This is a genomic window from Duganella sp. GW821-FHT07G03 (assembly GCF_059418605.1).
In genome coordinates, this window is record NZ_JBWKQE010000020.1 from 1 (window position 1) to 56,642 (window position 56,642).

Below are 56,642 nucleotides of genomic sequence, written 5' to 3' on the forward strand. Positions count from 1 at the left end.
ACAACGGTCATTAAATCTCCTTGATGGCGGCAGTGTCCTGCCAAATGACCGTTTACACAATATTATTTACACCCTCGACGCGCCTGGCATTTTGTAGGTAAATGACCGTGCTCGGCCAGCAGCAGACGTTCACTTAGAAGAGACTCGAATATGAAAATCATTTTGCTTTTCTTTGCCGTCGTCTTCCTTGCCGCCTGCGCTACGTCCAAACAAATTAATGGCCCAAATGGTACACTCTCTTATGCGATTAGATGCGGTGCGGCTGTACTGAACGTTTGCTATGAGAAGGCTGGAGTGCGTCTACCGCTGCAATCGGCCAACAATCTGCCATTGCTGACAGCTCTTATTGAGAAGCGATTATTGTGGTCAATCAAATGAAAATACTACCAATCGTAATGCTTGCGCTTATGCCATTAGGTGGTTTTGCCCAAGCTGAGTCCGAGGAAGTCATCTTGCTTCGTATGTTGCAGACAGTTCGGTTCGCCGATATCAATCGCGCCGCCCTCTACTCAAAATGCTCTTCCTCAAAATCCGATCCTCTCCCGTTGATGCAGTCGTTGTGCAAGCGCCAAAACTCCATTCCGGATTCGGTTATCGAGTCTGCAGCAATGCCATACCTAACTAAGTATGTGAGCAAAGAATTAGCGGAGAAAGCGATTAATTTTTGGTCTTCGAAGCCAGCCCGCACCTTGAAGGATCAATTGATTCTCGAAGTAAGCCTGGGCGAGAACGTTTTGCTTACCAATGAACAGTCCACCCTATTCCATCTCGAGGAAGGGTCCGATTTTGGCATTGCACTTCGTAGATTTGCTGCAGACCGAGAACAAGGTCTAGCTGTGGCGAAGGCCATGTTCTTATACTCATCAACCAAAGATGCTTTGGAAATGGAACGGTCGCACTGACCTCGGTTCCAAAGATAGATGTCAAAGCATTTGTGAGGGATTGTGCTTTCAAACTTCCTTTTGAGCGAGCAGCCACCTCGCCGGTACGAACCTGACCTTGAATTGTAATGTCGGCTTCGGGGCGGTTACTGCCGGTCGCCTGATGTGACGTGCGAACTCACATTTGAGCCCCGCGCTTCAGCGGCAACCTGAATGCTAGCTAGGATATTTGCACCGCTGAGTGATTGCGCGGTGTGGCGTCTTCATGAAACAGATCGGCCAGGTACTCGCACAGCTCATGCTCCGCAACCTCGCCTGGCACAATGAAATCCGCAGGCCGCCGTTTGCCCTCGGCGCCGAAGTAGAACGCCCGCCACGCGCCCTGCCCGCCGCTGATGGCGATCAGCCGCCCGAACACATTGAAGCGCAACTCCTTCACAGCGTCAGCGGCAGGCTGCGCAGGCGCTTGCCGGTCAGCTTGAACACCGCGTTGGCCACCGCCGGCGCGATCGGCGGCGTGGCCGGTTCGCCCATGCCCTCGGGATGCTCGGTGCTCGGCATGATGATGCTCTCCACCTCGGGCGCCTGGTTCATGCGCACCACCGGATAGTCATGGAAGTTGGTCTGTTCGACCTTGCCGTCCTTGATCGTCACCGCGCCGAACAAGGCCGCCGACAGCCCGAACACCACCGCCGATTCCACCTGCTGCGCAATGATGTTGGGATTGATGGCGATGCCGCAATCGACCGCGCACACCACCCGGTGCACGCGGATCTCGGTGCCCTCGACCGACACCTCCGCCACCTGCGCGACGATGGTGCCGAACGACTGGTGCAGCGCCACGCCATGCGCGCGCCCCGCCGGCGCAACGCCGGCCTTGGCCACCGCCGCATCCAGCACTGCCAGATGGCGCGGGTGCCGTTTCAGCAGGCCGCGCCGGAATTCCACGCCGTCCTTGCCCGCCGCATGCGCCAGCTCGTCGATGAAGCTCTCTTTGAAAAACGCGTTGTGCGAATGCCCGACCGACCGCCAATACCCCAACGGCACCGGACTGTCGACGATCACATGTCGAATGCGCTGGTTAGCGAATTCGTACTGCATATCGAACTCGCCTTCGACCGTGGTCTTGTCCGGCCCACCGGGCGGCAAGCCCAGGTTGCGCTTGAAGAACTGGTGCGACACCGAACCGCTGGCCGACTTGTTATCGTAGCCCAGCACATTGCCCGCCGCATCCAGGCTGGCGCTGAAGCGCGCCAGCGCCGCCGGGCGGTACACGTCGTGCGTGGTGTCGTCCTCGCGCGACCAGATCATCTGCACCGGCAGGCCGCGCGTCTCCTTGGCCAGCGCCACCACCTGCGCCACCATGTCCACATCCAGCCGCCGGCCGAAGCCGCCGCCCAGCAGGGTCACCACCAGCACCACCTTGTCCTCCGGGACACCGGCCACCTTGGCCGCCGTCGCCACCGCAAAACCGGGCGACTGCGTCGGCGCCCACAGGTACACATAGCCGTCCTTGACCTGCGCCGTGCAGTTGATTGGCTCCATCGCCGCATGCGCCAGATAGGGCGCGCGATATTCCGCCGCCACGGTTTTGGCGACGCCGGCAACCTTGCCCTCCACCGCGTCCATGTCGCCGTCCTTGTGGTAGGCGTGGCCCGATTCCGAATCCAGTTTGGCTGCGAACTCCGCGTAGATGGCGGCGCTCGACATCTTGGCCCGCTCGTCGGTCGACCACTGCACCGGCAAGGCTAGCGCGGCTTGTTTGGCTTGCCACCAGGTCTTGGCCACCACCGCCACGCCGGCGCCGGCGCCGGTCCTGGCCGGCAGCGCGCTGGAAAAGTCGACCACGCGCATCACGCCCGGCATCTTCAACACCGCATCCTTGTCGACGCTGGCGACCGTGCCGCCGATCACCGGCGACATGCGCACCGCCGCATAGACCATGCTCTCGGGACGCACGTCGAGGCCAAACACCGCCGTTCCGTTCACCTTGGACGGCGTGTCGCGGCGCGGCTGCGCACGGCCGATCAGCTTGAAATCCTTGGGCGACTTCAGTCGGATCTCGCCCGGTGACGCGGTGGCGGCGGCAATCGCCAGCGCGCCGTAGGCCAGGCGCCGGCCATCGGCATGGATGACGGAACCGTCTTCGGTGCGGCACTCTTCCACGCGCGCATTCCACTGTTTGGCGGCGGCGGCGACCAGCATCGCGCGCGCGGCGGCACCGGCTTCGCGCATCGGCTGCCACGCGTCCTTGACGCTGGACGAGCCGCCGGTGATGACCAAGCCCAGCTCGCGCGCCACCTTGCCGACGGTCCAGCTGACCACCGCTTTCAGGTTGCCGTTGTCGTCCGGGTGGAAGGGCAGGCCGTCCTTGAGCATCGCGATATTGCCGTAGATTTTATCGGCCGGCGCCTGCACCAGCCGCACTGCCGACAGCGGCACGTCCATCTCTTCGGCCACCAGCATCGGCAAGGCGGTGTGCACGCCCTGCCCCATCTCGCTGCGCGCCATGGCCACGCTCACGGTGCCGTCGGGCGCCACCGCGACCCAGCCATTGAGCGCGATCGAGGCGCCGCCCAGCAGCATCGGATGCGAAGCATGCAGGCGCTGCCTCGGCGGCATCGCGCCCCAGCCCACGATCAGCGCGCCGACTGCGGCCACGCCGCCGAAAATAAAGCGCCTGCGCGTTCTCTTTGATGGCTGCACTGGAGGTCTCCGATCGTTTATGGTTGATGCCAGCGTGTCAGCAGGTCTTGCGCTGCCACCGGCTTGCTGTAGAAGTAGCCCTGCGCCAGGCGGCAACCGTGACGCAGCAGGAAGGCCGCCTGTTCTTCGGTCTCCACGCCCTCCGCGATCACCGACAGGTTCATGCTCTTGCCCAGCTGGATAATGGCGATGGCGATCGCCTCGTCGTTGACGTCGGTCGAGATGTCCTTGATGAAGGAACGGTCGATCTTCAAGGTCTGCACCGGCAGCTGCTTCAGGTAGGCCAGCGACGAGTAGCCGGTGCCGAAATCGTCGATCGCCAGGCCCACGCCGATCGAGTGCAAATCGTTGATGAAGACCATGGCGTCGCCGGTGTTCATGATCACCGACTCCGTCACCTCCAGTTGCAGGCGATCCGGCTCCAGCCCCGTCTCGCGCAGGATGTCGGCCACCATGTTGACGATGCTGCCACGCTCGAACTGCTTGGCCGACAGGTTGACCGCCATCTTCGGCACGTGCAGGCCGGCCGCCTGCCAGCGCATCATCTGGCGGCAGGCTTCTTCCAGCACCCACTTGCCCAACTGGTTGATGAAGCCCGTATCCTCGGCCAGCGGGATGAAGCGGATCGGCGGGATCAGGCCCAGTTCGGGGTGGTTCCAGCGCACCAGCGCCTCCACGCCGATCAGGCGGCCGGTATCGATTTCCACCTGCGGCTGATAGTTGAGGAAGATCTCGTCCTTCTCGATCGAGCGGCGCAGGAAGGTCTCCAGCCGCAGGCGCTCGACGCCCTCGCCCGTCATCGACGGCGTGTAGAAGCTGTAGCCGTTGCGGCCGCGCGCCTTGGCCTGGTACATCGCCACGTCGGCGTTCCGTATCAGCATATTCAGGTCGATCGCGTCTTCCGGGAACACGCTGATGCCGACGCTGCAGGTGACGAACAGCTCGTGGCCGGCCACCATGAACGGCTGCTCGAACATCTGCACCAGCTTCTCGGCGACCTGGCTGGCGCCGAACTGGTTCTCGATATTCTCCAGCAGCACAATGAACTCGTCGCCGCCCAGGCGCGCCAGCGTGTCGCCCTCGCGCAGGCGCTCGAGCAGGGCCTTGGCGACCTGCTTGAGCAGCTCGTCGCCGATGTGGTGGCCCAGCGTGTCGTTGACGTTCTTGAAGCGATCCAGGTCGATGAACAACAGCGCCAGCTGCTCGCCGTCGCGCGCGGCGCGCAGCAGGGCGTGCTGCAGGCGGTCGTGGAACAGCAGGCGGTTCGGCAGCGCGGTCAGCGGATCGTGGTGCGCCAGGTGGTCCAGTTTCTCCTGCGATTCCTTGGCCTTGGTGATGTCGCTGAACACGCCGACGTAATGCGTGGTCTGGCCGCGGGTGTCGCGCACCGCGCTCACCGTCAGCCATTCCAGATACAGTTCGCCGTTCTTGCGGCGGTTCCAGATCTCGCCGCGCCAGAAACCGGTTTCCACCTGCTCGGTCCACATGTCGGCGTAGAAGTCGGGGTCGTGGCGGCCGGAGCGCGTCAGCGTGTGGTCGTGGCCCAGCGCCTCCTGCTCGGTGTAGCCGGTGATCTGCGTGAAGGCCGGATTGACGGCGACGATGATGCCGTGGGCGTCGAGCACCACCACGCCGTCGGCGATGTGTTCGATCACGGTGGCCGACAGGCGCAGCTTCTCTTCGGCCTCCTTGCGCGCGGTGATGTCGGCGTACACCCAGATGCTGCCTTCGTTGGCGCGCTTGTTGTCCAGCGCGTAGCCGCTGACCATGCACCAGAACAGGCTGCCGTCCTTGCGGCGGTAGTGACGCTCTTCGTTGAAGTAGTCGCCTTCCGACAGCGACGGATACTGGCGCGCGCCGGCCGATTCGAAATCGAAGGAGTTGGGGAACACGATGGCGGTCGAGGCGCCGGTCATGGCGCCCGGCTCGTAGCCGAACAGTTCTTCGCAGCGGCGGTTGACCGAGACGATCTGGCGGTTACGCACGAACATCACGCCGAACATCACGTTGTCCAGGATCGCGCTCTGCTCGGCCAACAGCGCCTCGATGCGCATCTCGTTGTGCTTGCGCTGGCTGATGTCGGAGATGATGCCGTCCACCCAGGGCGCGTTGCCGTCGCCGTCGTGCGGCTGCGGCTGGCCGTTCTCGGCCACCCAGCGCTCGGTGCCGGCGGCGTCCAGGATGCGGTATTCGACCTCATAGGGCTGGGCGCCGCGGATCGCCTCGGACACCGCGCGGCGCTGCTTCTTGCGGTCTTCCGGCGCGATCAGGTTGGTCCACGAATGGGTGGTGCTGCGCATGAACTGCGCGGCCGAGTAGCCGGAGATCTCCTCGATGGCGTCGGAGACGAAATCGATCGGGCCGTCGGGACGGAAGCGGAACACCGCGCCCGGCACCTGCGTGACGATGGTGCGGAAACGCTCCTCGCGCTGGCCGATGTCTTCGAACAGGCGCTTGATCGCCACCCGCATCTGCTCCAGCTGGCCGGCCAGGCGGCCCAGCTCGTCGTTGCCGACCAGGTCCAGCCGGGTTTCGAAATCGCCGTGCGACAGGCGGTCGGAGAAGCGCATCAGCTTGCGCAGCGGCTTGATCAGGCGGGAATTGAGGAATAGCACGATCAGCAGCAGCGACACCATCAGCTGCCCGGCCAGCACAAACACATAGGACAGCTGCTTCTCGCGCAGCTCCTGCTGGCTGCGGGCGTCGTCCATCTCGACCGTGATGCGGCCGATGCGCTCGCCACGCACCAGGATCTCGCGCTCGGCGCGGAACACATTGCCGGCAGCCTGGCGCGGCGAATGCACGCTCATGAACTGGGTGTCGGCCTGGCCGACCACTTCCACCTGCAGCACCGACTGGTCGCGCATCACCGACTCGACCAGCGAATGGGCCGACTCGGCATTCATATTCCACAGCGATTCCTGCATGCCCAGCGCCAGGATGTCGGCGTTGCGCTGCAACGACTCCTTCAGCGTGGCGCGCGCCGACTGCTGCTCGTGCACGCCGATCAGCAGATAGCTGCCGATGATGGCCGGGATCACCAGGCCGCCAAACACCACCAATAACAGCGCACCATAGATCGATAGACCGTACAGGGCGCTGAGCCGGGTACGCATCCGCTGGTAGAAGGCGCTAATCATGCACCGGTACGTTGTAGTGATAAGTTTGCATCATCTGTTTAAAATTGGTTAGTCGCGCAAACTTGAAGGTTACTAACTGGAATTATGCACGGAAAAGCATCGAAAAGTCATCGTGCAAGCAAAAAACCCACAGGCAGGCTATCATCGCGGCTCAATTCAACAGAGGGCCTTGCCATGACCACTTTCTCCATGTATTCCGCCTCCATTCCCGTGTTCAAGCAAATTCTGAACAGCCTGCTGGTCATCCTCGACAAGGCTGAAACCCACGCCGCCGAGAAAAAGATCGAGCCTAACGCGCTGCTGCAGTTCCGCCTGTTCCCGGACATGCTGCCGTTCACCCGCCAGATCCAGATCGCCTGCGACTTCTCGAAAGGCGCCGCAGCCCGCCTGGGCGGCCTGGAAGTGCCGTCGTACGAAGACACCGAAACCAGCTTCGCCGAGCTGAAAGAGCGCATCGTCAAGACCCTGGCCTACATCGACAGCGTGCCGGCCAGCGCCATCGAAGGCAGCGAAACGCGCGAAATCACCACCGGCAGCGGCGAGAAGACCAAGCACTTCACCGGCCAGAGCTATCTGTTCCACTATGCGCTGCCGCATTTCTTCTTCCACGCCACCACGGCTTACGACATCCTGCGCCACAACGGCCTGGACATCGGCAAGAAGAACTTCATCGGCACGTATTGATCAGCTACTGAATCAAGTATTCCGGCGCGGGTAGCCCTGCGCCAGGATGCGTTGCCACACCAGCTCCTTCTGCGCGTCGTTCATCGACACCCAGTGCGCCACCTCGACCACCGACCTGCCGCAACCGCGGCAGATCTCGTCGAAGGTGGTGGAGCACACCGCCACGCAGGGCGTATCCGGACGCACCGGCAGGTCGGCCATCATTTCACCTGCATCAGCTTGTCCCAGCCGTCATGGCCCAGGGCGCGCAGCGTCTCGATGTTCTTTTCAAAGATGTCGCCCGCTTCCGGGAAAGCCTCGACCGCGCGTTCCACGCTCTCCTCGCGCAGCAGGTGCAGCGTCGGGTACGGCGCGCGGTTGGTGTAGTTTTCGATATCGTTCTTGTGCGTGTCGGCGAACTGGTAGTCCGGATGGAAGCTGGCCACCTGCAGGATGCCGTCCAGCTCCAGGTCTTCCAGCGCGGCGTCGGCCACGTCCAGGAACTCGTTGTAGTCCTCGAAGTCGGCCAGCACGTTCGGATGGATGATCATCGTCGTGTCGACCTTTTCCGGCGAGGTCTCGGCCAGGTATTCCAGCTCTTCGATCAGCTTTTCCAGCAATTCCTCGGGCGTGGCGGCCTCGCAGACCACGTAGCGGATCTGCTTCTTCACATGCACGGCCTTGGCAAACGGACACAGGTTCAGGCCGATGACGGCCTTCTCCACCCAGTTGACGGTCTCGGCGATGACGGCGTCGTGATCGATGGCGGGGTTACTCATAGTTCAATTCCTTGGTGACTGCTCAAAAGCAGAATTGTACGCACTCTTTGCGGGAACTCATACTTCAGCCATTTTGCAGCGATCTCCGGCTTATTTACATAGAATTATTGCGTAAAAGAATTAGTCATCCACCTGACATATTTCTTGACTCGCTAACCCGACCTTCGTACACTCCACGTTTATTCATAGTCCGCTCGATGTTGCTCGTCGATAACAATGGAAAACTATGCAAGCACGTATTTCTAAATCCGCCGCCTTGGCGACCCTGCTGGCCCTGATGGCGCCGGCGATCAGCCAGGCCTACGATGAAGCACCGGGCCTGCCGCCGGCGGCGTCCCTGCCGCTGTCCGCCCTGCCCAACGCCCTCTCCAAGTCGTCCGCTCCCCTCGATGTCTCCTCCCTGAAAGCCAGCAAGCCGGCCAAAGCAGCCGAGGATGATGCTTTCCGCGAAAAAGACGTCTGGGGCCGCATCCGCAGCGGCTACGCCATTCCGGACATCAGCAACGAGCTGGTGGCCAAGCACGTCAACTGGTACGCCGCCCGTCCCGAGTACATCAGCCGCACCACGGCGCGCGCCTCGCGCTACCTGTTCCACGTCGTCACCGAGCTGGAAAAGCGCGGCATGCCGACCGAACTGGCGCTGCTGCCCTTCATCGAATCCGCGTTCAACCCGCAAGCGCTGTCGAGCGCCAACGCCGCCGGCATGTGGCAGTTCGTGCCGGGCACCGGCCGCGACTACAACCTCAAGCAGGACGCCTTCAAGGACGAGCGCCGCGGCGTGCTGGCCTCGACCGACGCCGCGCTGAGCTACCTGCAGCGCCTGTACGACATGTTCGGCGACTGGCAACTGGCGCTGGCCGCCTACAACTGGGGCGAAGGCTCGGTGCAGAAAGCCATCAAACGCAACCAGGCCGCCGGCAAGCCGACCGACTTCGAAAGCCTGGCCGAACTGATGCCGGCCGAAACCCGTAACTACGTGCCCAAGCTGCAGGCGGTGAAGAACATCATCGCCAATCCGGCCCAGTACGGCCTGAACCTGCCGGCCATCGACAACACGCCCTACTTCACCGCCGTCGACAAGACCAGCGACATCGACCTGACCATCGCCGCCCACCTGGCCGAGCTGTCGGTCGACGAGTTCAAGGCGCTGAACCCGCAGTTCAAGCGCCCGGTCATCACCGGCGACGAACAGACCAAGATCCTGCTGCCCAAGGAAAACGCCGACAAGTTCCACCTGAACCTGGCGCAATGGGGCAAGGACCTGTCGACCTGGACCACGCACAAGATCACCACCGCCCGCGAAAGCATCGGCACGCTGGCCTCGCGCTTCCACACCACGCCGGAAGTGATCCGCCAGGCCAACAACATCCCGCAGAAATCGATGTTAAAAGCCGGCTCCACCATCCTGGTGCCGAAGATTTCGACCTCGGCCAGCGTCGACATCTCGCCCGAAGTGGAGCGCAACGCCACCGTCGCCTTCGAGGCCGAACGCGAACGCACCACCAGCAAGTCCGGCTACAAACTGGCCAAAGGCGGCAAGGCCGCCAAGTCCAGCCCGGTGACGCTGGTCAAGGCGCGCGTCTCGCGCGACGCCGTCAAGGGCAAACACCGTAAAAACCACGACTGACGACGGTCCGCCCCCGGTGAGCACGCATGCCGCCGGGGTTGCGACTGCGATCAAAGGTTGCAGTCGCGGCCCACTCGCCCTACAATCTTGGTCTTGCAGCGGCCGGCAACGCGCCTCTCACACAAACAACAACCCCACTGACGTCGCCAGCCAGCCCACCAGGGCAAGCCACGGCGCGCAGTTGCAATCGGAGTCACTATGGCGTTCTTGCAAGGCAAAAAAATCCTCATCACTGGTTTGCTGTCGAACCGTTCCATCGCTTACGGTATCGCCAAGGCCTGCCATCGCGAAGGCGCCGAACTGGCGTTCACCTACGTCGGCGAACGCTTCAAGGACCGCATCACCGAATTCGCCGCAGAGTTCGACAGCAAGCTGGTCTACGACTGCGACGTCGGCAGCGACGAGCAGATCGCCGCGCTGTTCGCCGACCTGGGCCAGAGCTGGTCGCAGCTGGACGGCCTGGTGCACGCGATCGGCTTCGCGCCGCGCGAAGCGATCGCCGGCGAGTTCCTGGACGGCCTGACCCGCGAGAACTTCCGCATCGCCCACGACATCTCGGCCTACAGCTTCCCGGCGATGGCCAAGGCCGCGCTGCCGCTGCTCAAAGATGGCTCGTCGCTGCTGACCTTGTCGTACCTGGGTGCGGTGCGCGCCATCCCTTACTACAACACCATGGGCCTGGCCAAGGCTTCGCTGGAAGCGTCGGTACGCTACCTGGCGGAAAACCTGGGCAAGCTGGGCATCCGCGCCAACGGCATCTCGGCCGGTCCGATCAAGACGTTGGCCGCGTCCGGCATCAAGGACTTCGGCAAGCTGCTGGGCTTTGCCTCGTCGCACGCGCCGCTGCGCCGCAACGTCACGATTGAAGAAGTGGGCAACACCGCCGCCTTCATGCTGTCCGACCTGGCCTCCGGCATCACCGGCGAGATCACCTACGTCGACGGCGGCTTCTCGCACGTCATGGGCCTGAACGCGGAAGACTACACCTAAGCCGCTCGCGCCTCGCCCAAGCAAAACGCCCTGCATGCAGGGCGTTTTTCATGCGGGGGCGATTTTCAGGCGCGGCGGCGACGCAGCCAGGCGGCCATGCCCAGCAGGCCGGCGCCCAGCATCAGCGCCGACGACGGTTCCGGCACGGCAGCCGTGACGCTGACATTGTCCAGGCCGATGTAATACACCGCCTGGCCGCCGGCGAACGAGACCTCGGTGCTCGCGCCACTGGCCACGAAGGACATCGTCACATGGTCCCAGGAACTCGCCAGGTTGGAGGTCGAGGTCCAGACCTGCTGCCCCACCACGTTGCCGGCCGTGACAAACAGGCTGTCGTTGCTGCCGAAGTTGTAATTGACGGAATTGCCGATATCGAAGCTCAGCGTATAAGTCGCCCCCGCCGTGGTGGCGATGCTCTGCTTGACGCCGCCGCCGGTGGCGCTCTGGTCATGCCAGCCCGTCAGGTCGAGGAAGTTATTGCCCTGCGACGCGTTGATTGAATACGGATTGCCCAGGCCGATCCAGGCGATGTCGTTGCCGCCGATGACGGTCCAGCCGGCCAGCGTGCCGCCATCGCCGCTCAACAACTGCTGCGACCCAGGGTCGCTGTGATTGGCGACGATGGCGCCGGCTTCAAAGCTGCCGTTGGTGATCAATTCGGCTGCGCCCGCGTGCGCAGCCAGCGCCAGCGCAGCGGCCAGCAAGGTCGATTTCAGTTTCATGGTTTCCCCTGGTGCGATGAGTTTCTTTGTATCCTGCAATGGCCAAGCGACTTTCAACTTGATTAGTATAAATTGTATTTTTCACATCATCAAGCACTGCCTGCGGCCTTGTGCAAGCGCACACACACGGCCATTTTTCAAGCCGGACCCGACAATTTCGGGCCGCCGCCGCACGTCCACCATCAACGTCCCAGTCCGTCGAAATTGCATCGCGCAACACAGCGAAATACACAAAGTTGACACACAAGTAACTGCGGCACTGCACAATAGCCGGGGATTGACCTATACAGACCAGCCTAACTGCTGTATAGTGTCGCCTGTGCGCTGCAGTGAGCGCGCTGCGACAAACGCAGCGCCGATTGATCAGCCAGGTATTACTAGCAGCTTCGCAAGCCTTAGCGCATCACCCTGATGTCGCTATTAAAGCCCTCCCGCCTTTGGTGTCGCACCTGACATCGTCCCGGCGCAAAGCTTTTGTGCCGAAATTTCTTTCGATTTTGATTGAGTCATTTCGTTTTGGTAGGCGTAGCTATTTCGCGTTCGGCTTTTGCACGAACGCCGGTTTTTTACGAAAGAACAGCATGACATTTGAAGCACTTGGTCTCAACACGTCCCTCATTAAAGCCCTGACCGACGCCGGCTACACCGCGCCGACTCCAGTACAGCAGCAGGCCATCCCTGCCGCTATCGCAGGCAAGGACTTGTTGGTTTCCTCGCAAACCGGTTCCGGCAAGACTGCAGCGTTCATGCTGCCGTCGCTGCACCGTTTGTCCGAGATCGACCCGGCCGCTGCCGGCAAGACTCCGAATCAAGAAATGCAAGCCGCCCGTGCCCGTGGCGAGCGCCCACGTTTTAAAGCTGCACAGCCAAAAATGCTGGTGTTGACCCCAACCCGCGAACTGGCCCTGCAAGTGACCTCCAATACCGACAAATACAGCGTCAACCTGCGTCGTTTGAAAGCAGTGTCGATCCTGGGCGGTATGCCTTACCCAAAACAGATGCAACTGCTGGCCAAGAATCCTGAGATTCTGGTGGCAACCCCAGGCCGTCTGATCGACCACATGGAATCGGGCAAGATCGACTTCTCGCAGCTGGAAATCCTGGTGCTGGACGAAGCCGACCGCATGCTGGACATGGGCTTCATCGACGACATCGAAAAAATCGTCGACGCTACCCCGTCGACCCGCCAGACCATGCTGTTCTCGGCCACGCTGGACGGCGTGGTCGGCAACATGGCGCGCCGCATCACCAAGGATCCGCAAGTGATCCAGATCGTCAGCGCCGCCAACAAGCACGAAAACATCACCCAGCGCGTGCACTTCGTCGACGACCTGTCGCACAAGAATCGCCTGCTGGACCACCTGCTGCGCGACGACTCGCTGGACCAGGCCGTGGTCTTCACCGCCACCAAGCGTGACGCCGACACCATCGCCGACCGTCTGAACATCGCCGGTTTCTCGGCCGCCGCACTGCATGGCGACATGCACCAGGGCGCCCGTAACCGCACGCTGGACAGCCTGCGCCGCGGCCAGGTGAAGATCCTGATCGCCACCGACGTCGCCGCCCGCGGTATCGACGTGCCGACCATCACCCACGTGTTCAACTACGACCTGCCGAAGTTCCCGGAAGACTACGTGCACCGCATCGGCCGTACCGGCCGTGCTGGCCGCAATGGCCTGGCGATCTCGCTGGTGAACCACGCTGAAGGCATGAACGTCAAGCGCATCGAACGCTTCACCAAGCAGCTGATTCCGGTCAACGTCATCGAAGGCTACGAGCCTAAGAAGACCGCGTCGGCATCGCGTTCGTCCCCGCGTCCAGGCGGCTGGAAACCAGGCGACAACCGTGGCGGCGCCAAGCCATCCGGCCAGCGCACGTTCAGCAAGCCAGGCGCACCGCGCAAAGAAGGCAGCACCACCGGCGGCGGCTACAAGGGCAGCAACCCACGCAGCACCGACGGCGCACGCCGCAGCTACGGCGACCGTTAATCGCTAGTCCGCTGAATTAAAAAGCCCCCGTTGGCCTGATCCCGATCAGTGCCAACGGGGGCTTTTTGCATTGGGCTTAGCGCTGGCGCCGCACCAGTTCGACGATGACACGTTCAAGCGTCGTCGTTCCCGCCCACTCAATCGCGGTGGCGTCGCTCTTGATGTCGATATGCGAGCCATTGAGGCCACAGGTCATTTCGGTGAAGCCAGCCAGTGCGGCGGGTGAGAAACCGGCATCCGCCAGCGCCTTGGGCCACGCCGTTTCCGGCAGCTCCACCACCTCGACAGGCTTCCCGAGCGCGGCTGAAATAATGGCGGCGACGTCATTCGCTGCGTAGTCCTTGGGGCCCGAGAGCGTGACGACGCTGCTCCCCTTCCTCGCCTCCTGCAGCAAAGCCGCTGCGGCGCAGCCAACATCAACAGTCGCCACCATTGGAATAGTCCGCTGCGCCGGCGCCAGAAACGTCGGCAGTGCGCCGCTGTGTATCGCATGCCCGACCATCGGCATCCAGTTCTCCATGAAATAGGCAGCGCGCAGAAACGTGATGGGCACACCGCTTGCGCCCAGACGCTGCTCGAACATGCGGTTCATCCCTATCCATCCCGTTCCGCTTTCACGATCGGCGCCCACCGAGGATAGCGCCACCAGTCTGGGCACCTCCGCCGCAACCGCAGCGCGCGCCGTGATAGTAGCGATCAAGTCCGCCCGCTCGAACAGGTCTACACGTTGGTAATGCTGCGGATTGACGACATAGGCGCCCTGAGCCTGACTGAGCGCCGTGACCATCGAGGCCAGGTCGGTCAGGTCGGCCACGACGACTTCTGCGCCGCGTTCGGCCCACGGTCGGCCTTGGGCCGGGTCGCGCACGACGACGCGCACCGGCAGGCCGGCGCGCAAAAGTGCATCGGCGGCAGCGCCGCCGGTACGGCCGGTCACGCCGAACACTACGTAAGGATGGGGGAAGCAAGCAGTCATACGGAAATCTCCTGTTCAGTTGAACCCGAATGGTGCATGATGGCCCGACATTCACCAATGACATAGAAGTCATAGCCAACATGCACCAAGTGGATTTATCGACACTCGACCTCAACCTGCTGAAACTGTTCGAAGCCCTCGTTCGGGAGCGCAGCGTCACCCAGGCGGGCCTCCGCCTGGGCCTGAGCCAGCCGGCCGCCAGCCGCGCGCTGGCGCGACTGCGCACGATGCTGGGCGACCGCCTGCTGGTGCGCGGCAAGCTCGGCCTGGAACTGACGCCGCGCGGCGAGGCGCTGGCAGGTCCGGTGGCCAAGCTGCTGGACGATGCCCGTGGCATCATCTCGCCTGCCGTCTTCGATCCCGCCTCGGCAACGGGGCGCATCACGATCGCCGCCCACGACCACCTGAGCCTGATGGTCCTGGCCGGTTTGATGGCCCGCTTCGAGCGCCATGCGCCTGCGCTCAGTCTCCACATCGCGCAACCCGTTGGGGACAATGTGCGGCTGATCGAGCAAGGGGGCGCGGATCTGGCGCTGGGAATTTTCAAGGCGCTGCCCGGCAGCTTCCATCGCCGCGGCCTGTACGCGGACAGCCTGGTGTGCGTGGCGCGGTCCGGTCATCCCGGCCTGGCGGATGGGCTCAGCCTGGAACGATATGTGGGCTTGCGTCACATTGCCGTGACCATTTCCGGCGTCGGAGAAAGCGCGGTCGACGTGGCGCTCACGGCACTGGGGCTCACGCGCCATGTCGCGCTGCGGGTTCCCCACTTTCTTGCTGCTGCGATGTTGGTGGCGGACAGCGACATGATACTCACGCTGCCTGGCCGCTTGGCGCGCCTGCTTGCGCAAACTCTTCCGCTGGCGCTGCTGGATCTGCCGCTACAGGTCGCGCCCTTGTCGCCAGCCATGATCTGGCACGAGCGCTTCCATCGCGACCCCGCCCACGTTTGGGTCAGGCAGCAGCTGGTCGAGGTTGTCACGTCGTTCAACACGCCCGCGTAAATGCCAAACACCCTCAGGACAAAATCCAACACCCCTTGCGCTGGATTTCGTCGTGCATCGCGTCGGGCGCCAGGTCAAGCTCCCCTGGCCAAGTAACCACACCATCCACCACGGCCACTTGGCCAAATAGCGTATGGTCACGTAGATGAGCAAAAACTCCTCGGAACGCAGACGGGTTAAATTTAACGACGCCCTCAACTCCGTCCTTAAACCGCACCCAGAGAGTATGCTCGTCGTGTAGTTTCAGATCGACGACATCCCATTCCATATGTTTTACTCCAATGGCGATATTGGATTAGGAGTCTGCATAGATTCACAAAGACGCCAGTTTTCCAATAATTCATCTTGATGCAACTCGGCCCAGTCCAACACCAAGCCGAGTGCCCTGGGAGGTAATCGGCCGCCCATCAGTTCTTGTTTCCGAATATCGATTGTGGCCTTGAATTCACCATACCTCACGTGAAAATGCGGTGGGAGATGATCCCGGAAAAACATCTGAATCACAAGTCCGTAAAAGATGCTAATCGTAGGCATGGCTCACCGCTCCGACGTATGAACTTGAAATCAGTATAGCAAACCCCTGCTTACGCCCTGCCCGCAATCCGCAAGATCCGCCGAAAGGTGGGGCATTCCATGTGACTGGCGGCCTTGCACACGGCCGCGTGCCGCAGGCCGTCGCGCATGGCGGTGAGTTTCTTGATGGTGCGGTCCAGATCGTCCGCCTTGGTGGTCAGCAAGTGGCGGTCGATGCGCAGGTCGCCGTCGGCGCCGAACATGCCGGCGATTTCGTCGAGCGTGAAGCCGGAGGCCCGGCCCAGCGCGATCAACGCCAGGCGCTCGACCACGCCAGCATCGTACAGCCGGCGCAAGCCGCGCCGGCCGATCGGAGCGATCAAGCCCTTTTCCTCGTAAAATCGCAGCGTGGATGCGGGCATGCCCGATATTCGCGCCACTTCGGCTATGTCCAGACTCGCCATCGCTTGACCTCAAGTTGACTTGAAGTGGCACAGTAGCACTTTCACTTTTTGAAGACAAGCGAGAGGACAGATCATGGACGCATCACTATGGAACGGCGCAGCCGGTAACACCTGGGTCGCCGCGCAAGACATGCTCGACCGGATGTACCAGCCCATCGAGGACTTGATCGTCCAGGCCATCCCCGCCGAGGCGCGCCGGGTGCTGGACGTCGGCTGCGGCACCGGCAGCGTCGTGCACGCCATCGCCCGCCGGCTCGGCCCGGACGGCCACTGTACCGGCGTCGACGTCTCCGCGCCGATGCTGGCCGCCGCCGCAGCCAGAGGCCAGCAGCCCAACATCAGCTACATCCTCGGCGACGCGCAGCAGCACGCCTTCGAATCCGCCAGCTTCGACGCCATCGTCTCGCGCTTCGGCCTGATGTTCTTCGACGATCCCGTGGCCGCCTTCCGCAACCTGCGGCGCGCGGCGCGCGAGCGCGCAAGCCTGCACGCCATCGTCTGGCGCAGCCCCGAGGACAATCCCTTCATGACCGCCGCCGAGCGCAGCGCGGCCGATTTGCTGCCCGGCCTGCCGCTGCGCCGTCCCGACGAGCCCGGCCAGTTCGGCCTGGCCGACCGGCAGCGCCTGCACGCCATCCTCGAACACAGCGGCTGGAGCGACATCGCCATCGCGCCGCTGGACGTGGTGTGCAGCTTCCCCGAAAACCGTTTATACCAATACCTGACCGAGCTCGGCCCGGTAGGCCGCGCGCTGCAAACGGCGGACCAGCACACCCGCCAGCAAGTGGCGCAAGCCGCCCGCGCCGGCTTCGCGCCTTACGTGCGCGGCGACGAAGTCCGCTTCACGGCGGCCTGCTGGGATATCAAGGCAACCGGGCCGGCGATTTTATGACGTCTTGCGGCGACGGGCCACGCAGCCCATCAGGCCCAAACCGGCCAGCAGCATGGCGTAGGTCTCTGGCTCAGGTACGACTGTAATGTTGAGTGTCGGCGCAAATCCGCCATCAATGTTGGTGGTCGCCGAAAAGTAGGCGATCGGGCTGCTTTGATCGACGCGTTTAAATGTCCAGCCGTAATTTGCCTGGCTACCGCTGGTCCATGCATTGATTGCCGAGGTCACATCGACGGAACGCCAGATGCGGGAATGGCTGTCTGCAATGTTGAGCGCCGCAGCGGAGCTCGAATTGTAGGTCGGCGCGCTACTCCAGGTGCTGATCGTGGAAATCCAGCCGGAGGTGTTCTGGAACAGGTCGAATTCAGCACCCGGCGTGCCGTTATACTGGTGATACAAATTTAATGTTGCGTTGCCAATCGTCTTGCCGGCATAAGCCGTCAAATCAAACTGCAGCAAGCCGATATTCTGCACGCCATTATCCCAATTCAGCGTCAGGAAATTGCTGGTTCTATAGTCGTTGACAGCAATGTTCCCCACCTGGCTAGGCGACAGCGGGGCAGCGAAAGCGCTGCAGGCAAACAATCCGCAAGACAGGATACCGGCAACCATGCATTTGGCGTAGCGACTACTTTTCATTGTTTTCATTGTTTATCCGTTCAGTTGTAGGAAGGCTTGGATAGCCTAAAGTGAAACTCTTGTCATATTTTTAATTATAATAAAAACAACAAATAAATGCTATCGCTATTTCTGCCACATGACGTCGAATAGCTTGGTCGATTAATCATAAAAAGTTGCGAATTGCCACAATATGCCTAGTCGTGAGCCGTCTACAAAGCTATGACACCACCGAATTCAACCACCGAACAGGACATCGCTGCCACCGTACTGCGGGAGCGGTCTCGTCTCGGGAATTTTATCCGGCGCCGCGTCAGCGATCCGACCGATGCGGACGACATCCTGCAAGATGTGTTCTACGAATTCGTCCAGGCCTACCGGCTGCCGGAGCCGATCGAGCAAGTCAGCGCCTGGCTGTTCCGGGTGGCGCGCAACCGCATCATCGACCGCTTCCGCAAGAAGAAGGAAGTGCGGCTCGACGACCTGGCCGGCGACGACGGCGAGGACTGCCGCCTCGACCTGCTGCTGCCCTCGCCCGACGGCAGCCCGGAAGACGCCTACGCCCGCTCGACGCTGCTGGCCGAACTGCAAACGGCGCTGGAGGAATTGCCGGCCAACCAGCGCGAGGTGTTCATCGCGCACGAACTGGACGGCGCCAGCTTCAAAGAAATGGCCGCGCAAAGCGGCCTGTCCATCAACACCCTGTTGGCCCGCAAGCGCTACGCCGTCCTGTATCTGCGCACGCGCTTGCAAACCCTGTACGACAACGAATGAAATGAAAGAAAGGAGTGACTGAAATGAAAAGGAAACTGCTGTTCCTGCCGCTGATCCTCGTGGGGGTGGCCGCGCTGGCCTGGGTGGTGATGATGTTATGGAACTCGGTCATGCCCGGCGTGTTCGCCGGCAGCATGCAAATCGACTACTGGCGCGCGCTAGGCCTGCTGGTACTATGTCGGATTCTGTTCGGCGGCTTCCGCGGCCGCCACGGCGGCGGCCACTACGGCCGCGAACGCTGGCAGCGCTGGCAGGCGATGACGCCCGAAGAGCGCGCACAATTCCACAAAGACCGCGGCGCCTACTGCCGCCCCAACAAAGAATAAGACACATGACTAAACCCGTAGCGACGCCGTTCACCGGCTATCAAAAAACCGTGGTGGCGATGCTGGCCTTCCTGCAATTCGCCGTCATCCTCGATTTCATGCTGATGTCGCCGCTCGGCGCGGTCATCATGCCGGCGCTGAGCATCAGCCCCAAGCAGTTCGGGCTGGTGGTGTCGGCCTACGCCTTCAGCGCCGGCGCGTCCGGCCTGCTGACGGCCGGTTTCGCCGACCGCTTCGACCGCAAGAAACTGCTGCTGTTCTTCTATACCGGCTTCATCCTCGGCACGCTGTGGTGCGGCATGGCGCAAAGCTATGAATCGCTGCTGGCCGCGCGCATCGTCACCGGCCTGTTCGGCGGCGTGATCGGTTCCATCGTGCTGGCCATCGCCAGCGACCTGTTCCTGCCGCAACAGCGCGGCCGCGTCATGGGCTTCATCCAGACCGCGTTCGCCGCCAGCCAGGTGCTGGGCATCCCGGCCGGCATCTATTTGTCGAGCCACTGGAACTGGCACATCCCCTTCGTCGCCATGGCCGCCTTCGGCCTGAGCGGCGGCCTGCTGGTGGCGTGGAAGCTGCAGCCGGTCAATGCCCACCTCGGCAAGCCGCAGGAGCACAGCGCCTGGATGCACCTGTTCCACACCGTCACCGAGCGGCGCTATCTGCTGGCCTTCGCCACCACCGCCTTGCTGACCACCGGCGGCTTCATGCTGATGCCGTTCAGCAGCGCCTACATCGTCAACAACCTGGGCATCGACCTGTTCCACCTGCCGACGGTCTACCTGGTCACCGGCCTGTGCACCATCTTCATCGGCCCGCTGATCGGCAAGCTGGCCGACGCGGTCGGCAAGTTCCGCGTGTTCACCTTCGGCACCACGCTGACCATCACCATGGTGCTGGTCTACACCCACCTGGGCGTGACCGCGCTGCCGGTGTTCATCGTCATCAACACCGTGCTGTTCATCGGCATCTTCTCGCGCATGATCCCGTTCCAGGCCATGATGGCGGGCGTGCCAGCGCAGACCCAGCGCGGCTCGTTCAACGCCATCAGCGCCTCGATCCAGCAGCTGTCGGGCGGCGTGGCCTCGGTGCTTGCCGGCCATATCGTCACCCAGGGCGTGTCCGGCCAGCTGCAGCATTTCGACCGGGTGGGCTTCGTCGTGGTCGGCACCTCGCTGGTCGGCCTGGCCTTGCTGTGGCGCCTGAACCGCAACACGGCGGCGGCGGCCATGCCGCAGGCCGCCGCCATGACAAAATAGCCCCACATCTTAAAATAACTCAATATAGTTGCCACGCAGCACTATTTTGAGCATATAATTGCACTGAGACATCATCCCAACCAACCTGGAACCATTCGAAAGGGAATCAGCGCATGAACGCAAGGAATATGGACGCAGCCTGCTTACGCGCACTGCGCCGTCGCGGACACTCGGACGCCAGCATCACCGCCATGAGTCCGGAAGAAGCATTTTGTGAATACTGTGCCTATCACGGCATCATGAACCTGCTGCCGACGACCTTGCAGATGCTGGACAAATTGCGCGGCGAACCGCTGGCGCAGTAACGAGCAACAACCCGGTCACGGACGGCCCGGTCGAATTTTCGGCCGGGCCGTTTCGCATTCAGCCTGCCGGCACTATGCCGATTTCGATATCCAAGGCCTCGATTACATCATTGAACGGCTATGGCTCCGCCCCGTATAATTTTTTCATAGTTACAAGGGAGACGCCATGAACGCGCCAAATCCAAACTGGTTCCTGCGCGCGCGCCTGAAAACCCGCCAGCTGCTGTTGCTGATCGCGCTGGACGACGAGGGCACGTTGATGCGCGCGGCCGAAGTCCTGTGCATGACCCAGCCAGCCGCCTCCAAGCAGCTCAAGGAACTCGAGGACATGCTCGGCATCGCGCTGTTCGAGCGCCTGCCGCGCGGCATGGAACCCACCATCTACGGCGAGAGCATGATACGCCACGCACGCATGGCGCTCACCAGCCTGGCGCGCGCGCATGAGGACATCGTCGCGCTCCGGGCCGGCCTGGCCGGCCAGGTCGACGTCGGCAGCATCATGACGCCGGCCATGCGGCTGCTGCCCTGCGCCATCACCCGCGTCAAAAAGCTGGCGCCGCTGCTGCGTATCGGCGTGCAGGTTGAATCGAGCACGGTGCTGCTCGAACGCCTACAACGGGGCAACTTCGATTTTCTGCTGGCGCGCATGAGCGGTCTGTCCGACAAAGCCGACCTGCAATACGAGGAGCTGGCGGCCGAACCGGTGGTGGTGGTGGCGCGCGTCGGCCACCCGCTGGCCGGGCGCGCGCGGCTCTCGCTGCACGAACTGGCGTCCGCGCCGTGGATCATGCCGCCGCCCGGCAGCATCCTGCGCCAGCGCTTCGACCAGCAGTTCCACAACGCCGGCCTGGAGCCGCCGGGCGACGTGGTCGACACCAGCGAAATCGTGCTCATCACCAGCATGCTGCAAATGAGCGACGCGCTGAACGTGATGTCGGCCGACATCGCGCTGCACTACCAGGAACTGGGCCTGCTGGCGGTGCTGCCGATCGAACTGGCCTGCCAGATGGACCCCTACGGCATCATCCGCCGGCGCGACCGCCTGCTGTCGCCGGGCGCCGAGCTGCTGCTGCAAGCGATACGCCGCCAGGCCTCGACCAGCCTTGCCGTATTCGATATGGCAGACGCATAAAAGGTGAATGGACTGCTATGCCCCCGCGCGCATAGCATGCCAAAAACACCTATAGGGAGACTGCCTTGAAACACCTGTCCTTTGCGCGCCGCCTCGGCGCGCTGTTCCTGATCGCGCCGCTGGCCAGCCAGGCCGCCAACCTGCTGGAACTGAATTCGCCCGACCGCCAGCTGCGCGTCACCATCGACACCGGCGAGCAGCTGACGCTGGCGGTCAGCCACCGCGACGCCCAGCTGGTGCTGCCCTCCGCCATCGGCCTGAAACTGAGCGGCATCGGCACCCTGGGCGACCATCCGCGCCTGACCAAGCAGCAGCGCACCAGCATCGACACCACGGTGCGTCCCGTGGTGGCGCAGAAATCGCGCCAGGTGCGCGACCACTACAACGCCTTGCAGCTGGACTTCGCCGGCGGCTACACGCTGGAAGTGCGCGCCTACGACGAAGGCATCGCCTACCGCTTCCGCACCGAGCTGCCCGGCCAGGTGACGGTGGAGGACGAACTGGCCGGCGTCCACGTGCGGCCGCAGGACACGCTGTACTGGCCGCAGGAGAAGTCCATGCAGTCGCACAACGAGCACTATTACCAGCCGCTGGCCGTCAGCGAGGCGGTGGGCAAACTGGTGGGCGTGCCGGCGTTGGTGCGCAGCGGCGGATCGCACCTGGTGCTGACCGAATCCGGTCTGCGCGACTATCCAGGCATGTACCTGCACGGCGAGGCGGACGGCCTGCGCGCCGTGTACCCGAAAGTGGCGCTGGCCGACACCGCGCGCGACGACCGCAACGTGCCGGTGACGCAGGAAGCGCCCTACATCGCGCGCACCGCCGGCACCCGCGCCTACCCATGGCGCATCATGGGCATCGCCGCCGACGCCGGCGGCCTGCTGCTGAACCAGATGCCCTACCTGCTGGCCGACGCCCAGGAGCTGAAGCAAACCGACTGGATCAAGCCGGGCAAGGTGGCGTGGGACTGGTACAACGGCAACCACCTGTACAACGTGCCGTTCAAGTCCGGCATCGACACGCGCACCTATCGCCACTACATCGATTTCGCGGCGGAGAACGGCCTCGAATACATCATCATGGACGAAGGCTGGTATGAGCTGGGCGACCTGCTGGCGGTCAAGCCGGCCATCGACATGCCGGCGCTGATGGCGCATGCCAGGGAACGCGGCGTCGGCATCATCTTGTGGGTGTCGTGGAAAACGCTGGACACCCAGATGACGGCGGCGCTGGACCAGTTCGCGCGCTGGGGCGCGGCCGGCATCAAGGTCGACTTCATGCAGCGCGCCGACCAGTGGATGGTCAACTACTACGAGCGCGTAGCGCGTGAAGCGGCCTCGCGCAAGCTGCTGGTGGACTTCCACGGCAGTTTCAAGCCCAGCGGCCTGCAACGCACCTGGCCGAACGTGCTCACCTTCGAAGGCGTGAAGGGTCTGGAGAACGACAAGTGGACCGACAAGCAGACCCCGGAGCACGACGTCACCGTGCCCTTCATCCGCATGTTCGCCGGGCCGATGGACTACACCCCCGGCGCCATGAGCAACGCCCACCGCAAGGACTTCGTGGCCAGCTTCGACCGCCCCATGAGCCAGGGCACGCGCGCGCACCAGCTGGCGATGTACGTGATCTATGAAAGCCCCTTGCAGATGCTGGCCGACAGCCCGTCGCAATACCGCGCCAATCCCTCGTCGCTGGCCTTCATCCGCAAGGTGCCGGTGGAGTGGGACGAAAGCCGCGTGCTGCACGCCGATTTGGGCCGCTACGTGGCCATGGCGCGCCGCCACGGCGACACCTGGTATGTGGGCGCCATGACCGGCGCCGACGGCCGCGAACTGGCGCTCGACCTGTCCTTCCTGGGCGAAGGCAGCTACCAGATGAGCAGCATGGAAGACGGTCCGAACGCGGCGATCTTCGCCACCGACGTGCAGGCCGGCAGCGCCGACGTGACCCGCGCCAGCCGCCTCACCATGCGCCTGGCGCCAGGCGGCGGCTGGGCCGCCATCATCCGCCCAGGCACGCCTGCGAAATAAGGAGAACGTCAGCATGCAAAAATTCTTACGCACGCGCCGCACCGCCTTGGCCGCCGCGCTGCTCGCGGCCAGCCTGGCGCAAGCGGCACCTCCCGCCTTCACGCCGCGCTGGCAGATCGACGGCAACGCGATCCGCTGGCAGGTCGGCGACACCCACCGCGACCAGCTGGAGATGAGCGGCCGCCAGGTATCGGCGGTGATCGACTACGGCAGCCAGGCCGACGGCACGCTGCTGCTGACACGCACCGTGGTATGGCCGATGCTGCGCACCATCCCGGACGACACGCACGCCAGCCTGATACGCAAGTTCGGCCCCGAGGCCACGCCAGCCATCACCATCGACGGCGCCCCCGCCACCGCCGAACGCCTGCAACAGGTGCGCTTCGACGGCCGTCTCAGCCTGCGATCCCAGCTGGCGCCTGGCCTGCTGCTGACCCGCACACTGACGCCGTCGCCGGACGAGCCGGCGCTGGTGGAGCGGCTGGAGCTGGTCAACCACGGCAAGACCGCGCGCCGCTACAGCTTCGCCGCGCTGGACTACAGCGAAACCACGCCCGCCGATCGCGGCACGCACGGCGCCTACGTGATCGCCGTGCAGTCGGCCGCGCGCGAAGGCACGTTGGCGCCGGGCGCGCGCGCATACGTGGACGTGATCGTCAGCGGCCGCCTGCAAAACGAAATGGTGTACGTGGACGGCGAAGAAGCCTTGCAGGCGCGCGCCCGCAAGGTGGCGCAGTGGCGCGGCGAGCTGGTACTGGAAACGCCGGACCCGGTGCTCGACGCCATGTTCGCCTTCTCCAAGGTGCGCGCCGCCGAAAGCGTGTTCGCCACGCGCGGCGGCCTGCTGCACGGACCGGGCGGCACCCGCTACTACGCCGCAGTCTGGGCCAACGACCAGGCGGAGTATGTCAATCCCTTCTTCCCCTACCTGGGCGACCGCGCCGCCGTGCAGAGCGCGATCACCAGCTTCGGCCTGTTCGCGCGCTACATGAATCCGGAATACAAGCCGCTGCCCTCCTCCATCATCGCCGAGGGACGCGGCTACTGGAACGGCGCCGGCGACCGTGGCGACTGCGCCATGATTTCCTATGGCGCCAGCCAGTTCGCGCTGGCGCAGGGCGACGCCGGCACCGCGCGCCAGCTGCTGCCCTTGATCGACTGGTGCCTGGAGTTCACCCGCCGCCAGCGCGACGCCGAAGGCATCGTCCATTCCGACAGCGATGAACTGGAAGGCCGCTTCCCGGCCGGCAAAGCCAATCTGTCGACCAACGTGCTGGCCTACGGCGGCCTGACCGGCGCCGCGCGCCTGAACGCGGCGCTGGGCGACCAGCCGCGCGCCGCCGCGCTGCAACAGGAGGCGCAGAACCAGCGTGCCGCCATCGAACGCTACTTCGGCGCCAACATGAGCGGCTACGACACCTACCGCTACTACGCCGGCAACGACAAGCTGCGCGCGTGGATCGCGCTGCCGCTGGCGTTCGGCATCACGGAACGCCAGCGCGGCACCATCGATGCGCTGCTGTCGCCGCAGCTGTGGTCTGAAAACGGCGTGCTGACCGAAGCCGGCGACAAGACCTTCTGGGACCGCGCCACGCTGTACACGCTGCGCGGCCTGCTGAAGGCGGGCGAACTGGAACGCACCATGCCCTACCTGCGCTACTACTCCGGCCGCCGCCTGCTGGGCGAGCACGTGCCGTATGCAGTGGAGGCGTGGCCGGAAGGCCAGCAGCGTCACCTGTCTGCGGAAAGCGGCCTGTATGCGCGGGTGCTGACGGAAGGCCTGTTCGGCATCGAGCCGACCGGTTTGCGCAGCTTCAGTTTCGCGCCGCGCCTGCCCAAGGGCTGGCCGCGCATGGCCTTGCGGCGCATACGCGCATTCGGTGCGGGCGATCAGGGCGAAGGCCTCGACCTGGTGACCACGCGCCTGCGGCCAGGCCAGCCGGCGCAACGCGTGCTGGTGCGCCTGGACGGCAAGACCGTGCTGGATCAGGCCTGGAACGGCAAGGCGCCGTTGCAGATCACGCTTCCCAATTAATGCATATCGTTTTCAGCAATGGTAGTCGCTAAACATTCATTAGATTGCCATCCCCGCCTTGCCTAGTATGTCTCCATCGGCTGCCTGCGGCAGCCGATCATCATAAAAACGATCAGGAGACATCATGAAGAAATCCACCCACAGCGCGCGGATGACACTCGTCGCCCACGCCCTCGCACTGGCATTCGGCGGCGCCCTTTTGTCAGGCAGCTTGGTCGCGCCAGCCTACGCACAATCGAACGCCACCGGCACCATCTTCGGCCAGATAGCCAATGCAAAGGGAGCCAGCGTGGTGCTGGAGAACACAGCCACCGGCGCGCGGCGCATCGTCCACCCCGACGCCAGCGGACGCTATCAGGCCACCTCCATGCAGCCCGGCATCTACAAGGTCATGCTGATGCGCGGCGACGACATCGAACGCACGCTGGAAGTGGAAGCCTTGATCGGCCAGGGTGTCGAAGCCTCGTTCGACGCCATCCAGGCAGTCACCGTGTCGAGCCGTCGCCGCAGCATCGACGTCAGCAACACCAACAACGGCGCCGTGTTCACCGCCCGCGAACTGGCGGCGCTGCCGGTGACGCAAAGCCTGTCGGGCATCATCCAGCTGGCGCCCGGCACCTCGCGCGGCAATCCGCGCATCGGCGGCGACAGCTTCGGCGGCGCCGGTGTGTCGGAGAACTCGTACTATATCAACGGCTTCCCGGTCACCAATGTGTACAAGCAGATCGGCTCGACCACGCTGCCCTTCTTCGCCATCGCGCAAGCGCAGATCCTGCAAGGCGGCTACAGCGCCGAATTCGGCCGCTCCACCGGCGGCGTGGTCAACATCACCACCAAGAGCGGCACCAACCACTGGGACGCCGGCGCGGTGTTGCAGTACACGCCCAACTGGCTGCGCGCCAAGCCGGAGGACACCTACTATCCGCAAACCGGCGCCAACCCCGCCACCGACGGCAAGCTGCTGACCTACCGCGGCGCCAACAACGCCACCGACGTCTTCGGCAGCGTCTATGTCGGCGGGCCGCTGATCAAGGACAAGCTGTTCGTGTTCGCCAACCTGGAACAGGACCGCTTCACCACCGGCTACATCAGCAAGGACTCCGATGCGACCAACAAGACCAACGGCTGGACCGAGCGCGAGACCCGCACGCCGCGCTACCTGCTCAAGCTGGACTACAACATCAGCGACGACCACCGTCTTGAATTCACCCAGATCCACGACGAATACAAGAAGACCCAGCAGAACTACGGCTTCAGCTACGCCACGCTCCAACGCAACAACACCCGCGCCGACGGCGTGACGGGCGACGCCGGCATCACCAACGACTCGATCCTGAAATACACCGGCTACCTGACCGACCGCCTGACCGTGACCGCATTGGCCGGCCGCTTCAAATCGACCTATCCGCAAAGCGTGGAAGGCTATGTGCCGGGTGTGTACCAGATCAGCGCCCCGGTAAACGCGCAGGTGCCGGGGCTGACCTACAACAACCCGCAGACGATAGGCGGCACCATGCAGGTGGCTAACGCGGAAGACAAGCAATCGACGCTGCGCCTCGACGTCGAATACAAGCTGGGCGACCACGCGCTGCGCGCCGGCGTTGACCACAACAACGTTTCGTCGATCAACGGTTCCTCGCTCGCCGGTGGCGGCAGCTGGACTTACTTCCGCGCGTCCAATCCGAATTCGACGGTGCCGGGCGGCCGTTCGCCGGCATCCGGCGGCGGCTACGGCGCCCAAGGCTATTACGTGGACGAATACCACCAAAGCGATTCGGCCTCGCCGCACACCGACCAAAGCGCGCAGTACGTGCAGGACCGCTGGCAGGTCACCAGCACGCTGCTGCTGGACCTGGGACTGCGCAACGAACAGTTCACCAACAAGAACAGCTTCGGCGTGCCATATGCCGAACAGCGCCACATGCTGGCGCCGCGCCTGGGCGCGTCATGGGACGCGCGCGGCGACAGCAGCATGAAGCTGTTCGCCAACGCCGGCCGCTACCACCTGCAGATTCCGACCAGCGTGGCATTGCGCCTGGCCGGCAACCCGGTGCACATCGACCACTACTTCACCTACACCGGCGTCGATCCCAAGACCGGCGTGCCGACTGGCCTGACCGAAATCAGCCCGCAGGTCTCGGGCGGCAACGAGTGGGGCCAGGCCAAAGATCCGCACCAGGTGGCGGCCAGCAGCCTGGGCGCCACCTACCAGGATGAACTGGCGCTGGGCATCGAGGCGGCGCTGACGCCGGCCTACACCGCCGGCGCCAAGTTCACCTACCGCACGCTGCGCAACACCATCGAGGACTGGTGCGACCAGCGTCCGGTGGACGCCTGGGCCAAGCGCAACAGCGTCGACGCCAGCAAGTACAACATGCCCTGCCTGCTGATCAATCCGGGCCGCGACAACACGCTGGTGCTGGACCTGCGCCGCGACGGCAAGCTGGTGACCGTGCCGCTGACGGCCGACGACATGGGCCTGCCGAAAGTGCAGCGCATCTACACGGCGCTGGACTTCTTCCTTGAGCATCCGCTGCGCGATGGCTGGTACGGCAAGGTCAATTACACGCTGTCGCGCAGCCGGGGCAATATGGAAGGCCAGGTGGCGTCCGACATCGGCCAGGCCGACCTGGCCGCCACCACCGCCTACGACTATCCGGAACTGATGACCGGCGCCAACGGCCTGCTGCCCAACAACCACACGCAGGTGCTGAAGGCGTATGGCTACTATGAGCTGACCCCGGAATGGCGCGTGGGCGGCAACCTCAATATCGCCACCGGCGCGCCGAAGTCCTGCATCGGCAACCTGCCCAAGGCGCTCGACGTCAACAACAACCCGGCCGGCTGGTACGGCTCCGCCACCTTCTATTGCGACGAGAAGCTGGCGCCGCGCGGCTCCGCCGGCACGCTGCCGACCGATGTGCGGCTGGCGCTGAACGCGACCTACATGCCGCGCTGGCTCAAAGGCCTGACCTTGAAGGCGGACGTGTTCAACCTGTTGAACCAGCAGACCGACCTGGCCACGCAACCGGGCTACAACTCGGGCCCTGGCACGGTCAGCGCGTACTACAACCAGGTGCTGGGCCGCGCGCCGGAACGCCAGGTGCGCTTCACGGTGGAGTACAACCAACGGTTCTGATCGGCCCATAAAAAAAAACCCACCCGCACCGAACGCGATCTTAGGCGCGTTCAGGCAGGTGGGTTTTCTATTTCTTCAGAAGGATTAACGATAGAAGGCTTCGACTTTGCCCTTCAGCTTGATCAGCATCGGGTTACCGAAGCGGTCCAGGCTCTTGCCGGCCGGGACCTTGATCCAGCCTTCGCTGATGCAGTACTCATCAACGTCCAGGCGTTCTTTATCGTTAAAACGGATGCCCACATCGTGTTCGAACACGGCGGCAACGTGGAATTTGCTGCGCGGGTCGATCGACAGACGATCCGGCAATGGAGGGAGTTGGGTAGTATCGTTCATCCCGCAATTATATCAGCTGGTTTTCAAGACCCAAAAAAACGCTTGCATCCTCAATTAGTTGATATATACTTGCTTACTCAAGCATTAATCAAGAATTAATTGACAACGGAGCACAGCATGAACGATATTATTGACGACACCCCCGCCATCAGTCCCAGCCTGGAATTTGCGCTACGGCTGGCGCGCGCCCAGGCCGCGCTGGTGCGCCGGCTCGACCAGGTGCTGGGCGGCTACCACGGCATCAGCTTCGGCGACTTCATGCTGCTGCACTACCTGAACCGCGCCCCCGGCGGCCGTTTGCGCCGGGTCGACCTGGCCGAACGCCAGGGCCTGACCGCGTCCGGCGTCACCCGCACCCTGCTGCCGCTGGAAAAAATCGGCCTGGTCGAACGCCAGCAGGACCCGCGCGACGCCCGCGTGGCCTATGCCGCCATCACCGACACCGGCCGCGAACTGCTGAACAACGCCGTCGTGGTGGCGGAGCAGATCAGCAAGGACCTGCTGCGCAACTGTCCCACCGCGCATTTCGATGAACTGAGCACCGCGCTTGGCCTGATCGCCGGTATGAACGCCACCAACTCCTGAGAGCCCACACCATGGACGATCCAAAAAAACTGCAACGCGCGGCATTGAAGCGCGACCCGAACTTCAAATGGCTGCTGCGCGGCGGCGTGATCTCCATGATGGGCGATCAGCTGACCATGATCGCCCTGCCCTGGCTGGTGCTCAAGCTCACCGGCGACACGCTGGCGCTGGGCTTCGTCATCGCGCTGATGAGCATCCCGCGCGCCGTCTTCATCCTGATCGGCGGCGCCGTGGTGGACCGCTACTCGCCCAAGCGCGTCCTCATGCTGAGCAAGTACGCCAACGCCGTGCTGCTTGGCCTACTAACCTTGCTGGTGTTGCACAACCAGCCGACGCTGACGTTCTCGCTGAGCGAGTCGCTGTCGCTGACCATCGACCTGAACGCCCACTTGACGCTGATGATCATCTACGTGCTGGCCTTCGGCATCGGCCTGGCGCAGGCCTTCGGCATCCCGTCCGGCACCTCGATCATGCCGCAGGCGATCGCCGCCGAGCATCTGCAAGCGGCCAACGGCGTGTTGATGGGACTGCGCCAGGTGTCGATGTTGATCGGCCCCTTGATGGCGGCCGGCCTGCTCGCCTTGTCCGGCGACAGCGGCGGCGTGGTGGCCGATGCGCGCGGCCTGGCGTTTGCGTTTGGCTTCGACTGCTTCAGCTTCCTGGTCTCGGCATGGACTCTGTCCAAGGTCGGCCCGCTGACGGCGCCGGCGCAGGCGGAAGCGCCGCAATCGGTGCTGCGCTCCGTCGGCGCCGGCCTGATGATGGTCTGGAACGATGTGCCGCTGCGCCTGTGCTTCATCTACTGGGGCACGGTATCGCTGTTCATCGGCGGTTCGATGCAGGTGGCGATCCCGGTGCTGGCCAGCGAGAAGCTGCACGGCGCCTCCGCCCTCGGCGTTCTGATGGCGGCCAACGGCGCCGGCATGCTGTTCGGGATGGCCGGCGCCGCGGTGCTGGGCGCGCGCCTGCGCTTCGCCAGCTTCGGCACCGTGCTGCTGGTGGCGGACGCCATCGCCGGTTTCCTGGTGATGCCGCTCGGTTCCGTGCAAGCCCCATGGCAGGCGTGCGCGCTGATGCTGACGCTCGGCCTGCTGTCCGGCTACATGCAGATCAACGTCTTCACCTGGATCCAGCGCCGCGTGCCGCCGCACATGATGGGCCGCGCCATGAGCATCTTCATGTTCATCTTCATGGGACTGGCGCCGTTGTCGGCCGCCGTCACCGGCTGGGTGCTGACGATGATCTCGCTGTCGCAATTGTTCCTCGGCGGTGGCATCATACTGGTGGTGTTCGCGACACTGGCGTATCTGCTCACGCCTATCCGCAGCATCAGCTCCAACACCCCGCAACCGCAGTAAAAGGAAACGTGCATGGAAACCAAATGGCTGGAAGACTTCATCTCGCTGGTCGAGACCAATAATTTCAGCCGCTCGGCGGCGCTGCGGCATGTGACGCAGCCCGCCTTCTCCCGCCGCATCCAGTCGCTGGAAAACTGGCTGGGCACGGACCTGATCGACCGCACCTCGTATCCCACGCGCCTGACGCCGGCCGGCATCGTGTTCTACGAGCAGGCGCTGGAGATGCTGGCGCAGATCAACGGCGCGCGCGACATGCTGCGCTCCAAGCGCGCAGCCGCGCAGACCAGCATCGACCTGGCCGTGCCGCACACGCTGTCGCTGACCTTTGTGCCGAAATGGCTGACCACCCTGGAGCAGGATTTCGCGCCGATCAGCAGCCGCCTGATGGCGCTCAACGTGCACGACGCCGTGATGCAACTGGTCGAAGGCGGCTGCGACCTGCTGCTGTGCTACCACCATCCGCGCCAGCCGGTGCAGCTCGATCCGGGCCGCTACGACATGCTGGTGATGGGCCGCGAATCGCTGTGCGCCTACGCCCGCTGCGACAAGAACAAGGCGCCGGAATTCACGCTGCCCGGCACCAAAAAAGAGCCTCTGCCGTTTTTATCGTACACCAACAACGCCTACCTGGGCCGCATGGTGGAGTTGATCCTGACCGACGCCAAGACGCCGCTGCACCTGGACCCGCACTACGAAACCGACATGGCCGAAGGCCTGAAGATGATGGCGCTGGAAGGCCGCGGCGTGGCCTTCCTGCCCGAATCGGCGGTCACGCGGGAGCTCAAGCAAAAGCAGCTGGCGCGCGCCGACGGCGGCGCCTCCGAGTGGGAAATCGAAATGGAAATCCGCCTGTACCGCGAGCGCCCGTCGGCGCACCGGCGCGGCAAGGCCATCGTCGAACGGCTGTGGGAGTTCCTCGAACAGCAGCAAAAAGATAGTGGCCGCAAACGCCGCGTCTCGGTCTCGGAAAGATAAGGCCAATTAGCCGCGAATTAACACCACGATTAGCACCACTTGCATAACTATGCATTTTTTGCATAGCCGAATGCGCATACAGCATTGGCCCGTTTTCAGTCTCCCATCCTATGATTCGCTCCACTTGAAGAGCGCCACGAGCGGCCTTCAGCCACGAATTCAAACGGAGACTTGAGCATGACCACTGTACAAGCACACGCACTGCCTTCCTACCTCAATCCAGAAGACCTGGGCCCTTGGGGCGTCTACCTGCAGCAGATCGACCGCGTCACCCCGCACCTGGGCAGCCTGTCGCGCTGGGTCGAAACCCTGAAGCGCCCGAAGCGCATCCTGACCGTCGACGTGCCGATCGAGCGCGATGACGGCACCATCGCCCACTACGAAGGCTACCGCGTCCAGCACAATATGTCGCGTGGTCCAGGCAAAGGCGGCGTGCGCTTCCACCAGGACGTGACCCTGTCCGAAGTGATGGCCCTGTCGGCATGGATGACCGTCAAAAACGCGGCGGTGAACGTGCCATACGGCGGCGCCAAAGGCGGTATCCGCGTTGATCCAAAGACCCTGTCCCGCAACGAACTGCAGCGCCTGACCCGCCGCTACACCAGCGAAATCTCGCTGATCATCGGACCAAACAAGGACATCCCGGCACCGGACGTCAACACCAACGAACAAGTGATGGCATGGATGATGGACTCCTACGCCATGATCGAAGGTAACCTGTCGACCGGCGTCGTCACCGGCAAGCCTATCTCGCTGGGCGGCTCGCTGGGCCGCCGCGAAGCGACCGGCCGCGGCGTGTTCGTGGTGGGCCGCGAAGCCGCCGCCAAGCGCGGTGTGGCGATCGAAGGCGCTCGTGTAGCGATCCAGGGTTTCGGTAACGTCGGCGGCGTGGCAGCGACCATGTTTGCGGAAGCCGGCTCCAAGATCATCGCCGTGCAGGATCACACCGGCACCGTCGTCAATCAAGGCGGCCTGGATGTGGCACGTCTGCACCTGCACGTCGCCGAATGCGGCAGCGTGACCGGTTTCCCCGGCGCCGAAGCCTTCCTGGACCGCGACGCGTTCTGGGGCATCGAGTCGGACATCCTGATTCCAGCCGCGCTGGAACAGCAGATCACCGCCGCCAACGCGCCGACGATCCGCACCAAGATCATCCTGGAAGGCGCCAACGGCCCGACCACTCCGGAAGCGGACGACATCCTGACCGACAAGGACGTGCTGATCGTGCCGGACGTGCTGGCCAACGCCGGCGGCGTGACCGTGTCGTACTTCGAATGGGTGCAGGATTTCTCCAGCTTCTTCTGGAGCGAGGACGAGATCAACGCCCGCCTGACCCGCATCATGCAGGACGCCTTCAACGCCGTATGGTCGGTGTCGCAGGACAAGAAGGTCACGCTGCGCACCGCCACCTTCATCCTGGCGTGCACCCGCGTGCTGCAGGCCCGCGAAGTACGCGGCCTGTATCCATGATGTACTGATCCCCAGCAGTTTGCGCCTGCACCGGCTTCGGCCCGTGCGGGCGTTTTTCGCATTCAGAGCCAACAAAATAACGAGGACACCATGAGCACCATCGAACAAAAAGCGCTGGCCTACCACCGTGCCGGCAGCGCCGGCAAGATCGCCATCGAAGTGACCAAGAGCGTCGCCACCCAGGAAGACCTGGCGCTGGCGTATTCGCCTGGCGTGGCCGCGCCGTGCGTGGAAATCCAGCGCGATCCGGCCAAGGCCTACGAGTACACGGCCAAGGGCAACCTGGTCGGCGTGATCACCAACGGCACGGCGGTGCTCGGCCTCGGCAACATCGGCGCGCTGGCCGGCAAGCCTGTCATGGAAGGCAAAGTGGTGCTGTTCAAAAAATTCGCCGGCATCGACGCCTTCGACATCGAGATCGACGAAACCGATCCCGATAAGCTGATCGACATCGTCGCCGCGCTGCACCCGACTTTCGGCGGCATCAACCTGGAAGACATCAAGGCGCCGGAATGCTTCTACATCGAGCGCAAGCTGCGCGAGCGCCTGTCGATCCCGGTGTTCCATGACGACCAGCACGGCACCGCCATCGTGGTCGGCGCCGGCATGCTGAACGCGATCGAGATGACCGGCCGCGATATCGCCACCGTGAAGATCGTCTGCTCCGGCGCCGGCGCCGCCGCCATCGCCTGCCTGGAACTGCTGGTGGACCTGGGCGCGGAACGTCGCAATATCTTCGTCTGCGACAGCAAGGGCGTGCTGACCACCGCGCGCAAGCTCGATGGCGAAAAAGCCGCCTGGGCGCAGGACACCAGCGCCAGCAAGCTGTCCGACGTGATGGACGGCGCGGATGTGTTCCTCGGCGTGTCCGGTCCCGGCGTGCTGTCGCCGCTCGATATCGAGCGCATGAAGCCGCAGCCTATCGTGTTCACGCTGGCCAATCCGGAGCCGGAGCTGCGTCCGGAACTGGTGCGCGAAGTGGCGCCGGACGCCATCATCGCCACCGGCCGTTCGGACTATCCGAACCAGATCAACAACGCGTTGTGCTTCCCTTACCTGTTCCGCGCGGCGCTCGATTGCGGCGCCTCGACCATCAACCAGGAAATGAAGCGCGCCTGCGTGGTGGCGCTGGCCGACATGGCGCGCAGCGATGCCCGCTTCGGCAAGGACTACGTGGTGCCTGGCCTGCTGGACCCGCGTTTGCTGAGCGGTGTCACGCCGAAGATCGCCACCGCCGCCTGGCGCAGCGGCGTCGCCCGCAAGGAACTCAATGAGCTGGAATACGCGGACGACCTGCGCGACCTGGCGGAATCGCTGATCTAAACCAGCGCAACGGCGGCGCGCTCCTCAATTGCGGGTGATGCGCACCGCCGCCAGGTGATTCTCGTCGCCGAACAGCAGCGTGGCGTGATCCGCGAACAGCAATTGCCGCATCACCGGATAGCTGCCCAGCACCCCGCCGTTCCCGTTGATCTTGATGCGGAAGATCAGGGACTTCTGCGCCGACAGTGCCGACGTACCCACGCCATAGTCGGCCAGCACCATCACATCCGTCACCGGATCGCCCGGACTGTAGGAACCAACCGCCACATCGGCCAGCAGCAGGCTGCCCTTGTACACACGCGCATCCACCTCAGCCATCCGGCCGTTGCCCGGCCAGTGGCTGGACAAAGTCTCCTGACCAAGGTCGGTGCGGCCTGCCGGCAGCACGGCGACGCCGTTCTTGTCGATCGCCACGCCCATCACGCCGCCAGGACTGGTCAGCGTGGCCTTGCCGTTCCACAGTACACCCAACTTGCCGTCCGTATCGAGCACGATCGGGTAAGGCTGCGCGCCGCTGGTGCCCAGGGAATGCAGGACCGGCGCCCCCAGTCCTTTCGGCCACATGGCCACCATCGCACCGCCGCCCTCCAGCCACCCGGCCAGCACCGCACCACCCGACGCCGCGACATGCGGATGTAGAGCCGATGTCGAAATCTCGAACGGTGGCGTCAACTGCCGGCCATTGAAATCGAATTTGCACAGCTTGAGCAGGTACTGCGTCTTTTCGGTGACCGGCAACAGCGAGAAGGTGGTGACCAGCCAGAAACCGTTGCCATCCACTGCCGCGCTGCTTTCCGCAGCCGCCAGCTCAGTGGTGGAGCTGGCGGCGACCGCCGGATACAGTTCCTGCGCCTCGCCGAGCTGCTTCGCCCGCGCGTCGAAATGCAGCAGCCTGACGCCAGGCCCCGATTGCACCATCACGAAGCCGTCCGGCGAAGGCAGCATCTGCCACTCGCCGGTATAGCCGGCGGCCAAAGTGAAGCCGTAGTCGATGCTGGAAACCAGCGCGCCATCCTGGTCCAGCACACTCAATCGCGTGCGCGGATGCACCTTGTTGCCGCTGACGGTAATGCTGGAATCGGAGAAGGAACGCACCACGATATGATCGCCGACGACCAGCGCATCGCCCATGCCGGCCAACACTGCGCCACCAGGCAAGGTGACCGACCGCGGCACCCCGGCCAGGGCGATGGTGCCGGTGGTGTCCGGCGCGGTGCCGGTGAAGGTGCTGGCGGCGGTGGTGTCAGTGGTGGGAACGGAAGAAGCGGAGCCGCCGCCGCAAGCGTTCAACGCGGCGGCCAGTGCCAGCAAGGCCAGATGGCGGGGTAAGGCTTGAAAACTCATACTGGCTCACAGTGCACGGTTTGAAAGCGAAAAGTATATAGAAAAACAATCCTCTCTCTATACCATCCGCGCCACAACGGCATGGCCCCGCGAGCCAGCGGGATGACCCGGCAGGCCTTTATTTTCTAATGACTTCGCCGCCCTTCATGACGAAGGTCACCTTGGTCAGTTCCGTCGCGTTTTCCGTCGGGTCGCCCTTGACGGCGATGATGTCGGCGAACTTGCCGGTGGCGAGAGAACCGACGCGGTCCTTCCAGCCCAGCAGGTCGGCCGCGTTGATGGTGGCCGCCTGGATCGCCTGCATCGACGTCATGCCGTACTTGATCATGTAGGCGAACTGCCTGGCGTTGTCGCCGTGCGGATAAACGCCGGAGTCGCTGCCGAAGGCCATCTTGGCGCCGCCGTTGAAGGCCTTGCGGAAGTTGTCGCGCTGGATCTGGCCGATCACCTTTTCCTTGGCGATCGATTCCGGCAGCATGCCGGCCTTCTCGCCCTCCTGCAGGATGAAGTCGTCGTTGTAGATGTCCATGACCAGATAGGTGCCCTTCTCGCGCGCCAGCTTGATGCCCTCGTCGTCGATCAGGCTTGCGTGCTCGATCGAATCGACGCCGGCCAGGATCGCATCGCGGATGCTGCTGGTGCCGTGCGCGTGTGCGGCCACCTTGCGGCCCAGCTTATGCGCCTCGCCGACGATGGCCTGCATCTCTTCCAGCGTGTACTGCTGCGCGCCCGGCTCGTCGCCCTTGGACAGCACACCGCCCGATGCGCAGATCTTGATCACGTCGGCGCCGTATTTGGCCATCTCGCGCACCTTGGCGCGCGCCTCCCACGGGCCGTCTGCCACGCCGCGGCTGGTGAACTTCATCTCGGCCGGCAGCAGGTTCTCGTCGCAATGGCCGCCCTGGATGCCGATGGCGTATCCGGCGGTGCGCATGCGCGGCCCGATGAAATCACCGTCGTTGATGGCGTCGCGCAGCGCCACGTCGCCGAAGCCGCTGGCGCCGACGTTGCGCACCGTGGTGAAGCCCGCCTCCAGTGTCTTGCGCGCGGCACGCACGCCGTACAGCGCAGCGCGGGTATCGGACACGCCCAGCGCGTTGTAGCCGCCCAGGTAAGGGTCGCCGGTCAAATGGGTGTGCATGTCGATCAGGCCTGGCAGCACCGTCTGCGAGGACAGGTCGATCAGCTGCGCGCCGGCCGGCACCTTGGCCGAGGCACTCGGGCCGACCGAAGTAATGCGCTCGCCGGTGACGATGATGGTCTGGTCCTTGAGCACCGTGCCGGCGACCACGTCGACCAGCTTACCGGCGCGTATCGCCACCACTTTGGCGCCGTCGGCAAACGACGGCGCCGCCGCGCCCAGGGTGCCAAGGACGGTGGCGGAAATCAGGAGATGCTTGAGTTTCATTGGGTGGGCCTTTTTCTTCGAAAAGAAAAGAATAGCAGAGCGCTAGAAAAAAAGCGTTCTTATTGTTGAACTATCCCGGCCAGGCACACGTGCGGAATCCTGCATAGAAGTCGTCGCGCTCGGGCAGGAAGAAATTACGGAATTTGGCCGAATCGAAACGCAGCGGCGTCGCGAACGAGGCGCCGCGCAAGGTCTGGTGGGTGCTGAACCACGGCTCGGAATATTCGCGATAACGGTCGGCCTTGAAGTCGGGGTAAGGCTCGAACGGCGACGCCGTCCATTCCCACAGTTGCCCCCAGCGGAACGCCGGATGGCCGGACAAGGCTGCATATTCCCATTCCGCCTCGGTCGGCAGGCGGCGTCCGGCCCAGGCGCAGTAGGCCTGCGCTTCATACAGGTTCACATGGCGCACCGGCTCGGCGCCGGCCAGCGTGGTCGGCTGACCGAAGCGCACGGTGCGCCACTGGGCGCCGTCGCGCTGCCAATAACGCGGCGCCGAACGCTCCTGGCGCATCAGCCAGTCGGCGCCGGCGCTGCTCCAGAACTGGCGCTGGTCGTAACCGCCGTCGGCGACGAAATCGGCATACTGCGCGTTGGTCACCAGGGTGCTGTCGATGGTGAACGCCGCCACGCGGAAGCTGTGCGCCTGGCGCTCGTTGTCGAACACGAAGCCCCGACCCTCGGCGCAGCCCAACTGGATGGTCCCGCCGGGGAAGCCGATCTCCGACGGCGCGAACAGCGGCTGCTCATTGTGCGCGGCCTGCGCCGGTCCGGCCAGGCCCAGGGTCTGCAAGGTGTAGAGCAGCGCTTCGCCGTGCATGTCCTCGTGCGCCAGCGCCAGGCGGTAGGGATACAGCGCCGCATCGTCGTTCGGTTCGCGCGACAGTTTGTCGAGCACACGGTCCAGCACTTCGCGGCAGTAGGTCTTCAGCGCGCCGGTGCTGGGCAGGTCCAGCGTCCAGCGGGCGCGGTGCGGCACCGTCGCCGAATCGAACCAGTCGTCGCCTTTGCTCAGCAGGCAGTTGCCGTGGGCGTCGGCCGGATGGCTGGACGCCGCTTCGCGCAGGATGAACCATTCGGAGAACCAGGCGATGTGGCCCAGCTCCCACAAGGGCGGATTGACGATGCGCAGTTGCGGCACGCGTGTCGGCACGTCCATGCCGGCGGCGGCGAAGCAATCGAACAGCGACAGCGTATAATCCCGCGCATGCCGCAGCGCCAGCGCCAACTGCTGTGGCGTGGCGTTCCTGAACGAAGTTGGGCTTGATATCATGAGCCGATTGTAACGAATTTTAGCCAAAATACCAGTGAGCGCACCCCATATCTGGATCGTCAGTCCCGCCTCTGCACGCGCCAACAACGGCAACTGGCAGAGCGCAAGCCGCTGGGCGCGTTTTCTGCGCACGCGCTACCGGGTATCGATTTCACAACAGTGGCCGGAATCCGGCGAACAGTCCCCGCCCGACCTGTTGATCGCGCTGCACGCGCGCCGCTCCGCGCCCTCGCTTGACGCCTACGCGCAGGCCTGTCCGCAGCGGCCGTCGATTTTGCTGTTGACCGGGACCGACCTGTATCGCGACATCCAGACCGACGCCAGCGCCCAGCAAGCGCTGCGCCAGGCCGGCGCGCTGGTGCTGCTGCAACCGGCCGGCATGGACGCCCTGCCCGCGCCGCTGCGCGCCAAGGCCAGCGTGATCTTCCAGTCGGCCGCCACACTGAAGCCGGCGGCGCGCGCCAACAGGCGCCATCTGGACATCGTCATGGTCGGCCACCTGCGCTCCGAAAAAGACCCGCTGACCTTCATGCGCGCGGTCGCGCTGGTCGCCGCGCCCAGGGCGCGCCTGGTCCACATCGGCGGCGCGCTGGAGCCGGCGCTGGAACAAGCCGCGCTGGCGACGGCGGCGGCCCACCCGCGCTACCGCTGGCTGGGCGCGCTGCCCCATGCGGCCACGCGGCAGCGCCTCAAGCGCAGCCACCTGATGGTGATCGCCTCGCACATGGAGGGCGGCGCCAACGTCATCATCGAAGCGGTTTGCAGCGGCGTGCCGGTGCTGGCCAGCGACATCAGCGGCAATCGCGGCATGCTGGGCGACGACTACGCCGGCTACTTCCCGGCCGGCGACGCCGCCGCGCTGGCGCGGCTGATCGACCGCGCGCTGGCCGAACCGGACTTCTACGAACTGCTGCGCGCCCAGTGCGACGCGCGGCTTCCCCTATTCTCACCGGCGGCCGAGCAGGCAGCTTTGCTGGAGTTGGTGGATAATCTGCTGCACAAGGCCAAACAAGGAATGACAAAATGACTAACGAAGCTAGCACCCCTGAAACCATCAAACTGACCTCCTTCTCCCACGGCGGCGGCTGCGGCTGCAAGATCGCGCCCGGCGTGCTGTCCGAAATCCTGAAGAATTCGTCCGGCTTCCCGGTGCCGAAGGAACTGATGGTCGGCATCGAGACCGCCGACGACGCCGCCGTCTACAAGCTCAATGACGAGCAGGCGCTGATCGCCACCACCGACTTCTTCATGCCCATCGTCGACGACGCCTTCGACTTCGGCCGCATCGCCGCCACCAACGCCATCTCCGACGTCTACGCCATGGGCGGCACGCCGATCATGGCGCTGGCCCTGGTCGGCATGCCGATCAACAAACTGCCGCTCGAAACCATCGGCCAGATCATCAAGGGCGGCGAATCGATCTGCGCCGAAGCCGGCATCCCGATCGCCGGCGGCCACACCATCGACTCGGTCGAACCGATCTACGGCCTGGTGGTACTGGGCCTGATCCATCCGTCCAAAGTCAAGCGCAACGCCGACGCCAAGGCAGGCGACGTGCTGATACTGGGCAAACCGCTGGGCGTGGGTGTGCTGTCGGCCGCGCTGAAGAAGGACAAGCTGGACGCCGCCGGCTACCAGGCCATGATCGCCAACACCACCAAGCTCAATAAGCCTGGCAAGGCGCTGTCGGACATGGCCGGCGTGCACGCGCTGACCGACGTCACCGGCTTCGGCCTGCTGGGCCACCTGCTGGAACTGGCGCGCGGCGCCAAGCTGACCGCGCACCTGGAAATGGCCAAGATCCCGCTGCTGCCGGGCGTGGAGCAGTTGGCGCACGACGGCTACTTCACCGGCGCCTCGGGCCGCAACTGGGACGCCTACGGCAAGGACGTCGACCTGTCGCCATCGGTATCGCAGGCGCAGCACATGCTGCTGACCGATCCGCAGACTTCGGGCGGCTTGCTGGTGTCGTGCGACGCCGCCAGCGTCGACGAAGTGCTGGAACTGTTCCGCCGCGAAGGCTTCGGCGAAGCCGCCGTCATCGGCCGCATGGCCGAAGGCGCGGCGCGCGTGACGGTGGCCTGATCACCTCTGCATCCGGACCGACAACGCCGCGCCGCGCTTCAACAGGAAGGCGCGCAGCAGGTCCGGATAGTTGGCCGATACAGCCTCCCGCACGGAGGGTCGTTTGGCAAGCGCAGCGCGCCAGGCGGCCGTTCGCGGCAAGCCTGCCAACATGCCGAAGTCCGCAATCTCATCGAATACATCGAAATAGCGGAACACCGGTCCAAACACCGCGTCGACCATGCCGAATTGTTCGCCCATGAAGTAAGGCCCCTCTCCCAGCGCAGTTTCCACCTGCTCAAAACGTGCATGGATCTCGGCGGCCTTGGCGGCCAGTACCTGCTGATCGGCGGCGTTGTAAAACCCGCCGATCAAATTCAATAGCGCCGAGCCGAACTCCATCCACGAACGCTGCTGCGCGCGCAGCAAGGCATCCGACGGGTGCAGGCGCGGCGCGTGGGTCTCGTCCAGATACTCGCAGATCACGGCCGATTCAAACAACGCCGCGCCGCCGGCCAGCAACACCGACTGGGCTCCCAGTATCTGGAAATTATCCTGGCGCTGGTGCGCGGCGGCACCCTGGCCGACGCCGGCGAGCGGCTGGTAATAGACCCTTCCACCGTATTCCGTTCGGTGCAGCGGATGGAAAAAGGCTTGGGCACTCGCCTGTTCGAGCGTTCGCGCCTGGGATATCAGCCGTCGGAACTGGCGCAATCACTGGCGCGGCACGGTGAACAGATAGAGGCGCAGCTCGACGCGGCACGCTCGGCGGCGCTGCAAAGTCCAGAGCAGGTGGCGGGCACGGTGCGCATTACCAGCACCGACACGATCATGCATGCCCTGGTTGCGCCGGCGCTGCGGGATCTGCAAGCCAGTCATCCGCTGCTGTCCTACGAGCTAGATACCGGCAATGAACTGGCGAACCTGAGCCGCCATGAGGCCGACATCGCGGTGCGCGCCACCAACCGGCCGCCGGCTCATTTGGTCGGAAAACACGTCGGATCGATTCGTGTGGCGCTGTTCGCTGCGCGCGGCGGAAAATGGAAGAAAGCCAATGCCGGCAAGGCGCCGTGGATCGCTCCGGATGACGCCCTGCCCGAACATCCATCAGTCATCTGGCGCAAAAAAAATCATCCCAAGGTCACCCCGCAATTCCGCGTCGACAGCATCCTCAGCGTGGCCGAGATGGTGGCGCTGGGATTGGGCGTAGGCATACTGCCGCTGTTCCTGGCGCGGCAGCGCAAGGACCTGGCGCAACTGGGCGGCGTGCTGGACGAAGCGCAAACCGAACTTTGGCTGCTCACCCACGCCGAATCGCGCCACCTGCGACGCGTGTCGACAGTGTACGGCCATCTGTCCCGCAGTCTGCTATTGGAGTGAGGGCGGGCCGGTGAAAGGCCATCGCGATTGCCGTGGCATCCGCCGCCAAGTGCGCTAAAGTAAATCCATCATCAACCACCAAAGGAAGATCATGTTGGTCACTACTACCGAAAACGTCGCAGGCTATCGGGTACTGGAAGTGAAAGGGCAAGTGTTCGGCGTCGTCGTGCGCAGCCGCGGCCTGGCGGGCAACCTGATGGCCGGGCTGCGCTCCATCTTCGGCGGCGAAATTCTGGAATACACAGCGCTGCTGGAAGAAACGCGCCGCCATGCGCTGGACCGCATGGTGAAGAACGCGCAGCAGATGGGCGGCAACGCGGTCGTCATGATGCGTTTCGACTCCTCCGAAATCGGCCAGACCATGAGCGAGATCGTCGCCTACGGCACGGTCGTCGTGCTCGAGAAAGCCTGACATGCTGCGCAACGTGGTACTCGCCGTCGCCGTGCTAATCGCCGTGGGCGGCGCGATCGCCCTGGCGACCGGCCACCCTCAAGCGATGCCGGCGGCGATCTGGGGCGGCATCCTCACGGTGGCGGTGCTGTTCGAACGGTGGCGCTATCAACCGCCGCCGGCGACCGGCGGCAACTGGCAGCCGACCGGCGAACAGTTCATCGATCCCGAGTCCGGCGAGGCGATGGAAGTCCTGTACGACGCCGACACCGGCGAACGTCGCTACGTCAGCAAGGCCGGCAAGCCGTAGCGGCTAACGCAGCGCCTTCAATACAGGCGCCAGCGCGGCGATCAGGTCGGCCGGCGACACCGGCTCGCCACCCTCTTCCCACGCATTCTGGAACTCTGCGATCTCCAGGCCGATCATCTCGGATTCCGCCAACACCGCGCAGGCGGCGCGCAGGTCCTCCAGCGACAGTCCGTCTTCATGCACATAATCGGTGGGCACGATGCCGGGATTGAGCACGTCGCAATCGAGGTGCATGTAGACGGCACGCCCGCCGAGCGCGGCGCGCAGCCGGTCGGCCAGCTCCGGTCCGGGCGCCACACGCGTCACCGCGCCCGACGCGATCAGCCTCACCTCCGATGGATCGAGAGAGCGCTGCCCCACCAGCACCACATTCGACAACGCCAGGCCAGCCCCCAAGCCAGAATCCCACAAGCCCGCTGGCCCTGACAGCGCCATGCCGCCCAGATAACCGCTGCCGGTGGTGGACGGCGTATTCAGGTCCGCATGCGCATCGAACCACACCACGCAGGCGTCTGGACGATAACGCGCCACCACCGGCAAGGTCGCCAGCGAGGCGGCGCAGCGGCTGGTGGCGCTCAATGGCTTGGCCCGGCGGGCGAACACCTCGACCAGCTGCGCGGCCAACGCGTGCAAGGCCGGCATGGCCTGGTTCAATTCCGATTGCCATCCCGCGCCAAGCGCCGGTGCCGGCGTGCCGACCACGGTGATGCCAACGCCCAGTTGATCGGCCAGCATGCGCGCCACCGATTGCGCGCCGGGTATCGCCAGGTTGTTGTGGTCCGCCACGCGCCCCTGGAACAGGGTAATCGCCACTTCGGTCATCGACTGCCTCCTTGAAAATAGAGACTGTAGCCGTCCCGCCGCATGCAGTAAAATTAATCAATTTCAGGAATGATAAGAATTTCTTATGCAAGACTACAAACTGTTCGCCGCCCTCACCGCCGTGATCGACACGGGCAGCTTTGAACGCGCCGCAGGAAAGCTGTTCATCACGCCGTCGGCCGTCTCCCAGCGGATACGCCAGCTGGAAGAGCGCATGGGCCAGACGCTGGTGGTGCGCAGCACGCCGGCCATCGCCACCACGACCGGCATGCGCCTGCTGCGCCACGCGCGCCAGGTCGCCCTGCTCGAACAGGAACTGCAGGACGACTTGCAGGGCGACGACCGCGAACGGCTGGTCGAACTACCGATCGCCATCAACAACGACTCGCTCCACACCTGGTTCATCCCGGCGGTGAAGGAGATCCTGATAGCGGAACGCCTGCTGCTGCAGCTGAAGGTGGAGGACGAGGCGCATACGCTTGGCCTCCTGAAGAACGGCGATGTGCTGGGTTGCGTAACCAGCGTCGAACATCCCGCCAGCGGCTGCACCAGCACGCGCCTGGGCGAGATGCGCTACCGCTGCATCGCCACGCCGGCCTTCGCCGCGCGCTACTTCCCGCGCGGATTGGACCGCGAGGCGCTGCTGCGCGCGCCGGCCATCACCTTCGGCAGTTCCGACACGCTGCACACCAACTTCCTCGCCAGCCGGTTCGCGGTGGCGGCCGGCGAGTTCCCGTCGATGACCGTGCCCTCGGTGCATAGCCTGCTGCACTGCGTACAGGGAGGCCTGGGCTACGGCATTTGCCCCGAACTGCAATGGGAAGAAATGCTGGTGGCCGGCGCGCTGGTCGACCTGATGCCGGCGGACCGGCCGACTGTCCAGCTGCATTGGCACGCCTGGGAGCTGCAAAGCCCGCGCATCGGCCGCTTTATCGACCACATGATCAAGCAGGCGCGCGCACGACTTCCTCAATACTGACTCTGGTGACTCGATATTCTAGGCAATCGGTGTCGCGCCTGCCGACAGCAGCTGCTGATAAACGCCAAAGAAGTCCTCCAGATACCGCGTCGCGACGATCTGCCCGTTTTGAAAGTAATGGAACTCCATCGTCGTCAACTCTATCGCGGCACCGGTCGCGGACAGGTCCAGAAACGGCCCGCGCTGCACGCCGCGCAGCACGCAGCGACACGCCACGACGTCCGGTCCGCACTCGTAGCCGCAACTTGACAAGCTTATTGGGCAGGTTGCCAATATTGCCCGAATCGACGGCGATCATGCGACCGCGATACCGGCGCTGACCATCTATCGCCGCAGCGCCGTCACGGCCCCGATGCCGATGGTCTACCACATGGGATTGGGCGTCACGATCCAGGGAGGCAAGCGGGTCACGCAGGGCGGGCACGCCTTCGACCACGGGCCGGGCCAGGCGTTGGTGGCGTCGGTCGATCTGCCTGCGGCCGCCCATGTGACGCAGGCCTCCGCCGCGGCTCCGTATCTCAGCATACGGCTAGACTTCGACCTGGAGTCGATTCTCCAGTTTGCCGAGGCGGCGAACCTGCCGCCGTCCGCGACCGCCACCACCTCACGCCCGATGTCCGTACTCACGCTGGATGCTGGATTGCTCGACGCACTGGGGCGACTGATTCAGATACTGGCCGAGCCCAAACTGACGGCATCGGTCGCTCCGCTGATACAGCATGAAATCTTCGCGCGCCTGCTGCTGGGACCACACGGCGCGACGCTGTATCACCTGATCGCGGCAGGCTCCCCTGGCCGCCAGGTCGCACAGGTGATCAACTGGTTGAAGACCAATTACGCAGAAAACGTTCCGATCGACGACCTGGCCGCCAGGGCCCATATGAGCCCCACGACGTTCCGCTTGCACTTTCGCGCCTTCGCCGGCATGAGCCCCTTGCAGTACCTGAAGCAGCTACGCTTGCAAAGCGCGCGCCAGTTGATGCTCAGTCAAAGCGTCGACGCCAGCAGCGCGGCCGCGCGGGTGGGCTATGAAAGCATGTCCCAGTTCAGCCGGGAATACAGCCGCCTTTTCGGCGAACCGCCGCGCCGCGACATCCAACGCATGCGCCGCCATTAAGGCTGGTCCGCCTCCCGACGCAAGGACGGATCGCCGTTCAACGCGAACGGCATGGAGCGGGACCACCGGTTGGACGACAGCGAAAACGTCAGCGCCCGCACCTGGTGATACCAGCCGGCCGGCACGTACAGCATATCGCCCGGATTGACGATGACTTCGACCGTGGCGGCCTGGCGCGCCAGCGGGAATTTCTCGAAGTCCGGCGCCTCGGGGTCGAACGGCGATCCAAACAGGATGGCGTTCGCCTCGTTCGGATACAGGAATTCGTCGTGATGCGGCGGCGCCAGGAAGATGCGCTTGGTGCCCCAGATCTGCGCGAAGATGTTGTCGTCGTAATCGCAATGCAGCGGCGTCACCGTGCCGGCAGGGCCGAGCCAGAAGCGCGGCGGCCCCATTTTGTCAAAGTACGTGGGCCAGTGGCACAGGCGGTTCAACTCGCGCAGCTCCAGGTTGCCCAGATACGGCGGCAGGTCGTGCGCGCCGGAGGCGGACAGCTCCAGGTACTCCAGCATGGACATGTCCTGCATCGCCCGGTCGGGCGCGAAAGCGGTGTTGATATAGTCGCCCACGCGCGCGCGCACCGGCAGGTGGCTGTAGTGATCGCGCAGCGTCTGCGGCGTCAGCGCGGCGAGCGGCCAGCGGTCGACCATGCCGGTCATCAGGAAGGGCAAGCCGTCGGCGGCGCGCTTGCGGAAGGCGGCGGCATCGAGCGCCCGCAGGCGCGGCACCTCGGATATCGTCGGCAGCGTGCGGGCGACACGCTTGATCGCCTCGCGCATCGCCTCGATCGAGGTGACGCCGCGCACCTGCGCATCCTTGCGCTCGCGCGCCTGCTTTTGAGCGGCAGGGTCTGCGGCCCACGCGGACTCCGATTCCTGCCTGGTAGGCGGCAAGCGCGGCGCCCGCAGCGTTTGCGCCGATTTCTTCTCTGTTGACATAGCCCGAACTTAAATTTTTGCAGGGCGATAGTATAACTGCTCGATTACAGGACCGTTCAGTTATCAAAAGTGACACGATGCCATGCATTCATCGCCATAAGGCCAAATTCCCTTGACAGCCTGGCCATCGATCTCGTACATTTAAGGCCATGACCTCGCATCTGCACCTATCCGCTTTCCTGCTGCCGTCTGCTAGCGCCCTATCGCTAGCAGCGCGCCTACTAGCACGCGCTTAATCCGCGTTCCAGCTGTACCCCAGTGCCGGCCACAAGCCGCACCTGTCTACAAATCCCAGGAAAGTTTGCACCGATGTTCCCAGCCTTGTCGCTACTGCTAAAACTACCGATCGGTTGCCGAGCCTAGTATCCCGTGGCCGCACGGCAGCCCCTCGCCACAACAGAGCGCCAGCACCGATACCTCGGACCGCGGCAACCGCATTTCCCCATTTGAGACTCAGGAGCACCCCATGATGTTGCAGAACCCAGCAGCGAAGTACCGCGCCTTCCCCCCCGTACAATTGTCCGACCGCCAGTGGCCGAACAACGTGATCTCCAAGCCGCCAATCTGGATGAGCACCGATCTGCGCGACGGCAACCAGGCCCTGATCGAGCCGATGAGCGCCGAGAAAAAACTGCGCTTCTTCGAACTGCTGGTCAAGGTCGGCCTCAAGGAAATCGAAGTGGGCTTCCCTTCCGCCTCGCAGACCGACTTCGACTTCGTGCGCAAGCTGGTCGAGGAAAACCGCATCCCCGACGACGTCACCATCATCGTGCTGACCCAGTCGCGCGATGAACTGATACGCCGCACCGTGGAATCGGCGGCCGGCGCCAAGCGCGCCATCGTCCACCTGTATAACTCGGTGGCGCCGGTGTTCCGCAAGGTCGTCTTCGGCATGTCGCGCGAAGAGATCACCAACATCGCCACCAGCGGCACCAAGCTGGTGAAGGAATTGATCAAGCAGCACCCGCAGACCGAATGGGGCTTCGAGTACACGCCTGAATCGTTCTCCACCACCGAACTCGATTTCTCCAAGCATATCTGCGACGCCGTCACCGCGATCTGGGAACCGACCCCGCACAACAAGATGATCATCAACCTGCCGTCGACGGTAGAGTGCAGCACCCCCAACGTCTACGCCGACCAGATCGAATGGATGTCGCGCAAGCTGGCGCGCCGCGATTCGCTGATCATCAGCGTCCACCCGCACAACGACCGCGGCACCGCCGTCGCCTCGGCCGAGATGGCCGTGATGGCCGGCGCCGACCGCGTCGAGGGCTGCCTGTTCGGCAATGGCGAACGCACCGGCAACGTCGACCTGGTCACGCTGGCCTTGAACCTGTACACGCAAGGCGTGCATCCGGGCCTGGACTTCTCCGACATCGACGAAGTGCGCAAGTGCGTTGAAGAGTGCAACCAGCTGCCGGTGCATCCGCGCCATCCATACGTGGGCGACCTGGTGTTCACCGCCTTCTCCGGATCGCACCAGGACGCGATCAAGAAAGGCTTCGCCCAGCAGCAGGAAGGCGCGCTGTGGGAAATCCCTTACCTTCCGATCGACCCGCAGGACCTGGGCCGCAGCTACGACGCCGTCATCCGCGTCAACAGCCAGTCCGGCAAGGGCGGCATGGCTTACTTGCTGGAGCAGGACTACGGCCTGGTGCTGCCGCGCCGCTTGCAGATTGAATTCAGCCGCGCGGTGCAGGCCGTGGCCGATTCCACCGGCCTGGAAATCACCGCCGAAGGCATCTACGACATCTTCAACAAGGAATACTTCGAGCAGAACTCGCCTTATGCCTACAACGCCCACAAGATGGTGGAAGACACCAGCAGCGACGAGCCGGTGCAGATCGACATCGCCCTCACCCACCGCAAGGCGCCACTGGCGCTGCAAGGCGGCGGCAATGGCCCGATCGACGCCTTCGTCGATGCGCTCGGCCTGGACATCAAACTGATGGACTACCATGAGCATTCGATCGGCTCCGGCGCCAACGCCAAGGCGGCCTGCTATGTTGAACTGCGCCTGGCCAACGGTCCGACGCTGTTCGGCGCCGGCATCGACAGCAACATCGTCACCGCCTCGTTCAAGGCCGTGCTGAGCGCCGTCAACCGCCAGCTCTCGCAGCAGCAAGCCGCGGCAGCACCAGCGGGCGCCGACGCCACCGCGTAACAACAGCGACCAGGAGCGCGGGCGCCGCTAGCCGGCCGCGCGCTTCTCCCTGAAGAATTCCCACGCGGCTTCCGCCACCTCGAAGTCGGCGTTCTGCCGGCCTGTCAGCTTGTTGATGAAATAGGGATAGCGCCTGCTGCTGCTTGGCTCCGCGTGGCCGCCGTTGTCGATTTTATACAGCCCCACCTGCAGCCCATTCCCGGCCTCGCCCCACATCGTGCGCGTCACCCGCGTCTTGTCCCACTGGTTGCGATGCGGGATCTCAAGCACGCTCGGCTCATCGGCAAGGCCGGCCAGTTCGCGCCAGATCCTGGCGCTGTCCTCGATGCTGCTGACCGGGTCCAGGAAACCCAATACATACAAGAATTTGCCGCCCCGGTACGGCATCAAAGGATCTGCCGTGCAGCCCATGATCAACGCCGGCAGCGCGACCGTGGGCATCCGCGCAGCATGCGGCGGCGGCATGCAGGCGAGGACGGTCGAGAATGCGGCCAGCTTGTGCGGAATCTCCACCGCCGCGCGGTAGGTCAACAAGCCGCCACGGGAAACGCCGATCAGATAAACGCGGCTGGCGTCCACTTCATATTCGCCCACCGCCTTGTCGATCAGCGCTGCGATGAATGCGACGTCGTCCTTCTTCGCCACCCGCTGCGCGCTCGCGAAGCAATCGCTCCAGCCGCCCGCGCCGGCGTCCGGCGCGATCACGACGATATCGTCACGCTCGGCGATCTCCAGCCACACCGATAACGGCGACGGCGGAAACGCCTTGCCCATCACCTGCTCCGCCGAAGCGCCCGCACCATGCACGACGACGACCAGCGGACGCTTGCCGGATGACGGCCGGCTCGATCGCGCCAGCAGGTAGCGGCGCACCCCGTCCGGCCGCGCAAGCGTCTCCCGCGTGACCTGTGCGCATGCAGCATTAACGACGGCAGTACCAAGAAACGCGGCCTTCAAGCCCGCGCGTATGCGTCCCGACATTCAACCTCCTTAGACAATAGTGTCACAATACTATGCGTCGTCCCTCGCGCGCAACAGTCGCCGCCAACCAATCCCGCCGCACCGCACCATTGCCGATATACTGGCTACTCGCCCGGTGTTCTCATGGAGGCATGCGTGAATATCTCGAACCTGAAAATCGGTGTGCGGCTGGCTGTCGCATTTGGTGCGGTGCTGTTGTTGATGGCGGTGTTGATCGGGGTCGGCCTGCAACGGCTGAACAGCATCAGCCGGCTCAATGCGGTCATCATCGACAAGGACTGGGTCAAGGCCGATGCGGCGGCCACGGTCGGCAGCACCACCCGCGCCAACGCGGCGCTGACGCTGGAACTCTTCACCACCACCGATGCAGCGCGCACGGCGGAAATCTACCGCGAGATGGACGTCAACAAAAAGACCATCAGCGCCGCGCTCGAAACCCTCGACTCCCTGGTCTACACCGACGACGGCAAGGCGCTGCTGCAAACCATCCGCGAGCAGCGCAAGGCCTACGTCGCATCGTTCACGCAGGTCGGCAAGATGCTGGCCGGCGGCCAACGCGACGAAGCGCAAACCGCGCTGCGCGCCGACATGCTGCCCAAGCTGACCAAGGTACAGGCCAGCATCCGCCAGCTGTCGGACCTGCAAAAATCCGTGGTCACCTCCAATGGTGACCTGGTCAAGCACGATATTGCGATGGCCAGCCAGATGATGGGATGGCTCGGCATCGTGGCGCTGGCGCTGGGCCTGGCCTTCGCCTGGCGCGTAACGCGTTCGATCACCGACCCGATCGGCCACGCCCTGAAGATGGCGCGCGCCGTGGCCTCCGGCGACCTGACCTGCCGCATCAGCAATGAGAAGCGCGATGAAATGGGCCAGCTGCTGGGGGAACTGGGCAAGATGAATGACAATCTGGCCAGCATCGTCGGCCGCGTGCGCAGCGGCACCGGCGCCATCACCACCGCCTCGGCGGAAATCGCCAGCGGGAATATGGACCTGTCCTCGCGCACCGAGCAGCAAGCCAGCTCGCTGGAGGAAACCGCCGCCTCGATGGAAGAACTGACCAGCACCGTCAAGCAGAACGCCGCCAACGCACAGCAGGCCAACGAACTGGCGCTGTCGGCGACACAGGTGGCGCAGCGCGGCGGCGAGGTCGTGGCGCAGGTGGTCGGCACCATGAACTCGATCAATGACTCGTCGCGCAGGATCGTCGACATCATCGGCGTCATCGACGGCATCGCCTTCCAGACCAACATCCTCGCGCTGAATGCGGCGGTGGAAGCGGCGCGCGCGGGCGAACAGGGACGCGGCTTTGCGGTGGTGGCGTCCGAAGTGCGCAACCTGGCGCAGCGCTCGGCCGGCGCGGCCAAGGAAATCAAGGCCCTGATCGACGACTCAGTGGACAAGGTGGCGGCCGGCGCGCGCCTGGTCGACCTGGCCGGCAGCACCATGAACGAGGTGCAGGACAGCGTGCGCAAGGTGACCGATATCGTCGCCGAGATCACGCTGGCCAACCGCGAGCAGACCGGCGGCATCGAGCAAATCAATATCGCCATCAGCCAGATGGACCACGTGACGCAGCAAAACGCCGCGCTGGTCGAACAGGCGGCCGCCGCTGCGGCGGCGATGCAGGACCAGGCCGGCCAGCTGAATCAGGTGGTCAGTCAGTTCCGGTTGACGGTTTGACGGCGAGCGCGCGCGACATCATGATTTCGTCGTAAAACCGGCCATCGACGATCATCGAGTCCGGCTCGCGGCCGAACTCGATGAAGCCCAGCGATTCATACAGGCCGACCGCTTCCGCGTTGCCGGCGGTGACCGAGATCGTCATCCGCAGCACGCCCTCCAGCGTGGCGGCGCGCGCCAGCACCTGCTCCATCAAGCGCCGTCCTATGCCCCTGCCACGGTGCGACCCGGCCACGTACATGGCGTACACAAAGGCTTTGTGATGAACCTTGAGCGCCGTCTCGCGCGCCAGGCCGACGATGCCGACCAGTTGATCGCCGTCGAAAGCGCCGAACACGATGCGGCCCGAATCGGGAGCCAGCCGCGCCTGCGTGGTGGAGAGCGGCATATCGCATTCCTCCTCGTAGCTGGAGCCAAACGCGGAAGCCGATTCGCGCAACCCCACCAGCCGCAGGGAGCGGAACGCGGGGGCGTCGGATGAAAGCAAACGGCGAATGAACATGGCGCTCCCGGGCTATAAATGAAGCGCCAATTATAGCGGCAGCTCGAAGCGGTAGCCCACGCCATATACCGATTGCAAGCATTCGGCGTCCGGCAGCTTGCGGCGGATGTTCTTGATGTGCGAATCGACGGTGCGGTCGCTGATGTCGCGCTGGTCCTGGTGCGCGAAGTCCAGCAGTTGCTGGCGCGTGTAGACCCGGCTTGGATTGTCGATCAACTCGGCCAGCAGCCGGAACTCCAGCGGCGTGAGCGCCAGCGCGGCGCCCTGGTGCAGCACGCGCATGCCGGCGCGGTCGATCTGGAACGGCGAGACGGGCGCAGTCGGCGCCGCCGCTGCCGCCGCACCGCTACGGCGCAGATGCACGCGCACGCGCGCCACCACCTCGCGCGGGCTGAATGGTTTGCAGACGTAGTCGTCGGCACCACTGTCCAGGCCCAGCAAACGGTCGATCTCGTCCACGCGCGCGGTCAGCATGATGATCGGCAGTTGCGAGAAGGCGCGCACCTCGCGGCACACGCCGATGCCGTCCAGTTCCGGCAGCATCAGGTCCAGCAGCACCAGGTCCACGCCGCCGTGGCGAATGTCATCGACCGCACTGCGGCCATCGGCGGCGAGCCGGGTTTGCCAGCCGGCGGCGGTCATGTAGTCTGCCAGCAGCGCGGCGATCTTGGTGTCGTCTTCGACGATCAGGATAGTGGGCACGTGATTGTTCCTATGTTTTCAACGGCAGCCGCACCAGCATCCTGACGCCGCCCAGCACCGACGGCGTGGCGACTATAGTGCCGCCATGCGCTTCCACCAGCGCTTTGCAGATCGCCAGACCTAGTCCGCTGCCGCCGCGTTCGCGCGTGCGGGCGCCATCCACGCGGTACAGGCGCTCAAAGATGCTCCCCAGGACGGCGGACGGCACGCCCGGCGTGCTGTCCTCCACCACGATCTCGGCGAACCCGCCGGCGCAGCTCAGCGCGACCACGATCTGGCCGCCGCTGTCGGTGTAGCGCAGGCTGTTCTCCAGCAGGTTGGTGACCACCTGCTGCAAGCGGCCGGCATCGCCTTGCAGCACCACAGGCGCTGACGGCAGGCGCCAGCTCAGATCCAGGCCGCATGCCTGCGCGCGCGGCTGGTAGCGCTCCAGCGTGGGCTGCAGCAGCTCGCCAAGATTCACTTCATGCCAGTGGTAGTGCAGGTCGCCGGCATCGGCCATGGTCAGCTGGTGCAGGTCATCGACCAGTTTATTCAGGCGCAGCACCTCGGCATGCAGCGATTGCAGCGCGCTGGCGTCGGCCTTGCGGATGCCGTCCAGCAGGGCCTCGATCTCGCCGCGTATCACCGTCAGCGGCGTGCGTAGTTCGTGCGACACGTCGGCCAGCATCTTGCGGCGCTGGCGTTCGCTGTTCTCCAGCGCTTCGGCCATGGCGTTGACGTGCAGCGCCAGTTCCGCCACTTCATCGCGCGACAGCAAGGGCGCGCGGGCGCTCAACTCGCCCAGCGCCAGCCGCGCCGTGACATCGCGCAGCGCCGCCACGGGCCGCAACAGATGGCGGGCAAGCCAGATCGCCGCCAGCACGGCAAGGCCGATCAAGCCGGCGGACAGCAGCAGGATCGATTGCAGTTGCTCGCGCAGGAAGACGGTGGCGCTGGCGTCGGCGCCGCCCGTCTCGCGCAGCGGCATCAGGCGCATGTGGCCAACCACCACGCCATCGACCTTGATCGCGCGTTCGGCGCCGACCTGGATGTCCGGAGGACCGATCAGTTTATGGCCCTGGGCATCGGTGATCGAGAGGCGTTGTGCGAAATCCATCGGGTCGTTGCGGCGCGGCGGCGGATCGGCTTCCGGCGGCGGCTCGCGGCGCGGCGGCCTGGCCGGGTCGCCATACTCGCCCCGCTCACCCTCATGCTCCGGCGCCGGACCGCCTCGCGGCGGCGGCGGACGGCGGTCGCGGCGCGGACGGCGCGCGTCGCCATCGGGCTCGAAGACCTGGCTGCGCGGCGTGATCCGGTTGAGCAGTTCGCCGAGCGCGCGCGGCTGCCCGCGCAGCCAATCGAAATTGCCCTCGGTCCGATAACGGTCCTCCAGCAGCTCGCGCAGCTGGTCGAAATCCTGGACCTGAAGATCGTTGAGGTAGGCGACGAACCCGCGCTTGAGGTTACTGCTGGCGACCCACGCCATCGTACCCACGCACAGGATGACGATAGCGATCACCGCCAGCGCGATCTTGCGGGCGATGGTCAACCGCATGGCTGGCTCCTTGGCTTCATGCCTCCATCATAACCGCCAAATGTGGAGAAATTATGAGCGACTGACAAAAACGCGACAGCGCCGCCGACCTTCATTTTTTCTACACAATTGGGCGTCAATCTCGCACCGTCATCACACCAGACGGAGAACACCATGTATCAACGCGCGCTTTACCTGACACCGGCCATCGCCGCCGCAGCCCTGCTGGCCGCATGCGGCGGCAGCGATCCAATGACGGCGGACACCACGACCAGCGCCACCGCGCGCGTGCTGCAAGGCGGCGCACCGGCCGCCACCACCTTGGCGGCGATCACAGTGCAGGCGGCAGCCGCGCCGGCGCCCCCTCCGCCCATCGTGCTGGCGCCGGTACCCAACGACGAAGGGGCCTCCCTCACCTTCAGCACCGTGGGCGCGGTGGACACCGCCAATCCCTTCTTCAAACCGTTCGGCAACGGCCGCTCCTGCGCCACCTGCCACCAGCCGGACAACGGCTGGAGCATAGGCCCGGACAAGCTGGCCGTCCGCTTCGCCAACAGCAACGGCGCCGATCCGGTATTCCGCCTGGTGGACGGCGCCGTCTCGCCGCTGGCCGCCACCGCCACGCTGGACCAGAAACGGGTCGCCTACAGCATGCTGCTGACCAAAGGCCTGATCCGCGTCGGCCTGCCGATGCCGGCCGGCGCCGAGTTCTCGCTGGTCAAAACCGAAGACCCCTACAACTACGCCAGCGCCAAGGAGCTGTCGTTGTTCCGCCGCCCGCTGCCCACCACCAACCTCAAATTCAACAGCAGCGCGATGTGGGACAGCCGCGAAACCGCCAGCGATGCCACCTCCGCCCTGTGCCTGAAGGACGTGCGCCCGGCCCAGTGCTTCGCCAGCCTCGACGCCAGCCTGCTACACCAGGCCAACAGCGCGGTGCGCGGCCACGCCGAAGCGGCACAAGACCTGACCGCCGCCGAGCAGCGCGCCATTGTCGATTTCGAGAAAACGCTGTTCACCACCCAGGTCAGCTCCATCGACGCCGGCAGCCTGACCGATGCAGGAGCGCTGGGCGGGCCGGCGCGGCTGGCCGCGAACGCCTTCTACTTCGGCATCAACGACCTCGAATCCGGCGACTACCGGACCGGCGCGCCCTTCAACCGCAACGTGATGGCGATCTTCGGCGCCTGGCGCAACCTGGACCGCCCGGCCCCGCCGCCTCCACCGCCGGCGCGCGGCCGCCCCGCTCCACCGCCGCCGGCCGCCCCAAGCCCGCAGAACCTGGCGCGTGCCTCGATCGCGCGCGGCGAGCAAATCTTCAACAACAAGCCGTTCAACATCAGCGGCGTGGCCGGCTTCAACGACGAACTGCGGCGCCCATTGCAGCGCGGCTCCTGCGCCAGCTGCCACGACACGCCCAACTCCGGCACGCATTCGGTGGTCCGCATGTTCAACACCGGCGTATCGGACGGCACACGCCGCACGGCGGACATGCCGCTCTACACGCTGCGCAACAACGTCAGCGGCGAGACGGTCGCCACCACCGATCCGGGTGCGGCCATGCAGACGGGTAAATGGAAGGACATCGGCCGCGTCAAAGTTCCGAGCCTGCGCGGCATCGAATCGCGCTCGCCCTACTTCCACAACGGCTCGGTGCACACGATCGAAGATATCGTGACCTTCTACGACAAACGCTTCAACATCGGCTTCACCGCGCAGGAGGCGGCCGACCTGGCGGCCTTCATGAAAGCGCTGTAAAGCTTATGGCGCCAGGCGCGCCAGCCGGATGCCGGTGAACTGCCAGCGGGCGCCGGCAGGGAAGAAATTACGGTAGCTGGCGCGCGCATGGCCGTCCGGCGTGGCGCAGGACGAGCCGCGCAGCACGTACTGGTTCAGCATGAACTTGCCGTTGTACTCGCCCAGCGCGCCGGGCGCGCTCTGGAAACCGGGATAGGCGGCGTAACTGCTGCTGGTCCATTGCCAGCAGTGGCCAAACATTTGCAGCAGGCCGTCGTCCCCGGCGGCGCCTGCCGGGTGCAGCGTGCCGGTTTCCACCTCCGCCTG

The 56,642-nt window shown here is 64.3% G+C and carries 54 protein-coding genes and 1 pseudogene (1 of these 55 running past the window's edge); 31 read left to right on the forward strand and 24 right to left on the reverse strand.

Translation table 11 applies throughout. The annotated features are described in order from the left end of the window. Positions 1–150: 150 nt before the first annotated feature. Positions 151–378, forward strand: a complete 228-nt coding sequence (locus AC07OK_RS22250) for a hypothetical protein (RefSeq protein ID WP_494692334.1) — start codon at positions 151–153, stop codon at positions 376–378. After that, positions 375–902: a hypothetical protein gene (locus AC07OK_RS22255; RefSeq protein ID WP_494692335.1), complete on the forward strand. Its 528-nt coding sequence runs from the start codon at positions 375–377 to the stop codon at positions 900–902. The genes AC07OK_RS22250 and AC07OK_RS22255 overlap by 4 nt, the downstream gene beginning before the upstream one ends. Before the next feature lie 199 nt (positions 903–1,101). On the opposite strand, the gene AC07OK_RS22260 is transcribed toward AC07OK_RS22255, so the two are convergent. The 3 genes from AC07OK_RS22260 to AC07OK_RS22270 form a co-directional block, all read right to left on the reverse strand. Further along, positions 1,102–1,320, reverse strand: coding sequence for a DUF7661 family protein (locus AC07OK_RS22260; protein WP_494692336.1), 219 nt, complete (start codon positions 1,318–1,320; stop codon positions 1,102–1,104). Beyond that, entirely contained in the window at positions 1,317–3,503 is a 2,187-nt protein-coding gene (locus AC07OK_RS22265; RefSeq protein ID WP_494692447.1) for a xanthine dehydrogenase family protein molybdopterin-binding subunit, read from the reverse strand. Before AC07OK_RS22265 ends, AC07OK_RS22260 begins: the two co-directional genes overlap by 4 nt. A gap of 101 nt (positions 3,504–3,604) precedes the next feature. Beyond that, positions 3,605–6,727, reverse strand: coding sequence for an EAL domain-containing protein (locus AC07OK_RS22270; protein ID WP_494692337.1), 3,123 nt, complete (start codon positions 6,725–6,727; stop codon positions 3,605–3,607). A 174-nt stretch (positions 6,728–6,901) separates the two neighbouring features. On the opposite strand from AC07OK_RS22270, the gene AC07OK_RS22275 reads away from it, so the two are divergent. Continuing rightward, positions 6,902–7,411: a DUF1993 domain-containing protein gene (locus AC07OK_RS22275; RefSeq protein WP_020706036.1), complete on the forward strand. Its 510-nt coding sequence runs from the start codon at positions 6,902–6,904 to the stop codon at positions 7,409–7,411. 12 nt (positions 7,412–7,423) lie between these two features. Here AC07OK_RS22275 and AC07OK_RS22280 read toward each other — a convergent pair whose 3' ends face one another. After that, the gene (locus AC07OK_RS22280) at positions 7,424–7,612 is read right to left on the reverse strand and encodes a DUF1289 domain-containing protein (protein WP_494692448.1); all 189 of its coding nucleotides are present in this window, start codon (positions 7,610–7,612) and stop codon (positions 7,424–7,426) included. Further along, positions 7,612–8,169, reverse strand: coding sequence for a DUF1415 domain-containing protein (locus AC07OK_RS22285; protein WP_494692338.1), 558 nt, complete (start codon positions 8,167–8,169; stop codon positions 7,612–7,614). The genes AC07OK_RS22280 and AC07OK_RS22285 overlap by 1 nt, the downstream gene beginning before the upstream one ends. Positions 8,170–8,395: 226 nt before the next feature. Between AC07OK_RS22285 and AC07OK_RS22290 the strand changes: the two genes are divergently transcribed. Together AC07OK_RS22290 and fabI are read left to right on the forward strand one after the other, a co-directional pair. Then, entirely contained in the window at positions 8,396–9,796 is a 1,401-nt protein-coding gene (locus AC07OK_RS22290; RefSeq protein ID WP_494692339.1) for a transglycosylase SLT domain-containing protein, read from the forward strand. Between the two features lie 198 nt (positions 9,797–9,994). Continuing rightward, positions 9,995–10,786 carry an enoyl-ACP reductase FabI gene (gene fabI / locus AC07OK_RS22295; RefSeq protein WP_020706032.1) on the forward strand — a complete coding sequence of 264 codons (792 nt, stop codon included), beginning with the start codon at positions 9,995–9,997 and terminating at the stop codon, positions 10,784–10,786. 65 nt (positions 10,787–10,851) lie between these two features. Here fabI and AC07OK_RS22300 read toward each other — a convergent pair whose 3' ends face one another. Next, on the reverse strand, positions 10,852–11,508 hold the full coding sequence (locus tag AC07OK_RS22300; RefSeq protein ID WP_494692340.1) for a DUF642 domain-containing protein: 657 nt from the start codon (positions 11,506–11,508) through the stop codon (positions 10,852–10,854). A gap of 581 nt (positions 11,509–12,089) precedes the next feature. On the opposite strand from AC07OK_RS22300, the gene AC07OK_RS22305 reads away from it, so the two are divergent. Then, on the forward strand, positions 12,090–13,496 hold the full coding sequence (locus AC07OK_RS22305; RefSeq protein ID WP_494692341.1) for a DEAD/DEAH box helicase: 1,407 nt from the start codon (positions 12,090–12,092) through the stop codon (positions 13,494–13,496). A 76-nt stretch (positions 13,497–13,572) separates the two neighbouring features. On the opposite strand, the gene AC07OK_RS22310 is transcribed toward AC07OK_RS22305, so the two are convergent. Then, positions 13,573–14,472 carry an NmrA family NAD(P)-binding protein gene (locus tag AC07OK_RS22310; protein ID WP_494692342.1) on the reverse strand — a complete coding sequence of 300 codons (900 nt, stop codon included), beginning with the start codon at positions 14,470–14,472 and terminating at the stop codon, positions 13,573–13,575. A 29-nt stretch (positions 14,473–14,501) separates the two neighbouring features. Between AC07OK_RS22310 and AC07OK_RS22315 the strand changes: the two genes are divergently transcribed. Further along, complete coding sequence (locus AC07OK_RS22315; protein ID WP_494692343.1) at positions 14,502–15,473, forward strand: LysR family transcriptional regulator; 972 nt, start codon at positions 14,502–14,504, stop codon at positions 15,471–15,473. 13 nt (positions 15,474–15,486) lie between these two features. Here AC07OK_RS22315 and AC07OK_RS22320 read toward each other — a convergent pair whose 3' ends face one another. Genes AC07OK_RS22320 through AC07OK_RS22330 form a run of 3 tightly spaced genes read right to left on the reverse strand, consistent with a single transcriptional unit; the run spans position 15,487 to position 16,450 of the window. Next, entirely contained in the window at positions 15,487–15,741 is a 255-nt protein-coding gene (locus tag AC07OK_RS22320; protein WP_494692344.1) for a DUF2442 domain-containing protein, read from the reverse strand. Between the two features lie 5 nt (positions 15,742–15,746). Continuing rightward, entirely contained in the window at positions 15,747–16,007 is a 261-nt protein-coding gene (locus AC07OK_RS22325) for a DUF4160 domain-containing protein (protein WP_494692345.1), read from the reverse strand. Between the two features lie 50 nt (positions 16,008–16,057). After that, positions 16,058–16,450, reverse strand: coding sequence for a helix-turn-helix domain-containing protein (locus AC07OK_RS22330; protein ID WP_494692346.1), 393 nt, complete (start codon positions 16,448–16,450; stop codon positions 16,058–16,060). 73 nt (positions 16,451–16,523) lie between these two features. Here AC07OK_RS22330 and AC07OK_RS22335 point away from each other — a divergent pair, with 73 nt between their 5' ends. Next, positions 16,524–17,342 (forward strand): class I SAM-dependent methyltransferase, encoded by an 819-nt coding sequence (locus AC07OK_RS22335; RefSeq protein ID WP_494692347.1) that lies wholly within the window; start codon positions 16,524–16,526, stop codon positions 17,340–17,342. On the opposite strand, the gene AC07OK_RS22340 is transcribed toward AC07OK_RS22335, so the two are convergent. Beyond that, positions 17,337–17,990, reverse strand: coding sequence for an FxDxF family PEP-CTERM protein (locus tag AC07OK_RS22340; protein WP_494692348.1), 654 nt, complete (start codon positions 17,988–17,990; stop codon positions 17,337–17,339). The two genes, AC07OK_RS22335 and AC07OK_RS22340, sit on opposite strands and share 6 nt — an antisense overlap. Positions 17,991–18,182: 192 nt before the next feature. Here AC07OK_RS22340 and AC07OK_RS22345 point away from each other — a divergent pair, with 192 nt between their 5' ends. The 8 genes from AC07OK_RS22345 (at position 18,183) to AC07OK_RS22380 (ending at position 28,957) form a co-directional block, all read left to right on the forward strand. Continuing rightward, complete coding sequence (locus AC07OK_RS22345) at positions 18,183–18,734, forward strand: RNA polymerase sigma factor (protein ID WP_494692349.1); 552 nt, start codon at positions 18,183–18,185, stop codon at positions 18,732–18,734. 23 nt (positions 18,735–18,757) lie between these two features. Next, positions 18,758–19,060: a hypothetical protein gene (locus tag AC07OK_RS22350; protein ID WP_020706023.1), complete on the forward strand. Its 303-nt coding sequence runs from the start codon at positions 18,758–18,760 to the stop codon at positions 19,058–19,060. Between the two features lie 5 nt (positions 19,061–19,065). Then, complete coding sequence (locus AC07OK_RS22355; protein WP_494692350.1) at positions 19,066–20,316, forward strand: MFS transporter; 1,251 nt, start codon at positions 19,066–19,068, stop codon at positions 20,314–20,316. A gap of 113 nt (positions 20,317–20,429) precedes the next feature. Continuing rightward, entirely contained in the window at positions 20,430–20,621 is a 192-nt protein-coding gene (locus AC07OK_RS22360) for a hypothetical protein (RefSeq protein WP_494692351.1), read from the forward strand. Between the two features lie 166 nt (positions 20,622–20,787). After that, positions 20,788–21,753, forward strand: coding sequence for a LysR family transcriptional regulator (locus tag AC07OK_RS22365; RefSeq protein ID WP_494692352.1), 966 nt, complete (start codon positions 20,788–20,790; stop codon positions 21,751–21,753). Positions 21,754–21,818: 65 nt separating this feature from the next. Beyond that, a complete protein-coding gene (locus AC07OK_RS22370) occupies positions 21,819–23,783 on the forward strand; it encodes a glycoside hydrolase family 97 protein (protein WP_494692353.1) in 1,965 nt (654 codons plus the stop codon). Positions 23,784–23,796: 13 nt separating this feature from the next. Further along, a complete protein-coding gene (locus tag AC07OK_RS22375) occupies positions 23,797–25,818 on the forward strand; it encodes a glucosidase family protein (protein WP_494692354.1) in 2,022 nt (673 codons plus the stop codon). 124 nt (positions 25,819–25,942) lie between these two features. After that, positions 25,943–28,957 (forward strand): TonB-dependent receptor, encoded by a 3,015-nt coding sequence (locus AC07OK_RS22380; protein ID WP_494692355.1) that lies wholly within the window; start codon positions 25,943–25,945, stop codon positions 28,955–28,957. An 84-nt stretch (positions 28,958–29,041) separates the two neighbouring features. On the opposite strand, the gene AC07OK_RS22385 is transcribed toward AC07OK_RS22380, so the two are convergent. After that, positions 29,042–29,290, reverse strand: coding sequence for a DUF3297 family protein (locus AC07OK_RS22385; RefSeq protein WP_026335271.1), 249 nt, complete (start codon positions 29,288–29,290; stop codon positions 29,042–29,044). 117 nt (positions 29,291–29,407) lie between these two features. Here AC07OK_RS22385 and AC07OK_RS22390 point away from each other — a divergent pair, with 117 nt between their 5' ends. The 5 genes from AC07OK_RS22390 to AC07OK_RS22410 all read left to right on the forward strand — a co-directional run bounded on the left by AC07OK_RS22390 (position 29,408) and on the right by AC07OK_RS22410 (position 35,001). Continuing rightward, the gene (locus AC07OK_RS22390; protein ID WP_494692356.1) at positions 29,408–29,875 is read left to right on the forward strand and encodes a MarR family winged helix-turn-helix transcriptional regulator; all 468 of its coding nucleotides are present in this window, start codon (positions 29,408–29,410) and stop codon (positions 29,873–29,875) included. An 11-nt stretch (positions 29,876–29,886) separates the two neighbouring features. After that, positions 29,887–31,233, forward strand: coding sequence for an MFS transporter (locus AC07OK_RS22395; protein WP_494692357.1), 1,347 nt, complete (start codon positions 29,887–29,889; stop codon positions 31,231–31,233). Positions 31,234–31,245: 12 nt separating this feature from the next. Then, the gene (locus AC07OK_RS22400) at positions 31,246–32,208 is read left to right on the forward strand and encodes a LysR substrate-binding domain-containing protein (RefSeq protein ID WP_494692358.1); all 963 of its coding nucleotides are present in this window, start codon (positions 31,246–31,248) and stop codon (positions 32,206–32,208) included. A 177-nt stretch (positions 32,209–32,385) separates the two neighbouring features. Then, on the forward strand, positions 32,386–33,678 hold the full coding sequence (locus AC07OK_RS22405) for a Glu/Leu/Phe/Val family dehydrogenase (RefSeq protein WP_494692359.1): 1,293 nt from the start codon (positions 32,386–32,388) through the stop codon (positions 33,676–33,678). A gap of 90 nt (positions 33,679–33,768) precedes the next feature. After that, on the forward strand, positions 33,769–35,001 hold the full coding sequence (locus AC07OK_RS22410) for a malic enzyme-like NAD(P)-binding protein (RefSeq protein ID WP_494692360.1): 1,233 nt from the start codon (positions 33,769–33,771) through the stop codon (positions 34,999–35,001). Positions 35,002–35,025: 24 nt separating this feature from the next. Here the strand turns inward: AC07OK_RS22410 and AC07OK_RS22415 are convergent, their stop codons facing one another. The 3 genes from AC07OK_RS22415 to senA form a co-directional block, all read right to left on the reverse strand. Then, complete coding sequence (locus AC07OK_RS22415) at positions 35,026–36,345, reverse strand: hypothetical protein (protein ID WP_494692361.1); 1,320 nt, start codon at positions 36,343–36,345, stop codon at positions 35,026–35,028. A gap of 118 nt (positions 36,346–36,463) precedes the next feature. Beyond that, complete coding sequence (locus AC07OK_RS22420) at positions 36,464–37,753, reverse strand: Xaa-Pro dipeptidase (protein WP_494692362.1); 1,290 nt, start codon at positions 37,751–37,753, stop codon at positions 36,464–36,466. Between the two features lie 70 nt (positions 37,754–37,823). After that, a complete protein-coding gene (gene senA / locus AC07OK_RS22425) occupies positions 37,824–39,026 on the reverse strand; it encodes a selenoneine synthase SenA (protein ID WP_494692363.1) in 1,203 nt (400 codons plus the stop codon). A 34-nt stretch (positions 39,027–39,060) separates the two neighbouring features. On the opposite strand from senA, the gene senB reads away from it, so the two are divergent. Both senB and selD read left to right on the forward strand, forming a co-directional pair. Continuing rightward, positions 39,061–40,053: a selenoneine biosynthesis selenosugar synthase SenB gene (senB, locus tag AC07OK_RS22430; RefSeq protein ID WP_494692364.1), complete on the forward strand. Its 993-nt coding sequence runs from the start codon at positions 39,061–39,063 to the stop codon at positions 40,051–40,053. Then, on the forward strand, positions 40,050–41,111 hold the full coding sequence (gene selD / locus AC07OK_RS22435) for a selenide, water dikinase SelD (RefSeq protein ID WP_494692365.1): 1,062 nt from the start codon (positions 40,050–40,052) through the stop codon (positions 41,109–41,111). The genes senB and selD overlap by 4 nt, the downstream gene beginning before the upstream one ends. On the opposite strand, the pseudogene AC07OK_RS22440 reads toward selD, so the two are convergent. Then, positions 41,112–41,630 (reverse strand): annotated as a pseudogene (locus tag AC07OK_RS22440) (glutathione S-transferase family protein); the annotation flags it as partial. A gap of 3 nt (positions 41,631–41,633) precedes the next feature. Between AC07OK_RS22440 and AC07OK_RS22445 the strand changes: the two are divergent. From AC07OK_RS22445 to AC07OK_RS22455, 3 genes are all read left to right on the forward strand, one after another. Then, positions 41,634–42,470 carry a LysR family transcriptional regulator gene (locus AC07OK_RS22445; RefSeq protein ID WP_494692449.1) on the forward strand — a complete coding sequence of 279 codons (837 nt, stop codon included), beginning with the start codon at positions 41,634–41,636 and terminating at the stop codon, positions 42,468–42,470. A gap of 91 nt (positions 42,471–42,561) precedes the next feature. After that, positions 42,562–42,882 carry a heavy metal-binding domain-containing protein gene (locus AC07OK_RS22450; RefSeq protein ID WP_020706001.1) on the forward strand — a complete coding sequence of 107 codons (321 nt, stop codon included), beginning with the start codon at positions 42,562–42,564 and terminating at the stop codon, positions 42,880–42,882. A 1-nt stretch (position 42,883) separates the two neighbouring features. Further along, the gene (locus AC07OK_RS22455; protein WP_494692366.1) at positions 42,884–43,171 is read left to right on the forward strand and encodes a hypothetical protein; all 288 of its coding nucleotides are present in this window, start codon (positions 42,884–42,886) and stop codon (positions 43,169–43,171) included. Positions 43,172–43,174: 3 nt separating this feature from the next. Here AC07OK_RS22455 and AC07OK_RS22460 read toward each other — a convergent pair whose 3' ends face one another. After that, positions 43,175–43,993, reverse strand: coding sequence for an arginase family protein (locus AC07OK_RS22460; RefSeq protein WP_494692367.1), 819 nt, complete (start codon positions 43,991–43,993; stop codon positions 43,175–43,177). Positions 43,994–44,078: 85 nt separating this feature from the next. Here AC07OK_RS22460 and AC07OK_RS22465 point away from each other — a divergent pair, with 85 nt between their 5' ends. Further along, on the forward strand, positions 44,079–44,972 hold the full coding sequence (locus AC07OK_RS22465) for a LysR family transcriptional regulator ArgP (RefSeq protein WP_494692368.1): 894 nt from the start codon (positions 44,079–44,081) through the stop codon (positions 44,970–44,972). A gap of 18 nt (positions 44,973–44,990) precedes the next feature. Here AC07OK_RS22465 and AC07OK_RS22470 read toward each other — a convergent pair whose 3' ends face one another. Continuing rightward, positions 44,991–45,188, reverse strand: a complete 198-nt coding sequence (locus tag AC07OK_RS22470; RefSeq protein WP_494692369.1) for an ester cyclase — start codon at positions 45,186–45,188, stop codon at positions 44,991–44,993. A 91-nt stretch (positions 45,189–45,279) separates the two neighbouring features. Here AC07OK_RS22470 and AC07OK_RS22475 point away from each other — a divergent pair, with 91 nt between their 5' ends. Next, positions 45,280–46,089 (forward strand): AraC family transcriptional regulator, encoded by an 810-nt coding sequence (locus AC07OK_RS22475; protein ID WP_494692450.1) that lies wholly within the window; start codon positions 45,280–45,282, stop codon positions 46,087–46,089. On the opposite strand, the gene AC07OK_RS22480 is transcribed toward AC07OK_RS22475, so the two are convergent. Then, complete coding sequence (locus AC07OK_RS22480; RefSeq protein WP_494692370.1) at positions 46,086–47,027, reverse strand: cupin-like domain-containing protein; 942 nt, start codon at positions 47,025–47,027, stop codon at positions 46,086–46,088. The genes AC07OK_RS22475 and AC07OK_RS22480 overlap by 4 nt on opposite strands. Before the next feature lie 466 nt (positions 47,028–47,493). On the opposite strand from AC07OK_RS22480, the gene leuA reads away from it, so the two are divergent. Beyond that, positions 47,494–49,194: a 2-isopropylmalate synthase gene (leuA, locus tag AC07OK_RS22485; RefSeq protein ID WP_494692371.1), complete on the forward strand. Its 1,701-nt coding sequence runs from the start codon at positions 47,494–47,496 to the stop codon at positions 49,192–49,194. Positions 49,195–49,221: 27 nt separating this feature from the next. Here leuA and AC07OK_RS22490 read toward each other — a convergent pair whose 3' ends face one another. Further along, entirely contained in the window at positions 49,222–50,175 is a 954-nt protein-coding gene (locus AC07OK_RS22490) for a CE1 family esterase (RefSeq protein ID WP_494692372.1), read from the reverse strand. A 135-nt stretch (positions 50,176–50,310) separates the two neighbouring features. On the opposite strand from AC07OK_RS22490, the gene AC07OK_RS22495 reads away from it, so the two are divergent. Then, positions 50,311–51,858: a methyl-accepting chemotaxis protein gene (locus tag AC07OK_RS22495; RefSeq protein WP_494692373.1), complete on the forward strand. Its 1,548-nt coding sequence runs from the start codon at positions 50,311–50,313 to the stop codon at positions 51,856–51,858. On the opposite strand, the gene AC07OK_RS22500 is transcribed toward AC07OK_RS22495, so the two are convergent. The 3 genes from AC07OK_RS22500 to AC07OK_RS22510 are packed head-to-tail and all read right to left on the reverse strand — an operon-like array spanning position 51,833 to position 54,599. Next, positions 51,833–52,360: a GNAT family N-acetyltransferase gene (locus AC07OK_RS22500; protein WP_494692374.1), complete on the reverse strand. Its 528-nt coding sequence runs from the start codon at positions 52,358–52,360 to the stop codon at positions 51,833–51,835. The genes AC07OK_RS22495 and AC07OK_RS22500 overlap by 26 nt on opposite strands. Before the next feature lie 30 nt (positions 52,361–52,390). Continuing rightward, positions 52,391–53,062 carry a response regulator gene (locus AC07OK_RS22505; protein WP_494692375.1) on the reverse strand — a complete coding sequence of 224 codons (672 nt, stop codon included), beginning with the start codon at positions 53,060–53,062 and terminating at the stop codon, positions 52,391–52,393. A gap of 10 nt (positions 53,063–53,072) precedes the next feature. Continuing rightward, the gene (locus AC07OK_RS22510; RefSeq protein ID WP_494692376.1) at positions 53,073–54,599 is read right to left on the reverse strand and encodes an ATP-binding protein; all 1,527 of its coding nucleotides are present in this window, start codon (positions 54,597–54,599) and stop codon (positions 53,073–53,075) included. A 153-nt stretch (positions 54,600–54,752) separates the two neighbouring features. On the opposite strand from AC07OK_RS22510, the gene AC07OK_RS22515 reads away from it, so the two are divergent. Continuing rightward, positions 54,753–56,336: a cytochrome C gene (locus AC07OK_RS22515; protein WP_494692377.1), complete on the forward strand. Its 1,584-nt coding sequence runs from the start codon at positions 54,753–54,755 to the stop codon at positions 56,334–56,336. Between the two features lie 3 nt (positions 56,337–56,339). Here the strand turns inward: AC07OK_RS22515 and egtB are convergent, their stop codons facing one another. Then, positions 56,340–56,642, reverse strand: the 3' portion of a protein-coding gene (gene egtB, locus AC07OK_RS22520) for an ergothioneine biosynthesis protein EgtB (protein ID WP_494692378.1). It continues 951 nt past the right edge of the window; only the last 303 of its 1,254 coding nucleotides appear in the window; its start codon lies beyond the right edge, outside the window — the gene reads right to left on this strand; the stop codon is at positions 56,340–56,342.

Coding starts and splice junctions, on each gene's coding strand:
- AC07OK_RS22250 (WP_494692334.1), top strand. CDS start 151: ATGAAAATCATTTTGCTTTTCTTTGCCGTCGTCTTCCTTGCCGCCTGC.
- AC07OK_RS22255 (WP_494692335.1), top strand. CDS start 375: ATGAAAATACTACCAATCGTAATGCTTGCGCTTATGCCATTAGGTGGT.
- AC07OK_RS22265 (WP_494692447.1), bottom strand. CDS start 3,503: ATGCCGCCGAGGCAGCGCCTGCATGCTTCGCATCCGATGCTGCTGGGC.
- AC07OK_RS22270 (WP_494692337.1), bottom strand. CDS start 6,727: ATGATTAGCGCCTTCTACCAGCGGATGCGTACCCGGCTCAGCGCCCTG.
- AC07OK_RS22275 (WP_020706036.1), top strand. CDS start 6,902: ATGACCACTTTCTCCATGTATTCCGCCTCCATTCCCGTGTTCAAGCAA.
- AC07OK_RS22280 (WP_494692448.1), bottom strand. CDS start 7,612: ATGGCCGACCTGCCGGTGCGTCCGGATACGCCCTGCGTGGCGGTGTGC.
- AC07OK_RS22285 (WP_494692338.1), bottom strand. CDS start 8,169: ATGAGTAACCCCGCCATCGATCACGACGCCGTCATCGCCGAGACCGTC.
- AC07OK_RS22290 (WP_494692339.1), top strand. CDS start 8,396: ATGCAAGCACGTATTTCTAAATCCGCCGCCTTGGCGACCCTGCTGGCC.
- fabI (WP_020706032.1), top strand. CDS start 9,995: ATGGCGTTCTTGCAAGGCAAAAAAATCCTCATCACTGGTTTGCTGTCG.
- AC07OK_RS22300 (WP_494692340.1), bottom strand. CDS start 11,508: ATGAAACTGAAATCGACCTTGCTGGCCGCTGCGCTGGCGCTGGCTGCG.
- AC07OK_RS22305 (WP_494692341.1), top strand. CDS start 12,090: ATGACATTTGAAGCACTTGGTCTCAACACGTCCCTCATTAAAGCCCTG.
- AC07OK_RS22310 (WP_494692342.1), bottom strand. CDS start 14,472: ATGACTGCTTGCTTCCCCCATCCTTACGTAGTGTTCGGCGTGACCGGC.
- AC07OK_RS22315 (WP_494692343.1), top strand. CDS start 14,502: ATGGTGCATGATGGCCCGACATTCACCAATGACATAGAAGTCATAGCC.
- AC07OK_RS22320 (WP_494692344.1), bottom strand. CDS start 15,741: ATGGAATGGGATGTCGTCGATCTGAAACTACACGACGAGCATACTCTC.
- AC07OK_RS22325 (WP_494692345.1), bottom strand. CDS start 16,007: ATGCCTACGATTAGCATCTTTTACGGACTTGTGATTCAGATGTTTTTC.
- AC07OK_RS22330 (WP_494692346.1), bottom strand. CDS start 16,450: ATGGCGAGTCTGGACATAGCCGAAGTGGCGCGAATATCGGGCATGCCC.
- AC07OK_RS22335 (WP_494692347.1), top strand. CDS start 16,524: ATGGACGCATCACTATGGAACGGCGCAGCCGGTAACACCTGGGTCGCC.
- AC07OK_RS22340 (WP_494692348.1), bottom strand. CDS start 17,990: ATGAAAACAATGAAAAGTAGTCGCTACGCCAAATGCATGGTTGCCGGT.
- AC07OK_RS22345 (WP_494692349.1), top strand. CDS start 18,183: ATGACACCACCGAATTCAACCACCGAACAGGACATCGCTGCCACCGTA.
- AC07OK_RS22350 (WP_020706023.1), top strand. CDS start 18,758: ATGAAAAGGAAACTGCTGTTCCTGCCGCTGATCCTCGTGGGGGTGGCC.
- AC07OK_RS22355 (WP_494692350.1), top strand. CDS start 19,066: ATGACTAAACCCGTAGCGACGCCGTTCACCGGCTATCAAAAAACCGTG.
- AC07OK_RS22360 (WP_494692351.1), top strand. CDS start 20,430: ATGAACGCAAGGAATATGGACGCAGCCTGCTTACGCGCACTGCGCCGT.
- AC07OK_RS22365 (WP_494692352.1), top strand. CDS start 20,788: ATGAACGCGCCAAATCCAAACTGGTTCCTGCGCGCGCGCCTGAAAACC.
- AC07OK_RS22375 (WP_494692354.1), top strand. CDS start 23,797: ATGCAAAAATTCTTACGCACGCGCCGCACCGCCTTGGCCGCCGCGCTG.
- AC07OK_RS22380 (WP_494692355.1), top strand. CDS start 25,943: ATGAAGAAATCCACCCACAGCGCGCGGATGACACTCGTCGCCCACGCC.
- AC07OK_RS22385 (WP_026335271.1), bottom strand. CDS start 29,290: ATGAACGATACTACCCAACTCCCTCCATTGCCGGATCGTCTGTCGATC.
- AC07OK_RS22390 (WP_494692356.1), top strand. CDS start 29,408: ATGAACGATATTATTGACGACACCCCCGCCATCAGTCCCAGCCTGGAA.
- AC07OK_RS22395 (WP_494692357.1), top strand. CDS start 29,887: ATGGACGATCCAAAAAAACTGCAACGCGCGGCATTGAAGCGCGACCCG.
- AC07OK_RS22400 (WP_494692358.1), top strand. CDS start 31,246: ATGGAAACCAAATGGCTGGAAGACTTCATCTCGCTGGTCGAGACCAAT.
- AC07OK_RS22405 (WP_494692359.1), top strand. CDS start 32,386: ATGACCACTGTACAAGCACACGCACTGCCTTCCTACCTCAATCCAGAA.
- AC07OK_RS22410 (WP_494692360.1), top strand. CDS start 33,769: ATGAGCACCATCGAACAAAAAGCGCTGGCCTACCACCGTGCCGGCAGC.
- AC07OK_RS22415 (WP_494692361.1), bottom strand. CDS start 36,345: ATGAGTTTTCAAGCCTTACCCCGCCATCTGGCCTTGCTGGCACTGGCC.
- AC07OK_RS22420 (WP_494692362.1), bottom strand. CDS start 37,753: ATGAAACTCAAGCATCTCCTGATTTCCGCCACCGTCCTTGGCACCCTG.
- senA (WP_494692363.1), bottom strand. CDS start 39,026: ATGATATCAAGCCCAACTTCGTTCAGGAACGCCACGCCACAGCAGTTG.
- selD (WP_494692365.1), top strand. CDS start 40,050: ATGACTAACGAAGCTAGCACCCCTGAAACCATCAAACTGACCTCCTTC.
- AC07OK_RS22450 (WP_020706001.1), top strand. CDS start 42,562: ATGTTGGTCACTACTACCGAAAACGTCGCAGGCTATCGGGTACTGGAA.
- AC07OK_RS22455 (WP_494692366.1), top strand. CDS start 42,884: ATGCTGCGCAACGTGGTACTCGCCGTCGCCGTGCTAATCGCCGTGGGC.
- AC07OK_RS22460 (WP_494692367.1), bottom strand. CDS start 43,993: ATGACCGAAGTGGCGATTACCCTGTTCCAGGGGCGCGTGGCGGACCAC.
- AC07OK_RS22465 (WP_494692368.1), top strand. CDS start 44,079: ATGCAAGACTACAAACTGTTCGCCGCCCTCACCGCCGTGATCGACACG.
- AC07OK_RS22480 (WP_494692370.1), bottom strand. CDS start 47,027: ATGTCAACAGAGAAGAAATCGGCGCAAACGCTGCGGGCGCCGCGCTTG.
- leuA (WP_494692371.1), top strand. CDS start 47,494: ATGATGTTGCAGAACCCAGCAGCGAAGTACCGCGCCTTCCCCCCCGTA.
- AC07OK_RS22490 (WP_494692372.1), bottom strand. CDS start 50,175: ATGTCGGGACGCATACGCGCGGGCTTGAAGGCCGCGTTTCTTGGTACT.
- AC07OK_RS22500 (WP_494692374.1), bottom strand. CDS start 52,360: ATGTTCATTCGCCGTTTGCTTTCATCCGACGCCCCCGCGTTCCGCTCC.
- AC07OK_RS22510 (WP_494692376.1), bottom strand. CDS start 54,599: ATGCGGTTGACCATCGCCCGCAAGATCGCGCTGGCGGTGATCGCTATC.
- AC07OK_RS22515 (WP_494692377.1), top strand. CDS start 54,753: ATGTATCAACGCGCGCTTTACCTGACACCGGCCATCGCCGCCGCAGCC.